Consider the following 57,671-nt stretch of genomic DNA (forward strand, 5'->3'; position numbering starts at 1 on the left):
AAGCCCATAAAGGCTGTACTCAGCTTATACACCTGGGCTTTTAGGGGAACACCTTTACTTTTACAGTTGTTTTTCACCTATTTTGGTCTTCCTGTAATTGGCATAAGATTATCTCCCTTAGCAGCTGCAAGTATTGCTTTTACTATAAATTATGCCGCATACCTGGCAGAAATTTTTAGGTCAGGTATTGAATCAATAGACAAAGGACAATTTGAAGCTTCTAAAGTTCTAGGTATGAATTACTGTCAAACTATGATAAAGATAATAATTCCCCAAGCCATTAGAAATGTAATTCCTCCTGTTTGTAACGAAAGTATCAATTTAATAAAAGATTCTGCTTTAGTTGCAACTATAGGTGTGGGAGATCTTCTAAGGGCAGCAAAAGAAGTAGTTACTCGTGATTTTACAATTACTCCTTTTATAATAGCTGCTATACTATATCTTATTTTAACCTCAGTTTTAGTTATGGCCTTTAGAAAATTAGAAAAAAAATATTCTATTAATTAATATTTAAATCAAGTCCTGCTATTTGGTGCTAACAGGACTTGATTTTTCATTTTCTTTGTTTTCTTTGCTATTTTCCAAACATTCCTGTAAACATTCTTCTATTACTTCCATAGTAATCTCAAACTTATTATTATCCTCCAAATTTGGCCCTCCACATCAATTTAATATCATATTACTATAGTATTAACAATATCAAAAAGTGTTAATACTTATATTTAGATTATAATTATACTCATAAAATTTATCTTTATTTTAAGCTTTATGTTAGAAAATATACTTAAACGAAGCAACTTTTCAAAGGACAATTGACAGATAACAAAGGACAATGAAGGTGAGTTTTCCTCCTTATGTCAGAAAACTAATTTATTTTTAAGCGATGTTTTGCTAAAGCAAAACATCGCTTAAGTGGTATCTAAAATCTATGATTTTCAGATAATTACTTACTAAAAGAGTACCTATGAAAAACAAAAGAACATAAGTTTCTTTTAAATTGAAGATTTTTTGCAGTATAGCGGAGAAAAATCCTCCTTCACTGTCCTCTGTCAATTGTCCTATGTCCTCTCAAAAATATTGTTTCCCAATATTTTTAAACTGCGAAAGTTGAGTATATAATACATAAAGCTAAAACTTTAATTACATTTCAACTAAGCTGTTGTTGAAAAATAAGTAGAGATATTTATTTTTTACTTTCTTACCAGTTAATTTTTCAAGTGCCCTTGCATAATAATAAATTTGGTTTTTGTATTTATCTTTTATATCATCTATATCATCTACATAATCTGTCTTATAGTCTATAAGCACTAATTCTCCATTTTCTTCAAAATAGCAATCTATTATTCCTTGAATAATTATTTTTTCATCTTTATATATTTTATCTGGAAGCTCTTTATATAATTCATTACTTTCTATTTCCATATAAAATGGAGTTTCCCTATAGATATTCTCTGCCTCTTTCATTCTGCTTCCAATTTCAGAATTAAAGAACTTCAATATTTTACCTAGGGGTATTGACTTAACTTCCTCTTCCCTTATAAATTCCCTCTGGACCAGTTTACCTACCTGTTCTTTTATTTCATCGTAAGAATTAACTTTTTTTATATCAATATGCTGCAAGATTAAATGCAAAAGAGTTCCTCTTTCAGCAGCTGTCATACCTTTTTTCTCTCTTAAAAAAAGTGGTTTTTTTAATTGTACCAATTCCACCAAATTCGCACTATCTTCTATATCATTCAAATCAAACCTTCTCTTTAACTCTGATACAGAAAATTTAGCAGGTATCTTACAAGCTTCCTCATATTTATATTTCCAGTTAAGCCTTCTATGCACTTTATCCATATATTGTCCATCATATTCGGTTAAATTAAGTTCTTCAATTTTACCCAGTATATCTACATCTTCCTTTTCTTGAGATACAGTTTTAAAATCATCTTTTTTATAAATATTTATCTTCCATCTAGAACTGTCCCCTATAACTAGATTTAAATTATCTTCAATTTTAGAAATTTCTCTTATAGGCTTTCCACATGGATGCTTAGCCAGTGCAGCCCCTATCCAATCCAAAAAATTTCTAGCACTTATAAGTGAATACTCAGGAAGTTTATTTCCTTTATAAGAAGCACATTCACACCATTTTTGAGTTGTTTTTTCAATATTATTTACCATTCCAGTTATTATAAGTTTTTCTTTTGCTCTGGTAAAGGCAACATATAATATTCTCATTTCCTCTGAAAGAGTTTCTACTTTTAGCTTTTTTCTAAGTACCTGTTTCATAACAGTAGGATAACATATATGCCTTTTTACATTTACATAATCCGGCCCGAGACCTAACTTTTCATGAAAAAGTACTCCTTTACTCATATCCATCAAATTAAACTTTTTTCCTGCACCAGAAAGTATTACTACAGGAAATTCAAGCCCTTTGCTTTTGTGAACACTCATTATCCTGACTACATCTTCATTTTCTCCTAGTATTTTTGCACTTCCTAAATCCCCACTGCTATTTTTAAGTTTGTTCATAAAATTTATAAAATTAAAAAGTCCTTTGTAACTGCTCTTTTCATACTGTTTTGCTCTTTCAAATAACATCCTTAGGTTTGCCTGCCTCTGAATTCCCCCAGGCATAGCACCTATAAAACCGTAATAGCCCGTTTCAGTATAAAGATGCCATATAAATTCATCTATTGGCATATACTTTACTTTTTTTCTCCAGTTGTTAAGTCTTTTCAAGAATTCACTTACTTTATATTTCAAGCCATTTTCCACATACTCTAATGATATATCTGATTCAGGGTCATTTTCCGAAATTATCTTTAATATGTCATAAAAATGCATTTTTCTATCTACCATTCTCAAATCTATAAGTTCCTCTGGAGAGAAGGATTCTATAGGAGACCTAAGCACAGCTACAAGTGGAATATCCTGAAGTGGATTATCTATTATTTCAAGTACTGATATTATTGTCTTTACTTCTATATTCTCAAAATATCCGGCAGATATATCTGCAAATACAGGCACTTCTAAACTATTAAGTTCTTCTACAAAAATAGGAGCCCAATTTTGCGTGGCACGCATTAATATTACTATGTCTTTATACATTACATTCCTATAGGACTTCGTATTTTTGTCATATACTTTTAGTGGCTCTACTTCTTCTTTACCATTTATGAGCTCACTTATTTTCTCTGCTACAAGCCGTGCTTCTACCTGAACATTATCTAAAACTTCTTCATTTTCTTGAATTTCTTCACTTTCTTCTTTTTTATCTATTATATTAACCTCTATATCTCTACTATAGTTTCCAGATGAGTTTTCATAATCTGCTGAACTTTTTAAGCTTTCCTCATCCGTATAATCTAATTCTCCTACTTCTCTACACATTATTTGTTTAAACAAATAATTAGTACCTTCTATTATTTCTTTTCTACTTCTAAAATTTTCAGATAATTTTATTTTTCTGTTTTCAGCCGTCTTTTTTTCAGAATAACTATTATATTTCTGCAAAAAAAGTTCAGGTTTAGATTGCCTAAATCTGTATATACTCTGCTTTACATCTCCTACCATAAACAAATTTGAGTCTTTTGATTTTCTACTTATCATATTCATTATAACTTCTTGAACTTCATTGCTATCCTGATATTCATCTATAAATATCTCCTCAAAATATCTCCTATATTCTAAAGCTGCCTCCGAAGGAACTATATTTCCCTCCTCATCTCTATCTGTTAATATTTCAAGACAAAAGTGCTCTATATCACTAAAATCCAGTATCCCTCTTTCCCTTTTTTTCAAGCTGTAACTTTTATCAAACTCTATTACAAGAGAAGCCAGACACTTCATCATAGGATATACTTCCTGCATATTTTTATACATATTATCAGAACCTAAAAATATATCTTCTTTTATACTATTTAACTTCTTTTTAACTTCATCCCTTACATTCTTAGCCCTTTCCTTCACTTCTTTAACTTCATCTTTTACTCTTTTAGTGGAAAGCTTGTCAAAACTCAATTGTAAAAACTTTTCTTTTAGTTCTTCCCAAGAATTTAAAAGCAATAATTCCTTTATATTTTCATAATCTTTTTTAAAAGTATCTGCATAGTGCTCAAGTCCCTCTATTCTTTGGATTATGGTAAGTTCTCTTTCTATTCTATTCTTGCATTCCTTAACCTCTACCTCTAGGCTGTGCATAATTATTTTTGCCCAGTGGGTATGTCCAAAATCAAAGTTTTCTTTTACATTAAAATTTTCTACTGCTTGTCTTAACCACTTTTCAGGCCAAGGATTACTTTTTGAAAATTCATAGAGAGAAAGTACCATGTCTTTAAGCTTAATATCATTTTTACTTTTAAAACCGTCTACAAGTTTTAAAAATTCTGTATTTTCTATATCATATTTCTCATCGAAAAGTTCCTCAAGTACATCCTGTTTTAAAAGAACTGCTTCTGTACTGTCGCATATTCTAAAATTAGGGTCTAAATCTATTAAATGAAAATTACTTTTTATAACCTTAAGACAAAAAGCATGTATAGTAATTATATTAGCCTGATTTAAAAGTGTCAGTTGTTTTTGAAGATTTTTTGATCCATAATTTGATTCTAACAGTTTAGAAATTGCCTCCGCTATTCTCTCTTTCATTTCAGAAGCTGCCGCATTTGTAAAGGTAACAACTAATAATTTATCTATATCCACATCTTCATCAATGCTTGTTATCTCCTGTATTATTCTCTCCACTAGCACTGCTGTCTTACCAGTTCCCGCACCCGCTGATACTAATAAATTACACTTAGGAGTAAAAATAGCTTCTCTTTGAGATTCTGTCCAATTTGTATCCATATGTACCACCTTACTAAAATTCATTGACGGTTTCCCCCTAAAGGATAGCGCCTTTCTAAGTGCTTAAAGCACTAATCATCTTGTTAATAGGCATCAGGAGGGAGTTAAAACTCCCTCTGATGCCAATAACTATACTTATTTAATAAACCACTTTATTCTTTCCAGAATTTTTTGCTCTGTACAAGTTCATATCAGCCCTTCTTATTGTATCTTCAACATCTTTATTCTTATTTGTGCATACTGCTATACCCATTGAAACCGTTACATAAGACGAGGCTTCATTATACTCTACAGCTTTCTTTTTTATAAGCTCTCCTATATTTATCATTCTCTCATATACAGACATGGAATCTGTAATATTATACATATATATTATAATTTCTTCTCCTCCATATCTAGCTACCATATCCTCGTCTCTTATACTATCTTTTATTATATCACTTACTTTTCTCAGCACCCTATCTCCATATTGATGCCCAAATCTATCATTAAAACTTTTAAAATCATCAATGTCAATCATTACAATAGCAAAACCTTTGCCACAGTCTTTTACCTTTTCTCTTATCACCGAAAAAAAATAATTTCTGTTAAATAGACCTGTTAAAAAATCCTTTTGAGAATTTTGTTTTATCTTGTTATAAAGTTTATTATTTTCTATACATATAGCTATCTGATTGGTAAGTGCAGTCAATAACTTCATATGTTCGTTATTTAGATAGTTATATATATGATGTTCAACCACGATAACACCTAATAGATTATCTTTTAAATATATAGGCATGAGTATGGAAGAGTGAATTTGAATATTATCATATATATATATATTATCAATACAATTTACTATGCTAGCATTTAGATTACTTATATTTCCTTTATTGTAATCGTTAATACTATAGTGATGTTTTGTATTAGGCAAGTTTGTAGATTTTAATTGAAGTTTTCTATTCTCTAAAAGATATACGCTTGAATAAGTTACCCCTAGAATGCCTATCATTATATCATTTATTATAGAAACTATTTCTCCTCTACCTATTCGCTTGTTTATATACTGACTTATCTCAACTATCAAAGATAACATATCTAGTTTTTTATCTAACTCTATAATCTTTATACTTTGTTTTTGTATAATTCCTTCAGCCATCTTTTGATAAGCTTCATACTCATTTTTAAGTTGATTATATTCATCTGATAATGATGTCAACATAAAACTCTCCCCTATTAAAAATACATATCTAAGCCAAAATTTTCTCTATAAAAGTATATATTCACAAGAAAATTTTTCCTCATGAATATATACAACAATTCCTCATACTATATTATTATAAATTAATATAAACTGCTCATGCTATTTTATTAGTTTCTCTACAAAAAATAATTTTACACTAATTTTCAACTACCTTCTAATTTTATATTATACTACTGTTTATAAATACATCCTAGCATTTTCATACATTATATATCGAATATTTATAACTTTAATTTTCAATATTCGACTTACTATTGTACTTATATTGATGTATATTTTATGTTATTATATGTAAATTACTTTTTCGTAAAAAATGGAAAGTTATCTCCAATTATACTAAGAATTTTCTAATCTCATCTTTCATCTGTTGTTTTTCACATACAGTACTGTGAATAACTTCACTTTTCATTAGTTTCTCTATAGGTTTAGGAATTTCGAGAGAAGCAGTTTTGCTCATTACTTCTATAAGGTCAAAATCTTTTTGATTCTTATACTTATCGTCTAAAGCACTCATTACGGATTTTGTAAATTTAAAAGGACTTGCAGTAGAAACAATAATGGTTTTTGTGTCATCTCCTGTATCCTGAAAATACTTTCTATACACGGAATAAGCCACTGAAGTATGTGTGTCCATTAGGTATTTATAATCTTTGAAGACATCACTTATGGAGTGAAGTGTTTCCCCTTCGGTCGCAAATCCACCATAAAATGGTTTTAATTCTTCTTTCATATTTTCACTTACACTATACTTCCTATTTTTATTTAAATCTTTCATTAATCCCTGTACAACTGAAGAATCCTTCCCACTTATATCATATATGAATCTTTCAAGATTACTGGATATGAGTATATCCATAGAAGGAGATATAGTTACTATAAATTCTCTCTCAGCATCATAAATTCCACTTTTTAAAAAGTCATATAATACTTTATTATCATTTGAAGCACATAAAAGCTTATTTATAGGTAGGCCCATTTTTTTTGCATAATAGGCTGCAAGTATATTTCCAAAATTACCTGTAGGAACTACAAAATTTATTTTTTCTCCTAATTTTATTTGCCCCTTCCTTAAAAGTTCCATATATCCATGAAAATAATATACTACTTGAGGTATAAGTCTTCCTATATTTATGGAATTGGCAGAAGAAAACATATAAGACTTTTCATCCAATTCTTTTTTTAATTCTTCATCATTAAAAATTTTCTTAACTTCAGTCTGGGCATCATCAAAATTTCCCTTTATTCCTATAACTTTAGTATTTTTGCCTACCTGGGTAACCATCTGTCTTTTTTGTATATCACTTACCCCTTTTTCAGGGAAAAATACTACTATTCTTGTATCCTCTACATCTGCAAAGCCTTCTAGCGCTGCCTTTCCTGTATCTCCAGAAGTTGCTGTAAGTATAACTATCTTTTTATGTAAATTTTGTTTTTTTGCAGCAGTCTGCATTAGATGTGGTAGAAGACACAATGCCATGTCTTTAAAAGCTAAAGTTGGTCCATGAAACAACTCTAAATAAAACACATCCCCAACTTTCTTTAGTGGCACTATTTCATCTGATTCAAATTTATTGTCATAAGCTAGGTCTATGCACTTCTTCAACTCATCTTCAGTAAAATCGGTGAAAAACTTTCCGATTATGCATAAAGCTAATTCCTTATAAGTCATATTTTTGAATTTTTGTAATTCTTCTTCATTCACAGAAGGTATGCTGTCTGGAACAAACAATCCACCATCTTCTGATATTCCTTTTAGTATAGCTTGAGATGCAGTATAGTTTCCATTTAATCCTCTAGTACTGTTATAATGAATTTCTTTCAAGTGTATCTCTCCCTTTTCTATAATTTTTACTAAAATATTTATACCTATATAATAACATACGAAATATAACTTGAAAATTACAGTTATATTAATTTATAAATTTATAATAATTCTACATATCCTTTACATATCAAATTTCCCCCTTTTAACTCTCTATAATAAAGTTATAATATAATTATAGGAGTTAAAAACAAAGCTTCTTCGCAAGTTAAGAATTAATAATGAAAAATTAATAGTGAAAGACGATTTTTAGCTATCGCAAAAAATCTTTAATTTATATAAATCAGCAATGTTTCGCTTTAGCGAAACAAGTGATGAAAAGCTTAATCAAAGATTTTTTATAGTGTAACGGAAAAAAATCCACATTAACTATTAATTCTTCATTCTTAACTATTAATTCTTCATTCTTAACTATTAATTCTTCATTCTTAACTATTAATTTAAAAAATTACGTCGCAATATTTTTATATTAAGTCAAAATTTCGTATGTACAAAAGTTGACTTAATTATATTTTATAAATCTAGGGAACCTAAAGAAAGGAGATAATCATATTGGGAATTTATTTAGACAATGCTGCTACATCTTACCCAAAACCACCTGCAGTTGTAGATGGAATTTCAAATTTTATGAAGAACATAGGAGCCACTGCAGGAAGAGGGGCTTACAAATCAGCTATTGAAGCTGATAGACTTGTATTTAACTGCAGAGATAATATATGTAAGTTATTTAACGGTAAAGACCCATCTAACATAATCTTTACTTACAACATAACAGATTCACTTAATCTAATAATAAACGGAGTTTTAAATCAAGGAGATCATGTTATCACAAGTAGCTTGGAGCATAATTCTGTATGGAGACCTTTAAAAACTCTTGAACGGGACAGAAGTATAGAAATATCTACTCTTCCCTGCACAAATGAAGGAATATCAAAAGCCTGTGACATAGAAAAATTAATAAAAAAAAACACTAAGCTAATTGTATTCACTCATGCTTCTAACGTGCTCGGAACTATTCAACCTATAAGGGAAATAGGAGCTATAGCCAGGAAACATAAAATTCTATTTTTAGTAGACAGCGCCCAGACAGCCGGAGCTTACCCTATAGATGTACAAAAAGACAACATAGATATTCTTGCCTTCACAGGTCATAAAAGTCTTTTGGGACCTACTGGTACAGGAGGGCTTTTAATAAATTGCGATACTAATTGTATAAGGTCATTAAAATCTGGAGGAACCGGTGAAGATTCGAAAAATCCATACCAACCTGATTATTATCCTAATAAATTAGAAGCAGGAACCTTAAATGTAGCTGGAATAGTTGGTTTAGGAGAAGGAATTAGATACATATATGATCTAGGAGTACAAAAAATAAGAGATAAAGAAAATGAAATAATTGAATATGCCCTTAAGAGATTAGAGGAAGTTCCAGGAATCCATATATATGGTCCAAAAGATGCGAAAAAAATAGTAGGTGTCATTTCGTTTAATATAGAGAATATGTCTGGTGAAGATATTGCTTTTAAGCTGGATAAGGAATATGACATAATGATAAGAGTTGGATTTCATTGTGCTCCAACAGCCCACAGGATAATGGGAACTTATGAAATTGGTGCTATGAGAATAGGTATTGGATATTTTAATGAAAAGCAAGATATAGATGCATTAGTAAATGCTTTAAAAAATATAGTTTCTGAAAAATAAAAAAGCCCCCTTTTTAATTTGTTTATATATGAAAAAGGGGGCTTTCCATTTATTTATTTACTTTAACATTTTTATTATCTATATCCACCGCGTTTTTTCTTAAAGAAGATATTACTTTAAACACAATCATTATAAGTGCAACTCCCGCCACTGCTGAAATAATATAACCTACAACATCATTCATTCCTTTTACAGAATAGTCCGCTGCAATAGCATTAAAGTGTATACCATTTTGAAATCCTTTAGGTATGTACCCTATAAGTGACTTCATACCTTCTGAATCCCATTCACCCCACGCATCTCCAGCAGCTAAAAGTCCTAGAGGACATAAAACTATTAAAATTGCCAAAAGTCCATAAAGTGGTTTTTTATTTCCAATTTTGTCTTCATATACAACATCTGGTGACATTTTCTTCACATAAGCGTATACTGCTGCAGTTATTGCCCCCTCAAGTATACCTACTAAAAGATGAGTTCCTACCATTGCTGGTACAGCCACATTTAAACCATAAGGACAATAAAGTGCCTTTCCAGCTGCATCTGTAAATAATAAAGGCTGTAGGCCAAATTCAATGGATGCCATAAAAGATGCCGCCACAATTCCTACATATCCACCTATAAAAGCTGCAATATATTCTCCTTTAGGGCTCTTTACTCTATTTTTTATAATACTATATATGGTATACCCTACAAAAGGCATTATAAAAGCCATGTTAAAAGTATTAGCTCCAAATGCAAGTATTCCTCCATCTCCGAAGAAAAGTGCCTGTATAAGTAGTGCTATAGTAACTGCAATAGTTGCTGCATAAGGTCCAAGTAAAATTGCTATCAAAGTTGCCCCTACTGCATGAGCTGTTGTTCCTCCTGGTATAGGTACATTAAACATCATTATAAGAAAAGAAAATGCTCCGCAAACACCAAGCATAGGCATTTTCTTGGGACTTATTTCACTTTTTACCTTTTTTACGGCCTTTGCCCAAACTGGCAGCATTACCACTGCCATAACAGCACAGGTTGATGGACTTAAATAATTATCTGGAATATGCATAATAAAGACCTCCTAGAATTTTAAAAAAAATATACGAATTTATCTTTCTCTTATATATCTAGCAATTTATATGCCAATTTTCTATATATTTTTAATAATTTTTCACAACCTTCTCAAATAGATGTTAATAGTGGGATAAGCTTTAATATTTAGTTTTAATATTTTGTGCTAAGAAATTTTTTTAAGTCCATTGGTATCAAAATGATACAAAATTTATATCAAAATGAGATTATGTTTCAATTTTATCTCATTTCGATATAAGTAGAGTTTTTGGCATCAGATTAGTTTTCAATCATTTCTTCTGCATGATAGGAACTTCTTACTAGTGGGGAAGATGATACAAATTTAAAACCCAACTCTAAAGCTATTTCTTTATACTTTTTAAATAGATCAGGATGAACATACTCTACAACAGGATGATGTTTTGAAGAAGGTGGTAAGTACTGACCTATTGTAACAATGTCACAATCCGCCCTTCTTAAATCCTTTAATACTTCTATAATATCTTCTTCTTTTTCTCCAAGCCCCAACATAAATCCTGATTTTGTTAAAATTGAGTTATCCATAATCTTAACTCTTTTTAAAAGTTCCAATGAACGCTTGTAAACTGCCATTGGTCTTACTTCTTTATATAGAGCAGGTGTAGTCTCTACATTGTGATTTATTACATTAGGTTTTGAATCCACTACCTTTTTAAGTGCAGTTTCATTTCCTTTAAAATCCGGTATTAAAACTTCTACTGTTATATTTTTATTAAGCTTTCTTATTTCTTCTACAACATTAGCAAAATGAGAAGCTCCTCCATCTTCTAAATCATCTCTTGTAACAGAAGTTATTACCGCATATTTCAATTCTAGTTTATCCACTGCTTGTGCCACATTAAAAGGTTCTTTTTTATCAACTTTTTCAGGTTTGCCTTTAGTTACATTACAAAAAGTACAATTTCTAGTACAATTTTTCCCAAGTATCATAAAAGTTGCCCTGCTTTTATTAAAACATTCCATTCTATTAGGACAATTTGCCTCACCACATACAGTATTTAAAGAATATTTTTTAAGTATATCCTTTACATCCTGGGAAACTTGTCCGCCTCTTATTTTTATTTTTAACCACTCAGGTTTTCTCTTATACATAAAATACAATCCCCCGCTTCTTCTTTAAAATATGCTAATTTTTTAACACATCTCCACAAAATTAGTATACTACTATTTAAACATAACCTCCATAATATCTTTTTTGTTTATATTATGCATATATCTTTCCATGTCTACGTTTTCAAGTGATTTCAGAATTTCTTCTTTTTCATACTTAATTCCTAGAAACTCATTTTCCAATTCACTAATCTCGCAACTGCTGAAAAAATCTCCAAAAAATTTTATATTGTCTATAATACCTTTTTTTACATATATATTAACCTGTACAATTCCTCCTGGAAATTTTTTCTGGTTGGAATAATTAAACTTTTTAAGATGTCCATAATTCCATTCCCACGTCTTATATTTATGATAACATATTTCTTTTATTTTTTTCCATTCCTCTTTTGAAAATATATATATTTTAGGATTTTCATCTTCACTTATAACTGATTTCATTAAAAATTCTTTGAATTCAATTATAGTCATATCACTTTTAATATAATCATATATATTCGTAACCCTGCTTCTTACAGATTTAACAGCTTTATCTGAAAATTTTATAGGGTTTACGTAAAGAGCATCATTCAAATTTTTCATATTAACAGAAAACAAAATACTTCCATGATGCAAAATTTTATTTCCATGTTTATATTGGGCATTTCCTGAAATTTTTTTACCATCTATAACCAAATCATTTCTACCAGAAAGCTCTGCGTTTATAGATAGCTTTTTCAATGCTCTTATTATAGGATACGTAAACTTACTAAAATCCGCAAAAGCATTGTTTTCGCCTACAGATATAAAGGTAAAATTTAAAGTTCCCAGGTCATTGAATATAGTTCCTCCCCCTGACATTCTTCTTACTACTGATAAATTATGCTTTTTTATATAGTCTATGTTTATTTCTGAAAGGGTATTTTGATTTTTGCCTATTAAAACACAGGGTCTGTTTCTCCAAAGGATAAAACAATCCTCATTGAATGTTTGCATTACATATTCTTCAATTGCATGGTTCATATATGGATTCGTATTTTGGTGCTCAATAAATAACATTTTCATTACTCCTTTTTTAGAATAGACTTTTCACTAGCGTTTATCTACAAAGCTACCTAAAATGAATTATACACAATAAGTTTAATATTTAAAAGTAATTATTCAGTAATTAAATTATATTTCGATACTTGTAATATATACATAAAAAATGTAAGAAGGGGTTATTGTGGATTCAATTACAATTAACAAATCAATTTCCTGTAAAGCCAAGTATAATGTCAGCGAGCATAAAACTTCATCTAGTCACGATAATACTTCAAATTTTAAAGACAAAGATGATTCAAATATATCCAAAGATGGAACTGTAATCTGTAACTTTTTCAACCGCATTGAAAGTTCTAGTGAAGACAATGCTAAGCTTTCTTCTCTATCAAAATATACTTCAGAATATAAAAAGATAAAAAAAGAAATTTTATTTGGTGCTTATGGAAGTGATACTAAAAAGTACATGAGTTTGCTTGACAATGCATTTAAAGACACCTTAGATAATTTTTCAAATTCATTTATCAAATCACTTACTAAAAACACTACGAAAAACACTATGAAAATGTCTTATTCATCACTAATTAAATTTCAAAAACAATACGAAACGGGGACAACCCTAACCTGGATGTTTAGAGAAGAAAATAAAGAGGTACTACGTAAAATAGATTATTATAAGAGAAAAAAAAATAGCCAAATGGTAACTTCTTTGACTCAATTAAGCCATACTTATAACCATATAATAAACAATATCTCAAATACAACAACTATGATAATGGACAATATAAATGACTCTTTTAATTCAAATAAGCTTACATAAGAGATCCCTTTAACGCCTAATGTCTAAAAGGATCAAGTAAAAATATTTTTAATACATTACCGTAAATTAACAATGTATTAAAAAGTATTAAATGTTAAATACTAATACTAATAAAAAAGTTTTTAATTGCAGCAAAATTATTTTAAAAATTACTTTGATTATAGAGTCAAATTAATGTATAATATGTTTATTAGGTAACATCAATATTTAATGTGAAATTTTAAGATTTGTTGTTAATTTTACATTTTTGTGTTATACTAATGTAATAATAAACACCGATATACAAAATCAAGCTATATCAATTATAAGTGTTTTATCTTTAGGAGGATAATAAATGAAAATAGGAACAGTAAAATGGTTTAACTCAGAAAAAGGATTTGGATTTATTGAAGTACCTGGCGAAAATGATGTTTTCGTACACTTCACTGCAATCCAAAGTGATGAACCAAGAAAAAATCTTGAAGAAGGTCAAAAAGTTCAATTTGATGTTGAAGAAGGACCAAAAGGTCTTCAAGCTGCTAACGTTGTAAAACTATAATTTATAGCTTACAATATTAGAATAAAACATCTTAACATAAATGAATAGAATGTTTTACCACCTCTGAATAAAAGGTGGTTTTTTATACCTTTGAAAAAAGGGATATACAACTATTTGTATATCCCTTTTTTAATTTCCAAGTACCTGCTTTTTTAATTTAAGGCCAGTTTCTGTAACTGCAAGTCCTCCAAGTGCTGTCTCCCTAAGTGCACAGGGAAGTTGTTTTCCAACCCTATACATTGCCGAAACAGTATCATCAAAAGGTATTCTACTGTATACACCTGCCATAACCATATCTGCTGTAGTTAGTGCGCTTACAGTTCCTGAAACGTTTCTCTTGGCACAAGGTACTTCTACAAGACCTGCTACAGGATCGCAAACTAATCCTAATACATTTTTTATCACTATAGCACTGGCATTTAAGGCTTGTTCTGGAGTACCGCCCATCATCTCAACTACTCCTCCTGCTGCCATAGCAGCTGCAGAACCACACTCTGCCTGACATCCACCTTCAGCTCCTGACATAGTGGCATTTTTAGCTATTATCATTCCAATTCCAGTTGCTGTGAAGAGCGCTTGAATCAATTCATCCTCACTCTTGTTTAGCTTTTCTCCTGCACTTATTATTGCCGCAGGTATTATTCCACAGGAGCCTGCTGTAGGTGCAGCCACTATCTTTCCCATAGCAGCATTAACTTCCGAACATGAAAGCGCCCTTGCCATTGCTTTTATCATAAAATCTCCAGTTAAACTTTTTCCTTCCCTACAATAATTATTTAATATGTAAGCATCCCCACCTATAAGTCCGCTTATAGATTTTACTTTGTTTTTCATACCATATTCTGCAGCATTTTGCATTACTTTAAGATTTTTTCTCATCTTCCCTAAAATTTCTTCCCTGCTAGAATCTCCCCTTTTAATTTCTTCCTCAACTGTATATTCCCATATTTTCATACTTTTTTCTCTACATATTTTTATAAGTTCATTTCCGGTATTAGCCATCTATTATTCCTCCTCTGTTATAGGATTTATAGCTCTTATCTTTTTTATATTTGAAATTTCATTTATTTCATTTACAACATCCTCAGAAATTAAATCGTCCACTTCAAACACCATAGTTGCTCCAGAACCTCTAGTGCTTTTTCTATACACTCTCATAAAAGCTATGTTTATTTTATGCTTATAAAGTATATCAGATACCTTTGCAACCATACCCGGTACATCCATATGATTTATCAATATAGTAGGGTAACTTCCTGTAAATTCTATTTTGTCTCCATCTACTTCACTTATTACTACATTTCCTCCACCTATAGATGAGCCTACCATTTCACAAGTTTCCCCATTATCCTTTTCTATAATAAATTTGACTGTATTAGGATGAACGTCTCCTAAATCTATTTCTTTAAATTCAATTTTAATTCCCTCTTCCCTTGCCAAAATAATAGATTCTTTTAGATTTTCATCCCAGGGATCCATCCCCAGTATTCCAGCAACTAAAGCCTTGTCTGTACCATGTCCTTTATAAGTTTTAGCAAAAGATCCATGAAGCAGAAATTGTACCTTTAAAATTTTGCCTCCTGCTATAGTCTTTGCAATTTTACCCAGTCTTGCTGCCCCAGCAGTATGAGAGCTAGAGGGTCCTATCATTATGGGTCCTAGAATATCAAAAGCACTATATTCTCGCATATTAAGCACATCCTTTCATTTTAGTCTAAAATATAACAGCTTTTATTATATTATGGTCATTCAAGAACTAGTATATAATTAAACTAAAAAAATTGCACTAGGCTGGTACTTTTTATGTGCATATTTTTGTTTATATTTGCAGAATATAAATTTTATAATATATAAAATTTTTGGAGGAAGCACATAAAATGTATTCAGATAAAAATATTCAACTACTAGAACTAGAGCGCATTTACGGTAAAATAAGTCCTTTTGAATTAAAAAACAAACTAATTAGTCTTGCTAAAGGTCAAAAGGTAAAAAGTGCACATGCTCTTTTAGATGCAGGAAGAGGGAATCCTAACTGGATATCCACTTCTCCCCGAGAGGCCTTTTTTGCTTTTGGGCAATTTGCATTAGAAGAATCACGGCGAATATGGAATGAAAAAAACTTAGGCGGAATGCCTGAAAAGCAAAATATACATATACGTTTTTATGATTATATTGAAAGTCACAAAACCTGTCCAGGCATAGATATGTTAAAAAAATTTATAGATTATGGTATAAATTATCAAGGATTCAATGCTGAAGATTGGATTTATGAACTAACAGATGGAATTATAGGTGATAACTATCCAGACCCAAGCAGAATATTAATCCATGTAGAAAAAATAGTAACTCAGTATTTACTCAAGGAGATATATCACTTACAGGAGTTTGATTCTAAGTTCAAATTATTTGCTGTAGAAGGTGCTACTGCTGCCATATGTTATATATTTGATTCATTAATTGCCAATGAACTTCTAAAAAAAGGTGATAAAGTAGCAATTATGACTCCTATTTTTACTCCCTATTTAGAGATTCCAATTATTCCAAGATATAATTTTAATTTAGTTAAGATAATGGCCTCTGAAGATCCCGAAGAAGGAAGTAGTCCGTGGCAATATCCAAAATCAGAACTAAAAAAACTAGGTGACAAAACTATCAAGGCTTTATTTTTAGTAGACCCAAGCAACCCGCCTTCAGAAGCTATAGAACCTGAATCAATTAAATACCTTATAGAAACTATTAAGGATTCCAATCCAAATTTAATGATTATATCAGATGACGTATATGGTAGTTTTCCAGACAAATTTAATTCTATAGTATCAGCTCTCCCCTACAATTGTATAGGAGTTTATTCATTTTCAAAGTATTTTGGTGTAACAGGCTGGAGACTTGGGACTATAGCTATTCATGAAAACAATGTATTTGATAAGCTTTTAAAAGAGCTGCCAGAAGATAAAAAAAATACTATAAAAAAACGTTATGAATCCATTTCAACCGATCCAACGGAAATTAATTTTATAGATAGGATCGCAGCAGACAGCCGTCAGGTAGCACTTCACCATACTGCAGGTTTGTCAACGCCCCAGCAGGTTCAAATGGCCTTTTTTGCAATATTCTCACTGCTAGATACTAAAAGCGAATACAAAAACCTGATAAAGGGCATATGTAAAAGGCGAAAAAAGTTGCTATTTAAAAGTCTTGACATAAATATACCAGAAGATCCTTATGACGCAAGTTACTATGCAGAATTTGACCTATTAAAATGGGCAAATACTCATTACGGAAAAGCCTTTGGAGATTATTTAGACATGAGCTATAAACCAATAGATATACTCTTTAAATTAGCCGAAAAATCTTCTATTGTATTATTAGGAGGCTCCGGATTCTATGCCTCTAAGTGGTCTGTAAGAATTTCACTTGCAAATTTAAACGACAGTGCCTATTCTAAAATAGGAAATGTGCTCCATAACATTTTACAAGAATATAAAGATACTTGGGAAAACAGCAAATAAGGATAGTGTAAATATAGTCTATGCTTATTCCTATGTTTATTTTATTGATAAACTTTTCACTTATTTGGTACATTTAAAATCATACTACATATTATATATAAGTACCTTATAGGAGTGATTTTAATATGTCCTATGATAAAACAAATCATAATTACAGAGAATTAATAACCGGTGTAGATACAAAAATACCTTTAAAAAATGGAAAGCTGGTAACTGCTATAAACTTTGATAATGCAGCTACTACACCTCCTTTTAATTATGTTATGGAAAAAGTAGTTAGTTTTTCACCCTATTATTCTTCTATTCATCGGGGAACCGGTTTTAAATCTACATTATCCTCTGAAATCTATGAAACATCGCGGCAACTTATATGCAACTTTGTTCACTGTGATTCCGAAAAAAATACAGTAATCTATGTAAAAAACACTACTGAAGCTATCAATAAATTATCTTATATTTTTAATTATCTATATAAGGATGCTGTTATATTAGCGACTAGAATGGAACATCATTCTAATGATTTGCCCTGGAGGAACAAATTTAAAGTAGATTATTTGGAGGTAGATGAAACCGGTAAACTAATTATTTCAGATTTAAGACGTAAATTAGAAAAACATGATGGCAAAGTTAAGTTGGTATGTGTAACTGGTGCTTCTAATGTAACAGGATACAAAAACCCTATATATAAAATTGCAAAAATTGCCCACAATTATGGATCAGAAATTCTAGTAGATGGCGCCCAACTTGTACCTCATTATCCTATATACATGAAGCAACATTATGAAGACGAATCTATTGACTATTTAGCTTTCTCAGCGCACAAAATGTATGCACCCTTTGGTATAGGCGTATTGATAGGTCCCAAGGAGACTTTCTGTAGTGTATCACCTGAATATATCGGAGGAGGTACTATAAAATTAGTTACAGATAACAGTGTAATATGGAATGATCCACCTGAAAAAAATGAAGCTGGTACTCCCAATGTACTTGGAGTAATTGCCTTAACTGCTGCTATTGAGATGTTAAACAAATTGGAAATAAAAAATATAGACAGCAATGAAATGAAAATATACAATTATGCTTTGAATAAAATTACTAGTCTTCCAAACATCACCTTATATTGTGACCCCAATCCAAATTGCGATAAGGTTGCAATACTTCCTTTTAACATAAAAGGACTTTATCATGGTATTACAGCAAAACTTCTTTCAGATTTATCTGGTATTTCAGTCAGAAGTGGCTGCTTTTGTGCTCAACCTTATGTACAAAGACTTCTTAGGCTTTCTCGTAAAGATATAACCTACTTAAAACACAATTACAATGATATCTCCCACCCAGGTCTCGTTCGGTTGAGCTTTGGTTTATACAATACTTATAGCGAAGTAGATATTCTAATTGATACCTTAAAGGAAATAATTAGAAATAAAACTTAAACAAAAATATTACAGAACAAAAACAATTAAGCTTTAGGTGTTCTATCCTAAAGTTTAATTGTTTTATTTACTATTTACTTAAAAGTCCTGCTGACAATACAAATACCATGAGTATAGGAAAACAGTCACATATGATCCAACCTAAAATTATAATTATAAGGCTTAGTAGATTGTATTTAAAATACTTGTAGATAATTAAATTATATATAAAAAACAAATTAGTCACTATAAAAGCAATAATTATAGGAATTGGATTTGATACTCCATATACCACTAAAACATGAAGTACAAATATAAGTGTTAAAACGGTAGCCATAAAAAAAATTATTCTAAGCCCGTCCCTATTTTTAAATTTAAAAAATATACAAAATCCATCGTACACACATAATGCCAAAGGTACGAGTGCAATTATTTGAAATTTATCTATGTAAAAATAAGCAGTGATTAAGACAGCAACAAAAAACAGTACCTTAACATTAAAGTTAAAATTTTTTTCATTCATTAAAATCGTCTCCTAAAATATTCTACTTTTTCATAGAAAAAATGCGTAAAAAATTTCTAGCTACTGATGACATATATCTATTCTTTACACATATAGCAGCTATACTAGTTTCCAAATCAACTTCATCTATCTTTTTTCTTTTCAAATCTACATTTTTAACCACATCAATAGATGTTCTTGGAACAATGGCCATTCCAATACCTGATTCTGCCCATAAAAGTGCTGTTCTTGCATCTTCAGTGTTACAAATTATATTAGGTACAAAACCTTCTTTATTGCAGCACTCAAATATCAACTTTTCAAATCTTCTGTATATAATTAAAGGTCTACCTTTCAAGTCCTTTAATTTCACACTTTCTCTATCTTCAAACAAATCACTCTCCTTGTTAAATACAACAGTCATAGGTTCTTTGGGCAGTGCAGTTATTTCAAGCCCTTCCGTATTAAAAGGGGTTCTTACAATACCAACTTCTATCAATCCACTGTTTAATACTTCTAATATTCTAAAGGTATTTCCTTCCCATACATTAAAATTTACCTCTGGATATTCTTTATGGAAAATCTTTATTCTTTCTGGTAACAATGTAGCACCTGAAGAAGATACCGTTCCAATGGAAAGTGTTCCCTTTGCTCCTTCTTTAAAATCCTTTAGCTCCTTTGCAGTAAAACTTACTAATTTAAGTATTTGTTCAGCTCTATTTGCAAGTATTTCTCCTGCACTTGTTAAATGTATCTTATGACTTCCCCTATCCATAAGTTTAACGCCTAATTCTTCTTCTAAGAGTTTTAAGTGATAACTTAAAGGTGGCTGCGCCATATTTAGTTTTTTAGCTGCACTAGTTATTTTACCTTCTTTAGCAATAGTCAGAAAATACTTCAGCTGCTTAATATCCATAAAAAGATATCACTCCTACTATATAATTTCTATATACTTTGAATACTAATTATGTATTTTAAATATATAAGTTTCCTTGCTATAATAATACTTGAAAACAAAAATTTATTCAACATAGGAGGAATGACATTTTGTCAATATTAACATTAGAAATTCTCAGTGTATCCGTTATTGCAGGCATAGCAGGATCTATACTGGGTCTCGGAGGTGGAACAGTAATTACTCCAGCACTTACTCTTTTATTTGGAATAGATATAAAATACGCTATAGGTGCTAGCTTAATATCTGTTATTGCCACTTCAAGTGGAGCCGCTGCAGCTTATATAAAGGATAAAATAACAAATTTAAGAGTTGGTATGTTTCTTGAAATAGCCACAACTATAGGTGCTGTAACTGGTGCCTTTCTTGGAGGAATTATAAATCCAAAGTATCTTTACTTTTTATTCGGATTGCTGCTCCTATACTCCGCACTAGCTATGGCGAAAAAAGGCAAAAGTGAACTGCCTCAGGGTGTACAAACTCACCCTCTTGCAAAAAAACTTAAACTAAATGGTGAGTACTATGACAAAATTGTAGGCGAAACCGTATGCTACAACGTAGCTAATGTACCCAGCGGATTTGGAGTAATGTATGGTGCCGGTATCATTTCTGGTCTTCTTGGAATTGGAAGTGGTAGTTTTAAGGTCATGGCTATGGATTTATTTATGAAATTGCCTTTAAAAGTATCAAGTGCCACCAGTAATTTTATGATGGGCGTTACAGCTGCTGCCAGTGCAGGTGTTTACCTTTTAAGAGGCAATATAGATCCTAAAATTTCTGCTCCTGTTGCTCTAGGTGTACTAGCAGGAGCAACTATGGGCACTCGAATTATGCAAAATATGAAAAGCAAAACCATAAGAAAGATATTTGTACCTTTTCTTATTTATATATCTGTAGAAATGGTTTTGAAAGGATTTGGGGGTAGGTAACTAATGCCACAGCAAAATAGTACTATTGAAAAGAATGAAAAAAGTGCAGAAGAACTAGAACTTATAATAAGTACGTTTTTAAGGATAGGTGTCATATTAAGTTCAATTGTAATATTAACAGGGCTTTTAATGTTTTTAATATCTGGCCACAGTGGCTATGCTGGAAATTATTATCCAACTAAACCTATTGAAATATTAAAAGGTTGTAAATATTTTAAGCCTTATGCAATCATGCTGTTCGGTCTTTTGATCTTAATGGCAATACCTGTACTAAGAGTAGCGGTATCCATATTAGTATTTTTTAAAGAAGGGGACTACCTATATGTAAAAATTACTTCCTTGGTACTTGTAATACTTTTATGCAGTATTCTCATGGGAAAAGTAGGCTAAATCTTTAAACATCATAGAGTTTCTAAACGAAAAATGAACGTATACTCCAAATATTTTTACAATCTTCAGCTCCTTAAATTTTTTTCTAAGACTTATATGCAAAGTACTAAAAAGAGCTTCATCATTGTAAAAATATTTCTACATATACGTTCATTTTTATGAATGATATTATATGAGATATTCTAATTGAAATTTTACCTTATACATAAAATATATACTATATATTATTTTTCATATCAGCACATAATAATCTTAGTTGAACTCACCATCACGGTTAATACTCATAGATGGAATTTAAACTAGGAGATAAACTTATGAAAAATATAATAAATATATACGTAACAGATATAATAAATATAATTACAAATTGGGTGGCCCTAGTAGTAGTAATAGCACTTATGATACTTCCTGCACTTTACGCCTGGTTTAATATAAAATCATTATGGAATCCTTATGAAAACACCAGTGGAATATCTGTAGCAATAGTAAATAAGGACAAAGGCGTAAAATTTAATGGCAGTAATGTAAATATAGGTAATAGCTTAGTAGAAAATTTAAAGAAAAATAAAAGTATGGGATGGAATTTTACAAATGAAAATGATGCAGCTAGTGGAGTAAAATATGGCAGTTACTACGCTAGTATTACAATACCAGAAGATTTTTCCCTTAAAATAAGTTCTCTTTTAAAATCAAATCCACAAAAAGCAGATTTGATTTATTCAGTTAATGAAAAATTAAACGCAGTGGCTCCAAAAATAACTGAAGCAGGAGTTACAAAAATACAGCAGCAGATAACTACAACCTTTGTACAAACAGTAGATGAATCAATATTTAGCGTATTTAATAGGCTAGGAATAGACCTTACAAACAGTAAACCTATACTACAAGAGTTTATAAATATAATATTTGACATCGATAGTAAAATACCTGAAATAAATCAAAATATAGAAAATGTTTATAACCAGGCTTCTAATTTAAATGATTTTATCAGTAAAATTCAAAATGAACTTCCTCTAATTCAAAATACTATAAATACAGCTTTAAATGTGGTATCAAGTGGAGAAGTTTTTCTTACAAAAGCAAGAGATTCAATGACTAATCTATCTCCTTTTATTAAATCTGAACTTACATCCATAAGGGATCTTAACAAAACTTTAGAAGGGCTTATTGATGAAACCATAACCCTCATAAATACAGATCCTAAGTCAGCTAAAACAATACTAGCAACTGTGCGAGATCATTATACATCAAGCATTTCAAGAATTAACAATATAATAGACATTTTAAATTCTTTAAATAAACAAGATAATACGGTATTATCAAATTTTATATCAACACTAAACAATATAAAAAATATGATGCAAAGTCGTATTGAAAACATAAATTTGCTAATAACTGCTATAGACAACGGAGAACAAATTTCACTAGATGCTCTCGGCAATTTAAAACAAGGTGCTGCTTCCATCACAGTTTTTTTGGATAACATTATAAATAACTACGATACATCTTTAGCTCCTACCATAGACAACATAATGAAATCTTCTATTCAGGTGGCAAATAATACTTTGAAAATACTAAAAGATGCTAAAGGTGACCTTCCAACAGCACAAAACATATTGAAAAATGCATTTAGTGATACAAAAATAGCATTAGAAGATATAGATAAAATAAAAAAAGTACTCCCTGGAGTGGAAAACACAATTCATAACATTGCTTCAAAACTGAGAAGTCTAAATGAGGATGCCAAATTGAATGAACTCATAAAAATACTTGGTCTAAACGCAAAAAAGGAAGGAGATTTCATAGCAAATCCTGTTAATATAAAAATGAATAAAATTTTTTCTATACCTAACTATGGTTCAGCTATGTCACCTTTCTTCACCACTTTATCACTATGGGTAGGAGACCTTATTCTTGTTTCAATGCTTTCTACAGAAGTTAAAAACACAAAAATTAAAAATATAAAACTCAACCAAATCTTTCTTGGAAGATATCTTACTTTTGCAACTATATCAATTTTTCAAGCTTTAATAGTGACTCTAGGAGATTTATTTATATTGAAAACTTACGTAGCAAACAAATGTATGTTTGTACTTTTTGCAATATTTATAAGTATTATATTTACCATGATAATCTATACTCTTGTATCTGTACTTGGAAATGTAGGAAAAGCTCTTGTAATGATACTCCTGGTACTGCAAATTTCAGCATCTGGTGGTACTTTTCCAATACAGGTGACTCCTAAATTTTTTCAAATAATAAATCCTCTTCTACCCTTCACCCATGCTGTAGCAGCCATGAGAGAAACTGTAGGTGGTATTATTTCTAGCTTATTACTAAAAGATGCTTTAACACTAGTTATATATTTCTTTATATTTTTAATTACAGGACTCATATGGAAAAAAGTATTTAAAAATATGGTAGAAAAATTTTTTAAGAAGTTTAGTAAAAGTGGTCTTTCAAATGAATAAATAAAGAAATGTAGATAAAAACTTGATACCTATCTACATTTCTTTATTTTATCTAATGACTAACTACTTTAATACTATCACACTCTATTTAAGCATTTAATATGAATTTTTCTAGAGCATGGGCTGCCCCATCTTTCACATTACTTTTAGTTATATAATCTGCTGCCACTAACTTGTACATGAGTATCTCCTCTTAGGTGTTTTTTATATGTTTTCTTTTTTTTCATTTTTCTTTTTCAACTTGCTAACTATATTGGGTACTAATTCCATAAGTTTGCTAAGGTTATTCTTATCACCTATAGGCAGCATTTGAATTGTATCTTCTTTTATTACAAGTACTGCATTTGGAGTTATTTTAGCTCCTGCACCAATACCTGAGCCTCCACCTTCCTGCTTATTTTTCGGATCTGTTCCCTCTCCACCACCGGTTCCACATCCAAAGGTAACTGTTATAAATGGTACAAGAGTTATATCTCCTACCTGTATTGGTTTACCTACAACAGTCTCTGTTTTAAAAAAGTTTTCCAATTTGGAAAATAAAACTTCTGTATTTTCTTTAATATCCATATAAATACCTCCATTTTTAATAGCTTATTTCTTTTTTTATACATGATATGTGAAATACTTTAAATAGTGTAATTACAATCAATATTATTCTACATTTTCCACTAACTTCTAAATGCAAATTAAAAACTTCATTAAAAAAATCTGGAATTACTCTTATAGAATTTTTAGGTAAAAATGAATAAATTACATTAAAAACTCCACACAACATACCTGTCATACTAGGATCATCAAATCCATAATTACCTTCTATCTTAACATACTTAGGCTTGATTATAGAAATAATCTTTATTATAGAATCTTTATACTCATAAAGTTTTTTAACACCTTGTATGATATGAGAAAATTTATAAGTTGATTCATCCTGTATCTTGTCTTTTTTAGAATTTATATTTGACTTTTTAGTAAAACACAATATTCTTACAGATAAATGGCTATCACTATTACTCCCTTTTAATATTATAGAAATAATATTAAAAAATAAACCAATTTCAAAATTATATATTATATTATTTTCTTCAAAAGTAGACTTTCCCCTATATGTTACATTACTTATCAATAAAAATATTAAAAGAATTATAAGGATTAAAATTATAGATCCCATTACTTTCAAAATAATCAAAATAAGGATTCCCCCAGACTAAACTTAAAATATCCATTATTATCTACTATATATCTATAATACTTAAAAGTTTAACAAATTTATATATATTTTTATTATTTTTTTTGTTAAAATCTATATGTGACTTACGTTAGGAGAAATTAATTATGCTTTTTTTCTTATATTTATCAGGAATTTTAGCCATGTTACTTGGTGTAACCTTATTCCAAAGACAAAGTAAAAAATAAAAAATAAAAATTATAGTGATGAACTTATATTACACTACTTTGCAAAAAAAGCGACTGAAAATATAATGATAATGTGCTTAGTGGTAATAATCGTATCACTTCTACTTCCTCTTTTAATATGGACATTATCACCTAAAGAGGTAGGGGGCGTAGATAAAATTATAGAAACTGACAATTTATCTCCTATTTTTCCTTATAATAAAAATCAATATATAAAAGAAGTAACCGATAAAGATGTTAAATCATATATTGTAAATGTGGGGGAACCATTTAAGTAAGATCTCCAAAGTTTCGACAGCAAATCTACGGAAATAATAACTACTAATAAAGAAAATGCTAAGTGTGAAAAAGTAGCTGAATACACTATAATAAAACTATTTGTATCTGACAAATAGAACTAATTTAGAAACTGTATAAGGGATGGTTTAAATGAGAAATCATTTTTGTATAAAATTAATATCTATATTTATAATAATTGCAGTTAGTTTTTTAGGCTATAAAATTTATACTTTAAATAATAGAACTACAACTATTTATAAATACAGCGAAATTCAAATACCTTTAAAAGATAAAATTATATGGGATGATACTTCTATAAAAAATATTTCTGTAAAAAGTAAAGACAATGAAACTATGGATACCTATGTTTTTCCATCTGTGGATGGCAAAACTCTCTTTATAAATCCACCTATAGATGGTTTTTACGATGATGATAAAATTTGCGTTACCTTATCTCCTAACTTACATTTTAAAAATTATAAAATGACGGAAGAAAAGAAGTTATATTTTCAGGTGAAGAGTGGAAATGATATTACCCTGTCCAAGGTACATAAAGAGCCTCAATATGGAGATATAATAGGCACTGAAGATACCTTTATGGGCTATCAATATACACATTATGGAATATATGTAGGTAATAATAAAGTTATTCATTACTGTAGTACTACGGGTAATTCTAAAGATGCCAAGATAAAGGAAACAGACATGTCCCCTTATTTTAGAAAAGGACATTATTTTATTTTAAACATAAAAGGTGGTTCACAATTTGATTCAAAAGAAACCGTTAAAAGAGCAGATATGCGAGAAGGTGAAAGAAGTTACAATTTATTACAAAATAACTGTGAACATTTTGTAATTTGGGCTAAAACAGGTTATTCAAGATCCTACCAGATAGACAGCCTGTCCCAAGAAAAATTAGCCCAACTAAAAATATTCACAGCCATGGGTATAAACTTACAGTAATCAACCACCTATTTGATACATCATCTTCTCACTTTCACTTTTGTGTTTAGAACTCATATTGTGCTCCTCGGGTTTTCCTAGTATTCCTCGTTTTAATTCTTCTAAAAGGAGTTTTTCGTCATTTAAGCAGTGTTTTAAATTTATAACTTTGTCCGAGTGAAGACATGGTTTTAAATCTCCTATAGACGTAAGTCTTAGTCTATTGCAATCTTTACAAAATTTACAGCTCATTGGACTTATAAAGCCTATGTTTCCCTTATATCCTCTCACCTTATATAGGGAAACAGTACTACTTTTAGAAGTAGGCTGGGAAATTACATCAAAATTATCCTGAATTTCCTTTAAAACAACTTCTGAAGAAAGATTATCATTCTCGTATAATTTTTTTCCTTCTCCTATAGGCATAAGTTCAATAAATCTAATATCTACTGGTAAATTCTTCGTAAACTCTACAAAATCCATAATTTCAGTATCATTAAAACCCTTTAATAAAACTGTATTTATTTTAACAGGAGTCAATCCTATACTTAAACATTTATCAATAGATTTTAATACTGCGTCCAAGTTTCCACACCTGGTTATAAATTTATACTTATCTGCTTTTAGGGTATCTAAACTTATGTTTACCCTTTTTAATCCTGCTTCTTTTAATTTATCTGCCATATCACAGAGCAGTATGCCGTTGGTAGTAATTGCCACATCCGTAATTCCTTTTATGTTAGCAGTTTCCCTTATTAAATACTCTATATCCTTCATTATAAGAGGTTCTCCACCAGTATATCTTATTTTATTTATTCCAAGAGTTGCTGCTGCTTTAATAATTTTTAATATATCTTCAAATCTTAACAGATCACCATAAGGTCTTTTTACTATTCCTTCCTTTGGCATACAATAGATACATCTTAAATTGCACCTATCTGTAAGTGAAATCCTAAGATAGTTTATACTTCTTCCATAGCTATCTTTCATACAATCAATCCCCCTAAGTCACTATAATTAATTTTTATATCTATTACGCTGTACTGCATAACTCAATTATACATGAAATTGTTTACAATTGTTAGTTCTATACTCAATAAAATTTCTCTATACCTTCCTTATAAGCTTTATATAGCCGGAAATTAATGAAAATTTAAACTTTAATTAACTTCCAGCTTTATTTGTATATAAACTAATTAGTGAACAACTTCATTAAAGCCAAGTGAACGTACTCTTACTGAACTTTATACATACCTTTGCTTTCCATATATTTATAAATGGATTCCCCATGCTGCTGTTCTTCTTTTTGTATATGGTTTAATACATTTCGGACATTCGTATCTCTAAATTCAAATATGGCTGCATTATAAACTCCTGAAATATATTTTTCTGCCATAAGCATATCCTTACACATATCCTCGTCACGTACTTCACACATACCTACAGGTGACATAGACGGGCTAGCTATACCTGATGTATTCATTTTGCTTGTACCTTGATTACTGTTTAAATTAGGTACCTCACCGCCCAAAATACAGTTAATAGAATTTAAATGCTCTTGCTCAACTGATGCATTATTTATAAATAGCTGTTTCAACTGTGAATCATTTGTTTGATTAGCATAGTTTGTATATTTTTGTATACACATGGATTCATGACTTTTTTCATCTTCTAAAAGCATTCTTTCTTTATTGCTTAAAGTTATTGCCATAAAAACACCTCCAAAATTATTTTGTATAATTAGAAGTGAATTTATACAAAAATGCTTCAAACAAAAAAATATAATTTCATTTGAAGCAAAAAAAATATTTCAACCGTCTAAATAAATAGGAAGGTTTATGCAAACTCCTATAAAATACAAAAATATATAATTGGAGGGTACACAAATTATATAGTAAAAATACTACAGAAGCTTACACAAACTTGTTTACCAAATATGTGATTATTCAATTCCAGTCACTATATTTTAATACTATTAACAAGATGATTATACCATTAAACATCAGCATTTAAAACCTTTATTATAAATTTTACAAAGCAATTTATATTAACACAATTTATAAGTATTGAATATATTATCATTGTAAAGAGACTTAAGAGGTGAAAATAGTGTATTCAAAATTTGTTCCACATGTGAACTCAAGATCAATGCCATCTGCTGGCTTTCCTCATAATTCAGGTAAAAAATTAGCAAGGGCTTACGTTCCTATGCAGCCTTATATTGGACTGCTTCCTTTAAATATGGCATTAAAAAAAGGTACCATATTTCCAAATTTAGTTATGCCTTTCCCTGAAAACGAAGATTAAATAGTAGTCATTTAACTAGTTGTAAACCTATTATACGAGGAGGTACTAATATGAATGATCGTAAAAAACTACTAGATGAAATTCGCCAGCTTGAATTTGCCACAGTAGATTTAAATTTGTATCTAGATAATTTTCCTGATAACAAGAAAGCTCTGTCTGATTACAATATGTTCACAAATCAACTCATCCGTTTAAAAAGGAACTATGAAGACAGATTTGGTATTTTAACTAACTTTGGATATTCCGAGAGCCAGTTTCCATGGACTTGGATAAACGAACCCTGGCCTTGGGAATGTGGAGAATAGGAGGATTGGCATATGTGGATTTATGAAAAAAAATTAGAGTATCCTGTAAAAATTAAAACAAAGGATATTCAAATGGCTAAATATCTTACTGCTCAATACGGAGGTCCAGATGGAGAATTAAGTGCTGCTATCAGATATTTAAATCAACGTTATACTATGCCCAGCGGTAGAACTAAAGGATTACTTACTGATATAGGAACTGAAGAGTTAGCACATGTTGAAATTATAGCTACCATGATATATCAACTGCTAAAAGATGATACCATAGATGAACTTAAAGAAGCAGGATTAGCCTCCCACTATACCCAACATGGAAGGGCTACTTTTCCTCAAGATGCTAATGGCGTTCCATGGACATCTGCTTACATCCAAGCTACAGCAGATCCTATAACAGATTTACATGAAGATATGGCAGCTGAGCAAAAAGCTAGAACAACTTATGAACATCTTATAACTCTAACAGATGATCCAGATGTAATAGATGTGCTTAAATTTTTATGGGCAAGAGAAATTGTTCACTTTCAACGCTTTGGTGAAGCCCTTGTACATGTACAAGATAATATGAATGCTAAAAAGTGTTTCTAAATTGAAAGTTGGCTTATGCCAAATCATATAATAACAAATTTTAATATCTTAAGCGTAAATTAAGAGTGGATAGTTGAAAGTGGATAGTAAACTTAAAGCCTATTGAAGCTTTGCTTAAATAGCGCTATATTTAAACTTTCCGTAGTATTATCGAAGAAAGTCATCCCTAACTATCAACTTTCCACTCTCAATTTTTAAATGTATTTTATGTACAAATTTAAATTTTAAGCAGAATCACTTCAAAGATCTTCTAATTCAAAAACACATATTACCTACTTACAACATTTACAGGAGATCCTTCCAAAAATCTTTCTAGATTCTCTGCTGCAATTTCCATAAGTCTCTGTCTTGATTCTTTAGGTGCCCAAGAAATATGTGGGGTAATTATACAATTTTTTGCCTTCATCAGGGGATTGCTTTCCTCTATAGGCTCTGTAGATACTACATCTAAAGCGGCTCCAGAAATTTTCCCACTATTTAACGCCTCTGCTAAATCTTTCTCTACAATTAAAGGTCCTCTAGCATTATTTATTATAATTACTCCATCTTTCATTTTACTTATGGAGTCTTTATTAATGATACCTCTATTACTATCAAATAGTGGACAGTGTAAGAAAATAACATCTGATTCTTGAAATAATTCATTTAATTTTACGTATTTCATACTATTACTTTCTAAGTTTTTATTCTCATGTTTATCATAAGCAAGTACTTTCATGCCAAATGCCTGTAGTATTTTTCCTGTTGATTGTCCAATTCTACCATAACCTATAATTCCTGCAGTTTTATTAGCTAACTCAATAAGGGGATATTTCCAAAAACACCAATCTCCATTGCTTGCCCATTCTCCGTTTTTTACTGCCTCACTATGAGCCCATACATGGTGACACAGTTCAAGAAGCAGTGCTACTGCCATTTGGCTTACGGAACTTGTCCCATATGTCGGAATATTTGTTACAGTAATTCCTAATTCCTTAGCTGCATTTACATCCACCATATTGTACCCTGTAGCTAATATTCCAATATATCGTAATTTAGGTGACTTTTCCAATATACCTCTAGATAATGTTATATCATTGGTAAAAACAATTTCTGCATCTTTTATTCTCTCCAATATTAAATCATTATTACCGTTATCATGGGAAGTACGATCATAGACATTCAAATCTCCAAGCTTTTCAAGGGGTTCCCAGCTTATATCTCCGGGATTTAACGTATATCCATCCAATACAACAATTTTCATGCTAACTCTCCTCATAATTATAAATTTTCTAAGTGTAAAATAATTTTATACACATCAATATAGGATTATGTATAAATTAAAATACCTATAAACTCAACTTTCGCACATATAAAATTTTCACTTAATATAAAAAGCTTGCGAAGCAAAGCTTCGCAAGTTAAGAATTAATAATGAAAAATTGCTTCGCAAAGTTTTTAAACTGCAAGAGTTGAATTTTCTAAGTAAAAAGTAACTTTATACACCTTGATATATGGTGTAGATTAAAATACTTATAAAATAATTATAAGTATTTTAACCACAAAAATCTATATCTGGCCTGTAGCTTTTAAAACAATTTGTGCAATCATGGTAGCAAAAACAAAAGTGCCTGTGTAAACAGTTAATGCTACAATAATTATCTTCCAACTTAAGGATTTAAAAAGTTTTAAATCCTTGCCTAATGACAAACCGGCAAAAGCTAAAACTGGAGTAGTAAGAGCAATCATATCTATTTTTTCTAAATACTGTTTGTCCAAAAAAGCACCATAAGGATTAAGAGGGCTTGTAACCAAAACGGCTACTATAGATACCCAAAACACTGTAGGAATATTAGCAGGCACAATTTTTTTAATTATAATACCTAATAAAGTAATAGCTAATAATATAGCCATGCCAATAATTCCTATCTTTAAAGGAACTTTATTTTTTATAGTATTTCCTACTAAAGCAATTATTCCAACCCAAAATAAAATAAATGCCTCCTGAATAAGTCTTTTCATGCTAGATTTCCCCTCTCTTTTTCCTATTTCTTCCGATTTTAGGTTCTAACCAACCATATAATTTATTGGCAACTGGTAAAGAAACAAATAGCGTAAAATATATTCCCACTATGGTTGTTATTAAATTAGATGCTGCTGCAAAACTAGCTATTTCCTTAGCCTTTGCAGGGAAAACAGCAGTAATAGCTCCTGAAGCTGCAGCCATCATACTTCCAGATCCTACTCCTGATCCCATGGCTAGTGCCAATGGATTAAATATTTTTACTGATCCAATATATCCAGCAAGAAGTCCTATATAAATTGCACCAAATAAAGTTCCACAGATATAAATTCCCATTACTCCACGTCCTTCTGGAGAATCCATACCATACTTTTCTGCAATAATTGCAATATTAGGTTCACGATCAATAGAGAAAGTAGCTCCTACTGCTTCACGTTTAAGACCAAGTAAAAGAGCAATTGGAAGTCCTAAAATTACTGTACCTAAAAAGTGACCGAGTTCCTGGAAACAAAGTGCCCATCCTGATTTAACCAACATAACAATAGAAGGTCCCATTGTAGCACCTATTTTAGCGACAAACAATATTACTACAATTCCCATAATATCATTTGACAGCTTCATTTCATCTTCCGACATAATTTTTAACTTAGGTAAACTTATAATTATTCCAATAACTAATGCATAGAGCATTGGTAGAAACACAAGATATCCTGGCCCTAGTTTTATTTTCTTTTGACCTATTAGCTCTGTTACTACAACTAATATAAGAGCTAGGATAAAAATTTTTAAATATTTTTTTAACATTATTTTGCCCCCTAATAATTTTTTAGCTAAAATGAATTTATGTTAATTATTAAACTCATCCATTACCTTTAGATATTCTTCTTTAGAAAACTTAGGCTTGAAATTTTTTACTATATCTTTACCTTTTTCTGCACCATTGACTAAAAGATCTATTACTGTCATTGCAAATAACTTAGCTGGCAGAATACAAGCTGATCTATAATCCTCTACATTAAATTCCTTTGAATGTAAATTTCCACTTACACCGCCTACATAAGGGTGTATGCTTGGTATTAGCTGAGATATATCTCCCATGTCCGTTGAAGCAAAAAAATGTCCTCCATCTAAAATGCTTTCTTCAGGAAGAAATTCCTTACAATTATCTTTATATATATCATTTAATTTAGCACAGCACTCAAGAGGTAGATAACCTGGTATAGTTTTAATAACTGTTTTTGCACCTATTGCATCTCCCCCAGCTTTAAGAGCTCTATCAACTTTTTTGTTGGTTTTTACCATGGCATCTATAGTTCTTGCACGCACATAGCTTTCAATTCTTACATCATCAGGTACGCTGTTTACTACGTCTCCTCCTTTAGTAATAATAGGATGAAATCTTATGTAATCTTCATCTCTAAAAGTTTCCCTAAGAGCATTTACACCCATTAGTCCCAGCATTGCTGCATTTAGCGCATTTACACCTTCATCTGGTGCTTCAGCAGCATGAGCTACTTTTCCTATATATTGTATTGTCTTTGCAACAAATCCATTGCTGGATTTACCTATTGAAACAGTAGGTTTAGGACTATTTTTTAGAGAGTGCATCATCATAGCTATATCTACATCATCAAATTCACCTTCATATATGAGCTGCTGCTTTCCTCCAAAAAAATGAAGTTTGCCTTGCTTTCGAAGTTTTTCTCTATAGTCAAATTCAATGCATTCTTCTGAAGGTACTGCAAAAAAAGTCACATTTCCATCTAATTTGTTTGAAATTCCAGAAAGCTTTAATCCTACAGCAGCACCAATTAAAGCTCCTAGTTGAAGATGATGACCACAAGTATGAGCTGCTCCAGTTTCTGGATTTGAATTTTTATTTTCCCTACATATAACGGCATCTAACTCTCCAAGTACAGCTATATTTACACCTTCACACTGATCTTTTAATTTTGCCTTTACTCCAGTTAAAGCAAGACCATCTCGATATTTTAAACCTATTTCGTCAAAAATGCCTTTTACCTTCTTTGACGTTTTCTGTTCCTTGAATCCTAATTCTGGTTCCTTTTCTACAGATTTTGAAAAGTTTATTATTTTTTCTGCATTTTTTTCAATTGTACTACATACCAACTCCTTTAATTTTTTAATCTCTTCTTCTTCCATTATGTAATGCCCCCTAAATTTGATTTATAAATACAATTATAACACATTTTATGACAAATTCATTTTTAGCGAAAAACAACATGGATTATGTCGAATAATTTAGGGAAAATAAATATATGGAGGTAAGTTATTATGAAAAATAAATCTTTGTTTCAACCTATTAAAATAGGAAAGATGGAAGTAAAAAACAAAATATCAATGGCACCTATGGGGGCTTTTGGACTTGTGGATAATGAAGGTTGCTATAATCAAAGAGCTATTGACTATTATGTAGAAAGAGCCAAAGGCGGTACTGGCCTTATTATAACAAGTATCACTAAAGTTGAAAATGAATTAGATAAGGTTGTACCAGGTATTATTCCTGTTATTTCAACAAACCCAGGAAGATTTCTAATGACATCTTCAGAGATGACAGAAAGAGTTCATGCTTATGGTGCAAAAATATTTTTACAACTAACAATGGGCTTCGGAAGAAGCGGGGCTCCAGGGACACTTTTAACATCCCAACCTGTCTCCGCTTCAGATATTCCAAATTATTGGGACCCAACTGTTACCTGTCGAGCACTTACTACTTCAGAAGTAGAATGGATAGTTTCAAAGTTCATTGAAGGTGCCGATATTGCTCAAAAAGCAGGTTTTGATGGTGTTGAAATACATGCTGTACATGAAGGCTACTTGCTTGACCAGTTTACACTTTCCATATTCAATAGAAGAACAGATAAATACGGCGGAGATCTAAGAGGACGACTTCAGCTTCCTATAGAAATAGTTCAGGGCATAAAAGCAAGATTAGGAGATGACTTCCCAGTAGGCTTAAGATATAGTGTAAAAAGCTGCATAAAAGATTGGAGGCAGGGAGGACTCCCAGATGAAGACTACCTTGAAAAAGGTCGTGACTTAAAAGAAGGCCTTGATGCAGCAAAAATTCTAGAAGCAGCAGGATATGATGAACTCAATACAGATTTAGGAACTTATGATGCATGGTACTGGTCACATCCCCCTATTTACCAAAAGAACGGATTATATTTACCTTATACCAAAGAACTAAAAAAAGTTGTAAAAATTCCAGTTATAGTTGCAGGAAAATTAGGTATACCAGAAGATGCAGAAAAAGCTCTTGATGATAAAGCAGCAGATATGATTGGACTTGGAAGGCCACTTCTAGCAGATCCATACTGGCCAAAAAAAGTTCTCTCAGATAATTCTGAAAGAATTCGTCCTTGTATTGGATGCCATACTGGATGTCTTGGAAGAGGATTTGAAGGAAAACCTTTGAGCTGTACAGTAAATCCAGCTGTAGGTAGAGAAAGGTATTATGAAATAAAACCTACGCTTACACCAAAGAAAGTTATGGTTGTAGGAGGCGGAGTTGCTGGAATGGAAGCAGCTAGAATTATAAAAATGAGAGGGCATGATGTTACAATTTATGAAGGTACAGATAAACTCGGCGGAGTAATTATTCCAGGTTCCGTACCTGATTTCAAAGTAGATGACAGAAGGCTAATTGATTGGTATAAAAGTGAAATAAAGGAGCTTGAAGTTAAAGTTAATTTCAATACAAAAGTAACAGAAGAACTTGTAGAAGAAGAAAAACCAGATGTAGTTATAATTGCAACTGGTGCAAAAGAAATTAAAATAAATGTTCCTGGTATAGAAAAAGATAAAGTTATAACAGCTTTGGAACTTTTAAATGGCAATAAAAAAGTTGGCAATGACGTACTTATGGTAGGTGGCGGACTTGTAGGCTGTGAAGCTGCACTTTATCTTGCAAAACAAGGTAAAAATGTCACCATTGTTGAAGCAAAAGATACATTATTAAATTCAGGTAAACCAATTCCACATATGAACAAAATCATGCTCATAGATCTTTTAAATATGTATAATGTGAAAGCCATTACAAATAATTCCCTCTTGGAAGTAACCGATAAAGGTGCAGTACTTATTAATAATAAATTTAAAAAACAAGAAGTATCTGCAGATACCGTTACAATTGCCGTCGGGTTTAAATCAGATAGAGAATTATACAACAAGCTAAATGGAAATATAGCTGACTTATACTTAATCGGAGATGCATACCAATCTGCTAATATAATGAATGCAATTTGGAGTGCCAACGAAATTGGGCTCAACTGCTAAAATATAAAAAACTTATAGAGTTTCTAGATTGAAAGTTAATTTCAATTGAGAAACTCTATAAGTTTTATTCTTCTGTTTTGAACTTATTTACATTTTCCATTACATTATTGACAATATGCAATAGCTTTTCAGCTGAATTAGTAACCTCTTCTGCAGAACTACTTAATTCCTCAGCTATGGCAGCTATATCTTTAGAAGATGTAGAAATTTCTTTTGCTGAAGAAGATGACGTCTCTAAATTATTTATTATAATAGATTTGTTATTGTCAGCCTCAATCATAGATTTATTAACTAGATTTATTCCTGGCAGCAATTTTTCTATATCATCAATTATTACCCTAAAAGAACTTGCAATGTTGTTTACAATACCAATTTGATTTGAAAATTGACAATCTACATTTTTAGTATCAGCAACAACAGCATTACTTTGATTAGAAACATTTTTTAAAAGTTCATTAATACTTTCAGATGAAGTTTTTGACTGTTCTGCAAGAATTCTAATTTCATCTGCCACTACACTAAATCCCTTTCCAGCTTCCCCAGCTCTAGATGCTTCTATAGATGCGTTTAATGCAAGTAAATTAGTCTGATCTGATATATCATTTATTAAATTTGTGATGTCACTTATTTTATCAATATTAGCGCCTAATCCTTGAATCTTTTCTGCAACAGATTTGAATTGAACATTTAAATCATTTATTGATTTTATTAGTAAATTCACATCAGTACTGCTTTTCTTGGACTTTTCGCTAATATTATTTCCCATAACGCTAAATTCATTTATCATCTTAGTAGCATTTTCTATTCTTTTTCCAAATTCATCAAACACCTCTTCCATGCTTACAATATGGTAGGCTTGTTTTTCGGAATTTTCCGACACTTTATGGATGATTAAAGAAACATTTTCTGCAGACAGCGACATTTCTTTACATATACTATATAAATCATCAGAACTTCCATGGGCGTTACTCACATGTTCTTTTATATTTATTAAAATATTTCTAACTTTTAATCTAAAATCATTTAAAGAATGCATTATTTGTTCGATTTCATCCTTTGTTTTCAATTCCACATTTCCCTGCAGATTACCCTCACTCATATCTACTAATTTACTTTCAATTATGCCAATGTTATACTTTAATTTTTTTGAAAATAACCATACCGAAACTAAAGATATAATGACAGCAATTATAACTTGTAAGATGGAGAGATAAAAGAACAATTTTTTAATATTTTCAAATGTGGACACATCTTCATCCACTCCAATAGCAGCTATAACTTGTCCAGATGAATTTTTTATTGGAGCATAAGCTGACATATAAGTTCCCCATTTATCTGATGACGGTTCACTATCAACAGCAATACTACCATCAAAAGCACTGATCATTCCACCCTGCATTTCGTAGCTTTCCAAATAATCTGCTGGATCAGGTGAAGCATCTATCAAAAATTGTGCAGCTTTATTATCTTTTTTTATGTAAACATAAAAATTTTTGATATCTTTTTTTGCCTTGAATACTATCATAGAATTTAATACTTCACCATATTCTTTAGAATTGTTAGATTTATCCTTTATTATCTTTTCTATCTTATTCTTATCAATAATCCTAATTGATTCTGTGACAGACTGTTTTGCTTTATCCCTCAGTTGTGATTCCGTCCTCTTAAGTATAACAGTACAACTTATCAAAGATATTGCTACAATAGCACCAACAACTACACATACTAACCTGAGAATTTTGGTCCCAAGTTTGCTCATAATTTTAAAATCCCCCCTCTAGCTTAAATGAAATCTATTAATGCTTTTACTATTAAATTACAAACATATACTTATAAGTATTATAACTTGTTATAATATTTAAGTCATCAATAAAAATTTGTAAAAAACACCTCTAACTTCAATCGCACTGCATTTTAAATTTTTTGTTTAGCCTTATCAAAATATTTAATGAGCTGAAGGTTGTAAAAAGTATCAGAGTATAAGTTGATTTTTCGCTTAGAAACTCTATAGAACTCCTAATTTGGGAGTCTATATTTATCAGTATTTATTTCTTGCTTAGAAATTTGTTTTCCATCCTTATAAGTAACTTTGTAAGCTTTTACAGTTAATACTGTTTTATTATCTTCCTTTGTTGTTTTAACGCTATTTACAAGGTTATAGGTTTTTTCAGTTAATTTGGAATTAGAATAGATATTAAATGTTAAATTTCCATCCTCTACTAAGCATTCTATATATATTGGATAATTCAATGTATTTTTAAATTTATAATCTATATTTCCATAGTCTACTGTCGCATCCATTCCAAGTTCAACATAGCTAACAGGTAAATTATGATGATCCCTCTCTATAGGTACTATACCTGCTCTTACTACAGCATTATGAAGAGTACTTGACACCTGACATACTCCTCCTCCGAAGCCAGATTCTAACTTATCACCTACAATAACTCCAGCAGCTTGATATCCTCTCTTTTCTGTTCTTTCTCCTACTATATTATTAAAACTAAAGATTTGATTAGGCATTATTGTAATTCCATCTAAACTCTTTGCTGCCACATTAATATTATTAGCTCTACTATCTGTGGATGATGAAAAATCAGTTGTAAAACTAGATATTTTCGTATCTATCTTTTTTAAATCTGATTTTTTCATTACAGGCTGAATTTCTTTCATTTTAACATTAACCATTACATCTTTAGTATCTTTGCTATTAATTTCAGCTTCCATATCTTCAATAAGCTTGTCCTTATCAATCTCTTGACCCTGCTTTTCCGAAGTAACTTGAAATTTATCATTTTTATCTCTAGTTATTTTGGCATCTATTGGTTTTTTATCAAAATCATTCTCTATTTTTGATATAATTTCTTCAGCCTCACTTTTATTATAACTGTACTTTAAACTAAACTGTTTTTCTTTTGCACTTCTTATAATTTTATATTTATCATAAATACTACCTTTTTTACCATATTTAAAAGCATCTTTTACAGTATCCTCTATGTTATAATTCATATTCAGCTTCGAATAGTTTATTTTATATACTTTATTTCCAGCTTTAATCAATATATTTTTTTTCAATGCTTCATTTACATATTTGTGCTTTAAAGTATCTACAGCCTCTTTTTCAGTTTTTCCACTTAAATTTATGCCCTCTACTTTAACTCCTGGATATATACGCTCATTATATCTATTAACTACAAAATGTACTAAGAATACATGTAAAACATAAATTGATAAGATCAATATGCATAGTGACCTTATCATTTTCTTTTTATTAATTCTAAATTTTATTGTCTTTTTCTCATTTTCTTTTTCTGTAATTTTTACCATTTACTATTGCAAATCCTCCTATAAACTAAAACTCTATTAAAATGGATTAATTTTATAAATAAATACACGAAACTTCACCTAAATTATATAATTATGTTATTTTATACTATATATAATACACCTATTTTGAAACCTTTACTATGGATTTTATCATATATTCATGCTTTTCCAATACTTTGAACTTTTATTGGATTTTAAATGACAAAAATGCAAATTCTAATATATAATTAATATAACAACATTTGTTGATTTTGAAAGGAGTTAATATAAATGAAATACGTTCTTGACGTACATACCCACACTATAGTTAGTGGCCATGCTTACTCTACTTTATTAGAAAATGCCAAATATGCTAGCGAAATAGGGCTAGAGCTTTTAGGGTCAACAGAACATGGACCTTCTATGCCTGGTGCCCCTCATAAATGGTATTTTGAAAATCTTAAGGTACTTCCAAGAAAACTTTTTGGTGTAACTATGCTTTATGGATGTGAAGCAAATATTATAGATTATGAAGGAAATCTCGACTTATCAACAGATCTGCAGGAAAAATTGGATATAATCATAGCAAGTATCCACGAACCTATAATGGAGGCAAATAAAAATCCAGACCTAAATACCTCCGCTCTATTAAAAGTTATGGATAACCCTAATGTACATATTTTAGGCCATACTGGTAATCCAAAGTTTCCAATTCATGCAGAAGAAGTAGTTAAAAAGGCCAAAGAAAAAAGTATACTTATTGAAATAAACAATAGTTCCTTCGTAAGTTCACGAAAAGGCAGCGAAAAGAATTGTACGAAAATAGCAAGTTTATGTAAGGAATACGGAGTAAAAATAATATTAAATAGTGATTCCCATTTTGCTTACCGCATCGGCGGCTTCGAAAGTGCAATAGAAATGTTAAAACAAATAGATATGCCAGAGGAACTAATCATAAACAGAAGTAAAAAGGATTTTCTCAGTTTCTTAAAAAGTAAAGGAAAAAACATTCAATAAACAGAGTTCTTGACATCAGATGGAGTTTTAACTCCACCTGATGCCAAGAACTCTGTTTATCTAATTAAATTTATATTTTTTATTGGTTAAACGATAGCCATATTCAACTACTTTTTTTCCAAAACTGCCATGAGCATTAGATATTATACCAAATAAACAGTATCTCATATCTGAATAGAGATTTTTATTTACACTCTTTAAATAGGACCACAAATCAGTTTTCTTTTTAAAGTTTTCCTCACTTCCCGAAACTATAAGGAGCACTGAAGAAATTGTCATCATCATAGAAAGATAGTTTCTCATGTACTTGTCCAAACGTTTATTAGGTATCTTATCAAATTTACAGTAAAAGTCTATCATACGTTTATTCACATAAAGCTGTTGATCTATCCTTTTTATCATGATTTTTTCATTTACAGATTGATCTTCCCTGCCAATAAAATATCTATATAAGTTGATATCCATGTAGTAAATTGTCTTCACATATGGAAGAGGTTCATAAACAAACAAGTTATCTACATAAAAAGTATGCTTTGGAAGCTCAAGTCCACATTCACACAAAAGAGATTTTCGATATATAACAGAATGCATGAGAATGTACTGAGATATCTTAAATTTACCTACATCATCCCATCCAAATATATGATTCTCGGGTAACACATTTTTATAGTTAACTACATGACTGGTATTATCTTTAGAATGCTCATAGACATAATTACATATCATCATATCTAGTATTTTTCCCTCTTTATAAAGTCTTTTCAGCACATCTATAACTTTCAACATTCCGGGTACATCAAGCCAATCATCAGAATCTACAACTTTAAAGTATATACCCGAGGCATTCTTAATACCCGTATTTACAGCCTGACCATGACCTCCATTCTCTTGATGTACTGCCTTTATAATATTAGGATATCTTGCTGCGTAATCATCTGCAATTTCTGCAGTATTATCAGAAGAACCATCATCAACAATTATTATCTCTACATCTTCTCCACCTGGAAGGAGAGTTTCTATACAATGTCCCATATAATCTGCTGAATTATAGCACGGAACTGTAAATGTTATTATCTTCATCAATATTATTTCCTTTCCTGCTACAAATAATTTCATCTGCCAAAATTAGTGCCCTCTCAATTATTGCATCCATGTTATAGTATTTATATTCTGCAAGTCTACCCAACAAATAAAAATCACGTAAACTATTAGTGAGTTGTTTATATTTTTCGTAAAGCTTAAAATTATCTGAACTAATTATAGGATAGTAAGGTGTCTCACCTTCAGAACCTGTATATGACTTTGGATATTCCTTCATTATAGTCGTCTTATTATAAACACTCTGACCTGTTAAATGTTTGAATTCCGTAATTCGTGTAAAAGGCTGGTCTACTGTATAATTTATAGTTCCCTTTGACTGATACCATGTTACATCATGTGTTTCAAATAAAAAATCTACAGTTCTATAGGGAAGACGTCCAAACTGGCAGTCAAAAAATTGATCTAAAGCACCAGTATATATTACTGTACCTTTAAACGGTCTATCCTCAAAAAATATATCATCTTCTATAATTTTCAAGAGTTCATTTGCATCAGTGTCAAGACGCAAACTTATATTAGGATGGTCTAATAACTTATCAAAAAGGGAAGTATATCCATTAGCTGGTATTCCCTGATATGTATCTTGAAAATAACGATTATCACGTGAAATTAGTATTGGGACCCTAGCTATAACAGACGAATCTATTTCTTCTGGAGTAACCCCCCACTGTTTTTGAGTATAATTGAGGAACACATTATTATAAATAAAATCAGCAAGTTCCTGAAATTCACTATCCTTATTATTTCCCAGTTCTGCAATGGTTAATCGCTGACCCATACCATAAGCAGAAACAAGCTTTTGTTCTAACCTATCTGCTTTTTTCAAATCGAAGGCCATATAAAGAGAATTTAAATTAAATGGGACAGGCATCAATTTTCCATATACATTTGCCAAAACTTCATGAGAATAATCCCTCCACTTTGTAAATCGAGAGACATAGTCAAATACACGCTTGTTATAAGTGTGAAATATATGGGGTCCATATTTATGTACTAGTATACCATCCTCATTTAAAAAATCATAAGTAGTACCTGCAATATGGCTGCGTTTTTCCATAATCAATACCTTTTTACCTGCCCGCTCTGCTAGTTCCCTAGATATCACCGCCCCTGCAAGCCCACAGCCTATTACTAGGCAATCATATGTTTTATTCATTTGTTCATATTTCCTCCATTCATTATGTATTGTGTCTTATGCAAAAAAATTATATACTTCATCTTAAAATAATCATTATTATATAAAATTAACCTCACTTATTTTTCATTTTTATAAGTACCCTTATAATTTAATAGTACACATACCTCTTGTTCATAGCAAGACTCTAGTACAATATTTATTTGTTTTTAAAAAAATGTTTACTTTTAATTGTAACAAAAAGAGAGATATAAATACCTCTCTTCACTTATCTAATGTTTATCCGAAATACCGCCGCTTTTTTCTTGAAACCTATCACACTGATAGGTGGGTGCCCTCACAGATGTTTCTATCTCTTAAATGCCTTAAAGGTCTCACAGAAGGTACATATACACATCAAAATATTGAACTCCCTTATAAATACTGTAGGATCAAGATAAGAAGCTAATCGAATATTTCAGAAATTATTTTCTTTTAATGTGACGAACGGAAGTTAAATCTCTAGTAATTACTCACACGTTCTTCAAACTTCACTTATTAGAAACTACCCTAAACTACTGTAAATCAATACCTTTAGTAAACTTAAAACAAGTTTGCTATCATTCTATATATGTATATTATCACATTAAATTAAACATTTCAATTTAATTTTAACACTACTTTAGATTCATTAAAATATACCTTCTGGAAAACACTTAGCAAATAAAAAACAATCTCAATTTTCAAATTGAGATTGTTTTTTATCTTACTATCTTAATGAGCTCATCATTTGATTAGATTCATTTTTTAATTGTTGTACATCCGATTCTGGGGCATCTTTTGTAGGATACCATCCCTTTTGTCTCATAGTATCAAAAATTTTGTATTGAATATCCTGGGCATTTTTAAAATTGTTTACTAAAGTGTTTCTCAAATTAGTACAAGAAGTTTCTGTTATTCCTGTACTATATGCTGAAATAACCTGTTTTTCACTAGCTAAAAGGTCGTGCATAAGTTCTTGTTCATTCATAATCTAATTCCCCTTTCTTTTTATTGATGTGAATCTAAATAGGATTTTAAAGATGTAAAATTTTGTTTGTGGACTTGAGCAGCTTCATTACACAAATTTTTTATTTGCGTATCACTGCATCTTCCTGAACAATCATTAAATTTCTTGTTCATCAGTGCTTCGTATTCAATTTGATCCTTCAATACCTTTAAATTTCCAGTATCCAATTGTTTGTTGCCAGTTGTCATAATTTCTACCTCCCTAATTTTTTTTACAAGTATATTATTACCTTATAAATCAAATTTATGTATATAACATTCAAGATCATTGAACATAAGCTCTTAGGCATTTTCAAAGAAATAACCAATCATCATGCTAGTCTATTTTTTCAAATACCTTATTGAATATTTTTTTATTAAAAGGAAAAATTAATCTTATCTGAATATATAAAGGAGCGTAGGTTTATGAATAAATGCTGTACTAATCCTAATGCTATAGAAGGAATTTTAGAGTCTTACTGGATAGACTCCACATCCAAAACAAATTACCCTTCTTTAAAAGAAGACATACAAGTTGATATTGCAATCATAGGAGGCGGCATAGCTGGAATTACCTGTGCCTTTCTACTAAAAAAAGAAGGTTTTAAAGTTGCTGTATTAGAAGCAGACAACATAGCAAACGGTACCTCCGGTCATACAACTGCTAAAATAACTTCCCAACATCATTTAATATATGATAAATTAATAAATGAATTTGGAATGGAAAAGGCAAGACAATATGCAGAAGCAAATGAAAATTCCATTAGATTTATAGAAAATTTAGTAAAAGAATACAACATAGATTGTGACTATAAACATGTACCTGCTTATATGTATACCCAGGAAAAAAATTATGTAAAAAGTCTAGAAAAGGAAGTAAAAGCTGCCCAAAGTCTTGGATTAAAAGCAGAATACTTGGATAATATACCTCTTTCATTACCCATAGAAGGCGCTGTCTGTTTTAAAGATCAGGCCGAATTTCATCCTAAAAAGTATCTTTTATCCCTTGCTGATAAAATACCTGGAGATGGCAGCTATATATTCGAAAAGACTACTATAATAGATGTAGAAAGCGAAGCTCCCTGTATACTTTTATCCCGTAATGGAAAAAAAGTAACCTCATCAAAACTCATTATAGCTTCACATTTTCCGTGTTATGATAACTTAGGTTTATATTTTACTAGACTTAAACCAGATAGGTCTTATGTATTAGCATTAAAAATTAAAGAAAAATTTCCAGAAGGTACATTTATAAATGCAGAAAGTCCCGGCCGCTCCCTTCGTTCTCAGACTGATAATGGAAAAGAAATTGTGCTTATTGGAGGAGAAGGTCATAAAACAGCTCATGGTGAAAACACTATAAATCATTATAATAATTTGAAATGCTTTTCTGAAAATATATTTAGTGTTGAAAAGATTTTGTATCAATGGTCTACACAGGATTACATAACCTTAGATGGGGTACCTTATATAGGCAAATTGACTTCATCATCAAAAAATATCTATGTAGCCACAGGTTTTGGAAAATGGGGAATGACGAACAGCACCGCTGCCGCTGTCCTATTAAAGGATTTAATTATGAATCATGACAATCCTTGGGAGCAAATTTATAACCCTTCTCGTTCTATAACACTTAATTCTACTAAAAACTTTTTTGTAGAAAACTTTGATGTAGCCAAACAACTACTGGAGGGAAAACTTAGTTATGCCTCCAGTGAACTCAAAATTAAAAAAGGGGAAGGAAAAGTTTTTACTTTTAATGGGAATAAGTATGGAGCTTATAAAGATGAAGATGGCATTACCCACATAGTAGATATCACCTGCACCCATATAGGATGTGAATTAGTGTGGAACGATGCTGAGAAAACCTGGGATTGTCCTTGTCATGGTTCTAGATTCAGCTACGAAGGTGATGTAGTAGAAGGTCCTGCACACCGCAGGTTAAATCATTTTAGGGAGAAACCAAATAAACCTGACCCAAACATTGTTTGATATATAATGTTCCAGCAGAAATACGCGTTACTGAATTCCACAATAGGCGGAGGATGTAAATAGAATGAAAAAATTTATTAAAATAACATCAGTTATCCTATTTATAATTATAGCAGCGGGTTTTTTCATTATTGAAAATTTAACTAAAACAAATAGTGGTAAACTTGATACTTATGTCGCAATAAAATTACACCTAAACAAAATTTTAAGCCCTAATTCAATAGATGCTAAATCAATAAAAGAAATCAGAGAATACTTAAATACCCAATCAACTAAATGGTCTAACAATCCCATACCATTTTCTAATATAAAAAACACTACTATAAAGGTAAACTCTGAAAAAATACCAGTACGTATATATACTCCTAAAGATAGCAGCAAACTTCCTATTATTATTTACTCTCATGGTGGTTTCTGGATTGCAGGAAGTATTGATAATTACGATAGTATTTGTAGAAAACTTTCGCAGAATACGAATGCAATAGTAATATCTGTAGGCTACCGCCTTGCTCCAGAAAATCCTTTTCCTGCTGCAGTTAATGATATGTATAATGTACTCCAATGGACTCATAAAAATGCATCAAGTATAAATGGAGATGGAAGATATATAGCACTTACAGGGGACAGTGCAGGCGGAAATCTTTCTGCTGCAGTTTCTCTCATGTCAAGAGATAAAAATGGTCCTCCTGTAACTTGTGAAGTGCTAATATATCCATCCACAAATATATTTCAATTAAATAGTAATTCCTGGTCTTATTTTGCCAATAATCTTAACATCTCAAAAACAGACATGGAAAAATATATCTCACTATATGTTCCCAAAAAAGAGGATAGAAAAAATCCTTATGCATCTCCTCTTTTAGCTAGAGACTTTAAAAAGTTACCTGATACACTTATAATAACAGCAGAAATTGATCCCCTCCGGGATGAAGGTGAAGCTTATGGTAAAAAGTTAAAGGAGGCAGGAATAAATACACAAGTTACCCGGTACAATGGTGTACCCCATGGATTTATTTCAATGAGTAAAATAACAAATAAATCAGAGAAAGCCTTAAATGAGATTTCTCTCTACCTTCAAAAAGAGTTTCACAAACATAAATAATATAAACAGATTTCTAAGCATCAGATGGAGTTTTGACTCCACCTGATGCTTAGAAATCGTTATCCAGGGACGTAGCTGCTCTTTACTCCAACTTGAAGAAGTGGGAGTATTAGAGCAGGTAGTCATCGGACAAATAAAAAAAGGCAAGTTTTAAACTTGCCTAACATTTCTTAAATGGTGCGAAGGATGAGATTTGAACTCACACAAGATTTCTCTTACTACCCCCTCAAAGTAGCGCGTCTGCCTGTTCCGCCACCCTCGCATTACAATAGTTATTATAATGACTTTTTATTAAACTGTCAACTAAATTTTAAAATTACAAAAAATTTACAATAATTATAGAAGTATTCATCTGCAAATTCTTGTATAAGTACTTATATACCCTGTAATTTACTTTTACACGTTTAATATATTTATCCGTTTCTTTAAAAGGTATGTATTGTATATTCTTTCCATCTTTAGAATGATCGGAATCCTTCAACCACTTTTTTACATTTCCCCTACCTCCATTGTAAGCTGCCAAAATTAAATCCATATTGTTATCAAACTCTGATTTTAAATTGTTCAAATACCAGCATCCCATTCTTATATTAAACTCAGGATCATTTAGCATGTTATCTTGGAAATTTGATACTCCCATCTTATCTGCCGCCCATTCTGCAGTATCTGGAGTTATCTGCATAAGTCCTATAGCATTTTTGTTGGACCTTACATTTTCTTTAAAGTTACTTTCTGTCTTAATTACAGCCATTACAAAGTAGGGATCTAAATCATATTGTTTTGCATATTTTGCTATATAAGTTGAATACTTTAATGGATAACAATATCTTGCAATACTTTTTACACATAATACAGCTACCATTATTAGTATTATAACTATTGCTACTTTTTTTAGAAACCTCAATTTTTTTGTGTCTTAAAAATTATATTTTAGGACACTTCACCCCCCCATATTTTCTGCTTATTCTTATAAATATCTCCTTTAATTGTGTTTTAGTTTCATCTAAAGTATTAGAATTATCTAGTACAAAGTCCGCATACTTTTTCTTTTCTTCCAAAGGCATCTGAGAGTTTATTCTGCTAAGCACTTGACCTTCCGCTAATTTATCTCTACTTTTTACCCTGCTTATCTGTACCTCTTTATTTACCCAAACTAATAGCATTTCATCCAAATAACTACAAAATCCATTTTCTATGAGGGTAGCTCCATCTATAACACAAATTTTTTCACATTTTTGTTCTAATTCTTCTACTTTTTTTAATATTTCCTTTTTAATGAAAGGCATTATAATACTTTCATATTTAGTTCTTTCTCCTTCATTAGAAAATATATAATTTCCAAATTCTTTTCTTTTAAGTTTACCTGAAAGATCAATAAATCTTTCTCCAAAAATACATTTAATTTTTTCAATTATTACAGGATATTTTTCAATTACTTCCCTAGCTATAATATCTGCATCCACTATACTTATACCGTGCTCTCTCAGTATATCAGAAACAGTGCTTTTTCCGCTTCCTATACCTCCAGTAAGCCCTATTTTAATCACAGTTTTCTTCCCCTTTATACTAATTTACTTAGCCTCATACCAATTACTTCCTACACTTATATCTACTTCAAGAGGGACTTTCAGTTGTAAAACTTTTTCCATTTCTTCTTTTACTACAGATTTTACATTATCAATTTCCTCTTTATACACATTTAGAATTAGTTCATCATGTACCTGAAGTATTAGTTTGCTTTTTAATTTATTTTCCTCTAATCTTCTATACACATTTACCATAGCTATTTTTATTATGTCCGCTGCACTGCCTTGAATAGGTGTGTTCATTGCAAGTCTTTCTCCAAATGACCTCACTATCTTATTTGAAGATTTTATCTCAGGTATAAACCTCCTTCTATTCATAAGTGTAGTAACATAAGAATTTACTTTAGCCTCTTTTACTATATCGTCCATATATAACTTTACCTTCGGATATCTTTCAAAATAAGTGTCTATATAAAGCTTTGCTTCTTTTCTAGATATTTTTAAATTTTTAGCCAAACTAAAGTCACCTATTCCATAGACTATACCAAAGTTTACTGCTTTAGCATTACTTCTCTGAGCAGATGTAACTTCATCTATAGGTACCTTAAACACTTCTGAAGCAGTTTTTGTATGAATATCACTATGATTTATAAACGCACTTATCAAATTTTCATCATCAGCAATATGAGCAAGTACTCTCAATTCTATCTGTGAATAGTCTGCTGAAAGTATAACACAGTCTTCATTTTCTGGAACAAATATTTTTCTTATCTCTTTACCCATCTCATATTTTATAGGTATATTTTGAAGATTAGGTTCTGTACTTGAAAGTCTTCCCGTAGTTGTTACCGTTTGATTAAAACTGGAATGAATTTTGTCATCTTCCTGTATTACTGCTTTAAGTCCTTCAATATATGTTGAATACAATTTAGTAAGCTGTCTATAGTAAATTATCTTTTCAACTATAGGATGTTTATCTTTTAATTTTTCAAGTACTTCTGCATTAGTGGAATATCCCGTCTTAGTCTTTTTTATTACAGGTAGATCCAACTTTTCAAATAAAATTTTTCCAAGCTGTTTTGGAGAATTTATATTGAATTCTTCTTCAGAAAGAGAATATATTTCTTTCTGTACTTTATCTATTTCAATTTTAAATTTACCTTCTTGTTCCACAAGCTTATCTTTATCAACCTTAAAGCCTTCACATTCCATAGATGCAAGCACGTATATAAGAGGCTGTTCTACTTTATACAAAAGCTCTTCCATATGAGCTTCTTCTATTTTCTTTGTAAGCTCGGAATAAACCTTACTAAAAAGCACAGTTTCCTTAGAAAAAAATTTTTCGTCATCTTCTGAAATTTCAACTCCCGTATACTGTCTTATAATATCCTTAAGCTCATAGTCAGATCTCGATGAATCTATAAGATAAGCTGCTATTTTTATATCAAATTCTAATTTTAAAAATCTTATACCCATTTTATATAATATGCTGCAAGGAACTTTTACATCATACCCTACCTTGGATATACCTTCATTTTCAAATAAAAGTTTAAAAAGTTCTACTGCTTTATTTTTATCTTCATTATATATTTCATTTATATGTATCTGAAAGTTTTTTTCATTTAAACTTATAAATACCTTATCTATATAATTTCTAGAATAACTTTCCTCGTCTTCTACTTTAAAGTTTATATATACTAAATCATTATTTTTTAAAGAATTTACAAAATCACTAAACTTGTGTAAAGTATCTATTTCCGTAAATTCAACATCAAATTCCTGTGCTTTATCCTCCTGGATTTCGTTAAGCCCATGAATTTTGCTTATCAAAGATTTAAATTCAAGTTTTTCAAACACCTTCTTTAATCCCTGTGCATCATACTCTTCCTTTGACTCAATGGACTCAAGATCCATTTCCACAGGTACATTAGTCATAATAGTTGCAAGTTTTTTACTAAAAATAGCCTGCTCCATATTATCTTTTAAGTTTTCCTTTAGCTTTTTTCCACTTATATCCTCTACATTTTCATATACATTTTCTATACTCTTATATTGTTTTATTAATTTAAAAGCAGTTTTTTCACCTACACCAGGAACCCCAGGTATATTGTCTGAAGTATCACCCATAAGTCCTTTAACATCTATAAACTGTGTAGGAGTTACCCCATACTCTTCTATCATCCTATTTCTATCATATATCTCTTTTTGAGTTATACCTTTTTTAGTTATAACTATCTTTACTTTATCTGTAGCAAGCTGAAGGGCATCCCTATCTCCTGTAACTATATAGACCTGTATACCATTTTTTTCAGCAAAGACAGATAGTGTTCCCATAAGATCATCTGCTTCAAATCCATCTATTTCAAAAATACTTACGGACATCATTTTTAATATTTCCTTGATTACTGGAAATTGCTCTGACAATTCAGGAGGCATCTTTTTTCTTCCAGCTTTATATTCACTGTATTTATTATGTCTAAAAGTAGGTGCACTTCTATCAAAAGTACATACCACATAATCTGGTTTAATTTCCTCCTTCATTTTAAGAAGCATATTTAAAAAACCATAAACTGCATTTGTATGGACTCCTTCTAGATTAGTTAGATCTGGGAGTGCGTAAAATGCCCGATGCATCAAACTATGTCCATCTAATATCAGCAACTTTTCATCATTCATTGAATTACCTCCAAAATTTCATTTATGAAGAAACTGTACACTCTATATATAGTATCATTTTTATTGTAAATTAGAAATAAAGTATTGTAAAAATTTTTATCTTATTCTAAAATTAATATAAACACATTAAAACTATAATTATATCATGTACAAGTTAATAATTCTATAATTAATTTTTACTTTCACTGCAATTAATAATTTCAACTAATTAAAAATCTTTAATATAGCAATTCAGATTCAAAATATTTTCTATTTAATTTCTATACTAAATATATAAATATCCTATGTATTACTAATTGCAGTCTATTTTCAAGGAGGCTTTTATATGTTACTAAGCTATAAATTTTCGAACAACATTCCTCTATTTAAATGTGATATTTGCGGGAACTGCAGTAATTTTGTAGAATCCACATCCTACACAAATATAAAGAACAGAGGTTGCTGCTGGTATTTTCCAAAATACAATCTAGTAGATATTAAAAATATAATAAACAATGGGAACATAGATTTTATATACTATTTATCTTCTATTCCAAATTGTGTAGAAAGTTATAATATCAGGGTAAAAGGAATCTTTTTTAAAAATCAATATGACAATTACACTGAAAACAATATAAAATACAGTGATTTTGACAGTAGTCTCTTTTTTAGATTATGTCCTTTTTTAAAAAAAGATGGGTGCAAATTAAGTTTTTCTTTACGACCACATCCCTGTAATTTATATTTATGTAGAGAGGTCCTTCAATTGGCAGGTAAAGTATACACCATGTATTCTCGAGAACGAAAGGATTATTATGCTTATTGTAACTATTTTAATGAGTGCTTAAAAGAAGACTTAGAATCTAATAATGCAACCTTATCAGATAATTTAGAGGAATCTTTAGATATATTAAATTCTTCCATATTACCTCCTTTTCAACCTAGAAAATTACAAAATATTTACATAGATTATTCTATATGTCACCATAGTGCCTAAACTTTAAATTTTTAAGAATACTTTTTGTTAATTTAGGTTAAACTTATACTGCCTTGATGATATGATAACTCCCATTAATTCTATGTAAAATGATCCTAGTTTAAAACTAGGATTATTTTACACTCACTAATTTTCTATTATATAGTCTATAATTATGAATTTTATAGGATTCTTTGATAACCTTTTCATTTATAAACCTTTTATTATTTAAGTAATCTTCAAAATTATAAATACACATACAAGAAGCACTCATTTCTAAAATTATATTTAATATATTTCTATTAAAATTCAGAAAATTATTCTGGGAAGTATTATAGATGGCATAATCAACCTGTATAATAAATCTTACGCCTACATATCCCTCTTTATTAATTTTATCTATATACTTTAAAACTTCTCTTCTTATATTATTTACTTTCAACCTTGGATACTCATTAATCACTTGTGTCATATCAACGTATTCCACACAATTATTTTTTGTGTCAACATACTTTAATAATTTTTTATACAGTTTTAAATCCGTGTATACACAGATTTTCTCTTTTCTTTCAATACCTTCTTTTATATATTGACACATATTTATAATTAAATGTTCTAATCCAAAGTAATAAAATGAAGAATTAAGTCCAAAAATACTATGATTAATCATATCTTTTTATCCTTTACAAAATAAGTTTATTGTTTATGTATTCTACATAATATATACATACTCCTCTTAATATTCATAAGTATATTACAAAATATTTCGTCACATATTTGTATTTTTATACTTTAATTTTTATAAAGTATTTCATTTTTTACATCGTTCCACTCTATTCTACTTATTATATCAGAAAATTTTCCTGTCATTTATAGATATAAAAGCACACAGAAGAAGTGACAGGCACTTCCACCTATAACAAAAAGGTGCCATATGGCATGATTATAAGGTATTTTATCTAACATGTATAAAAAAGCTCCCACTGTATATATGATTCCACCTGCCACCAAAAGAGCTATTCCAGCTGGAGGAAGAAGTAATAAAAGTCTTTTCATAGCAAAAATTATTATCCATCCCATGGCAATATATATTAGTGTAGACACAACCTCATGTTTGCCTATCCAAAATATTTTCATTACTATCCCACAAATAGCCATAATCCATACTATTCCAAATATCATCCAACCTATAGAATTTCTTAAAATAGTAAGTGTAAAAGGAGTATAAGTTCCAGCTATTAATAGATAAATAGATGCATGGTCAAATATTCTAAAAACCTTTTTTACCTTTAAATTAGTTATACTGTGGTATAAAGTGGATTCTAGGTATAGAATAAGCATAGAAACTCCATAGATAGTATAGCTTACTATATACCACTTATCTCCCATCCTAGCAGAAAATACAATCAATAATACAAGAGCTGCAATTGACAGAAGCGTACCTATTCCATGTGTTACAGCATTAGCTATTTCCTCTCCTCTTGTATAAAACTTAAGTTGATTATCCATATTAAACCACTCCTTAATAAATTTTGCATGTCTCATACGTAGTTATTAAAACTACTTTGTGATATGTATATATGATAACATGGTATATATATAAGTTCAATATCTATTTCTATTTTTATAGTAAATAGATTGATTTTTTAGTATAATAAGTATTGTTATATTATTATTTGCAAAATTTATGGAGGCATACAAAATGTTAAAAAGAACTATTACTGCTGAATTAATTAAAAAATTTAATGAAATGCTATATAAAATACTAGATGATATGGATAATGAAAATTATGAAGGAGCCTTAGATTTAATAGATAACGCTTTCAAAGACATTTTTAGATTGAGCATAAAATTTTTCAATTCCCTATCTCTAGAAAATATAATGGAAATGGTAAAAATTAATGGGAGCATAGTTACAGACAAGTGCATAATCATGGCTAAATTGTTGGAAGAAGAAGGAAACGCCTTAGAATTTCAGCACAAACTGGATGATGCCTTTTATATACATCAGAAATCATTAAATTTGTTTTTGGAAGCTTATTTAAATGAAAGCACCAATTGTGATTTAAAAAATTATTTTTCAGATATAGATCCTTTAATAAATAAACTTTGTGAATATAAGCTTTCTTTTACTCTTTTAAGTAAAATAGCAGATTACTATGCAGAGACTAAAAGATATGATAAAGCAGATGATATAATCTATGAAATACTTGAAGAAAATAATCATGATGCAAAACATATAAAATTCGCAATAAAATTTTACGAAAATTTACTTTTAAAAAATGATAATGATTTAAACTCTGGAAACTTACCAAGAGAAGAAATAGAAGAGTCTTTGTCTTCTTTAAGAAACATATTACAAAACAAATAAAATCCCACCATGCCGTATTATGAGTTATTTTGAACCCGCCCCAAAGCAGGTGGGAATCTCCTTCTTACTTCCTGTCTCCATTATAAATGGATATCATTCCACAAGAAGAGTCCGATTCCCGTTTATAAAATGTTCGGTCAAGACTAACTCATTCCACGCACACAGCAGGAATATTAATAATTTTATTATACTACATTTTTTAATATTTATGTTTACCCTTTGAATAATTCATATTATTTTATAGATATACCCAATTCTTTTAACTGAGATTCATCTACTACATTAGGAGCTTCCGTAAGTGGACAAAATGCATTCTGATTTTTAGGGAAAGCTATTACATCTTTTATATTATCGGTTTTTGCTAAAAACATTACCATCCTGTCAAATCCATAAGCAAGTCCGCCGTGTGGTGGTGGTCCAAACTTAAATGCTTCAAGCAAATATCCAAACTTCTCCCAGGCATTTTCCTGTGAAATACCAATTACTTTAAACATTCTTTCTTGAAGTTTAGTATCATGTATTCTTATGCTTCCTCCGCCTAATTCTTCTCCATTTAGAACTATATCATAAGCTTTTGCTCTTACTCTTCCAGGATCACTCTCTAAATACTGTATATCTTCGTCCATAGGTGCTGTAAATGGATGATGCTCTGCCTGATATCTTTGTTCGTCCTCATTATAGGATAGAAGAGGGAACTCAGTTACCCATACAAATCTAAACTCATCATTTCCATCCAATATGCCTGTTTCTTTTGCCATATGAACTCTGAGTGCACCAAGGCTTTCAAATACCACTTTATTTTTATCTGCCACAACAAGAATAAGATCTCCTGGTACTGCTTCCAATTTATTTAATATATTTTTAGTATCTTCCTCAGTTAAGAATTTTGATATAGAAGATTTAATTCCATCTTCCTTATATGCTATCCATACAAGTCCTTTGGCACCATAGTCTTTTACAAATTCAACTAGCTTATCAATCTGTTTTCTTCCCATTTTAGCTGAATTTGGCACCTTTATGGCTCTTACAGAACCACCAGCTTCAATTGCACTTTGGAAAACCTTGAAATCTATATTCTTTACAACTTCACTTATATCATTTATTTCCATGCCAAATCTTAAATCAGGTTTATCTGATCCATATTTCTCCATGGCAATTTTATAAGGCATTCTCTCTATAGGTAGTTTTACATCTACATTTAGGATTTTCTTAAATACCCTTTGAATAAACCTTTCATTCAAGTTTATTACATCATCTTGCTCTACAAAAGAAAGTTCCATATCTATCTGGGTAAATTCAGGCTGTCTATTCGCCCTCAAATCTTCATCTCTAAAGCATTTAACTATCTGAAAGTATCTGTCATATCCTGAAACCATCAAAAGCTGTTTAAAAAGCTGTGGTGATTGAGGAAGGGCATAAAACTTTCCATTGTAATTTCTGCTTGGTACGAGATAATCCCTAGCACCTTCTGGTGTACTTTTGCCAAGCATTGGAGTTTCTATTTCTAAAAATCCTTCTTCATCTAAAAAGTCTCTTACTACCTTTGCTGTTTTATGTCTTGTCATAAGTATTCTCTGCATATCTGGTCTTCTTAAATCTAAATATCTGTATTTGAGTCTTATGTTTTCAGCTGCATCTAAGTTTTCCTTTATGTATATAGGAGGTGTTTGAGACTCTGAAAATATCTTTATATACTCTCCTTTTACTTCTACCATACCTGTTGGAATTTCCGTATTTGGGGATTCTCTTTTTACAATAGTTCCTGTAGCTGCTATGCAGTATTCAGATTTTACATTATCTGATTTTTCAAAAGCTTCTTTATTTATCTTCTCTCCAAATACAATTTGAAGTATTCCTGTTCTATCTCTTAAATCTACAAATATGAGTCCACCTAAATTTCTTTTTCTCTGAACCCATCCCATTACTGTAATTTTTTCACCTATGTTACTTTCTCTCAGTTCACCACACATGTTGGTTCTCTTTAGTCCATTTAATGATTCTCCCATGTTAACACACTCCGTTTATAATCTAATTAAATCTGAAATTTTGTCTAGTTCTTCTAATTTAATTTCAAATTGATTGCCATCTTCCATTCTCTTAAATTTAGCAATTCCACATTCTAGCTCGTTGTCTCCAAGTATTACTGTAAACCTAGCTCCAATTTTATTTGCATACTTCATTTCAGCTTTTACGCTTCTATTTGTATGGTCGCATTCACATCTTACATTTTTTTCTCTCAATTGATTTACTAAATTAAGAGCCTTTAACTTAGCGTCATCTCCCATAGCTCCTACATATAAGTCTATGTATGGCCTATTAGGTATCTCTATTTTATTTTCTTCCAGAGTAAGAAGTGTCCTCTCTATTCCCATTCCAAAACCTACAGCAGGCATTTTAGGTCCTCCAACTTCCTCTATTAGATAATCATACCTTCCACCACCGCATATTGTTATATCATTGTTTATTATTTCAAATACGGTTTTAGTATAATAATCAAGTCCTCTTACTATTAAAGGATTTATCTTAAACTCTATATTTACAGCAGACAAATACTTTTGTAAACTTTCAAAGTGCTCCTTACAGTCATCACATAAGTAATCAATCATCAAAGGTGCATCTTTTACTATTTCTTTACAGCTTTCCACTTTACAATCCAATATCCTCATAGGATTTTTACTGAATCTGCTTTTACAGGTGTCACATAATGCATCATAATTTTCCTTCAAGAATTTTTTTAATGCTTCATTGTACTTTTTTCTGCAAGTAGCACATCCTATACTATTTATATTTAATTCAATTCCCTTTACTCCCAGTTCCTTATATACTCGCATAGCCAAACTTATAACCTCAGCATCCAGTGAAGCATTTTCTGCACCAAATGCCTCTATACCAAATTGGTGATGTTCTCTAAGTCTTCCTTTTTGTACATTTTCATATCTTAAAACCGGGGTAAAATAAAATAACTTAGTTGGTTGA

52 protein-coding genes, 1 tRNA gene and 2 other RNA genes (2 of these 55 cut by a window edge) are annotated in these 57,671 nt (G+C 30.5%); 20 read left to right on the forward strand and 35 right to left on the reverse strand.

Going from position 1 to position 57,671, the window contains the following annotated elements; genetic code table 11:
- Nucleotides 1-507, forward strand: partial view of an amino acid ABC transporter permease gene (locus CLCOS_RS12225; protein ID WP_013239943.1) — the 3' portion only. The gene continues 132 nt to the left of window position 1, outside the view; only the last 507 of its 639 coding nucleotides appear in the window; the start codon falls outside the window, past its left edge; the stop codon is at nt 505-507.
- An 18-nt stretch (nt 508-525) separates the two neighbouring features.
- Here CLCOS_RS12225 and CLCOS_RS23000 read toward each other — a convergent pair whose 3' ends face one another.
- The 4 genes from CLCOS_RS23000 to thrC form a co-directional block, all read right to left on the reverse strand.
- Nucleotides 526-648, reverse strand: a complete 123-nt coding sequence (locus tag CLCOS_RS23000; RefSeq protein WP_023162169.1) for a hypothetical protein — start codon at nt 646-648, stop codon at nt 526-528.
- Nucleotides 649-1,140: 492 nt separating this feature from the next.
- Nucleotides 1,141-4,863 (reverse strand): helicase-exonuclease AddAB subunit AddA, encoded by a 3,723-nt coding sequence (gene addA, locus CLCOS_RS12230; protein ID WP_242866874.1) that lies wholly within the window; start codon nt 4,861-4,863, stop codon nt 1,141-1,143.
- A gap of 115 nt (nt 4,864-4,978) precedes the next feature.
- Nucleotides 4,979-6,043: a sensor domain-containing diguanylate cyclase gene (locus CLCOS_RS12235; RefSeq protein WP_063600089.1), complete on the reverse strand. Its 1,065-nt coding sequence runs from the start codon at nt 6,041-6,043 to the stop codon at nt 4,979-4,981.
- A 373-nt stretch (nt 6,044-6,416) separates the two neighbouring features.
- Nucleotides 6,417-7,907 carry a threonine synthase gene (gene thrC, locus CLCOS_RS12240; RefSeq protein WP_013239947.1) on the reverse strand — a complete coding sequence of 497 codons (1,491 nt, stop codon included), beginning with the start codon at nt 7,905-7,907 and terminating at the stop codon, nt 6,417-6,419.
- 552 nt (nt 7,908-8,459) lie between these two features.
- Here thrC and CLCOS_RS12245 point away from each other — a divergent pair.
- Nucleotides 8,460-9,611, forward strand: coding sequence for an aminotransferase class V-fold PLP-dependent enzyme (locus CLCOS_RS12245; RefSeq protein WP_063600088.1), 1,152 nt, complete (start codon nt 8,460-8,462; stop codon nt 9,609-9,611).
- 49 nt (nt 9,612-9,660) lie between these two features.
- Here CLCOS_RS12245 and cbiM read toward each other — a convergent pair whose 3' ends face one another.
- The 3 genes from cbiM to CLCOS_RS12260 all read right to left on the reverse strand — a co-directional run bounded on the left by cbiM (nt 9,661) and on the right by CLCOS_RS12260 (nt 12,848).
- Nucleotides 9,661-10,659 (reverse strand): cobalt transporter CbiM, encoded by a 999-nt coding sequence (gene cbiM, locus CLCOS_RS12250; protein WP_063600087.1) that lies wholly within the window; start codon nt 10,657-10,659, stop codon nt 9,661-9,663.
- 281 nt (nt 10,660-10,940) lie between these two features.
- On the reverse strand, nt 10,941-11,792 hold the full coding sequence (lipA, locus tag CLCOS_RS12255) for a lipoyl synthase (protein WP_063600086.1): 852 nt from the start codon (nt 11,790-11,792) through the stop codon (nt 10,941-10,943).
- A 72-nt stretch (nt 11,793-11,864) separates the two neighbouring features.
- Nucleotides 11,865-12,848, reverse strand: coding sequence for a lipoate--protein ligase (locus tag CLCOS_RS12260; protein ID WP_013239951.1), 984 nt, complete (start codon nt 12,846-12,848; stop codon nt 11,865-11,867).
- A gap of 166 nt (nt 12,849-13,014) precedes the next feature.
- On the opposite strand from CLCOS_RS12260, the gene CLCOS_RS12265 reads away from it, so the two are divergent.
- Together CLCOS_RS12265 and CLCOS_RS12270 are read left to right on the forward strand one after the other, a co-directional pair.
- Complete coding sequence (locus CLCOS_RS12265; RefSeq protein WP_063600085.1) at nt 13,015-13,650, forward strand: hypothetical protein; 636 nt, start codon at nt 13,015-13,017, stop codon at nt 13,648-13,650.
- 334 nt (nt 13,651-13,984) lie between these two features.
- Entirely contained in the window at nt 13,985-14,188 is a 204-nt protein-coding gene (locus CLCOS_RS12270) for a cold-shock protein (RefSeq protein WP_013239953.1), read from the forward strand.
- A 129-nt stretch (nt 14,189-14,317) separates the two neighbouring features.
- On the opposite strand, the gene sdaAA is transcribed toward CLCOS_RS12270, so the two are convergent.
- Nucleotides 14,318-15,190: an L-serine ammonia-lyase, iron-sulfur-dependent, subunit alpha gene (gene sdaAA, locus CLCOS_RS12275; RefSeq protein WP_063600084.1), complete on the reverse strand. Its 873-nt coding sequence runs from the start codon at nt 15,188-15,190 to the stop codon at nt 14,318-14,320.
- A 3-nt stretch (nt 15,191-15,193) separates the two neighbouring features.
- Complete coding sequence (sdaAB, locus tag CLCOS_RS12280; RefSeq protein WP_013239955.1) at nt 15,194-15,877, reverse strand: L-serine ammonia-lyase, iron-sulfur-dependent subunit beta; 684 nt, start codon at nt 15,875-15,877, stop codon at nt 15,194-15,196.
- Between the two features lie 188 nt (nt 15,878-16,065).
- On the opposite strand from sdaAB, the gene aspD reads away from it, so the two are divergent.
- A complete protein-coding gene (gene aspD, locus CLCOS_RS12285) occupies nt 16,066-17,697 on the forward strand; it encodes an aspartate 4-decarboxylase (protein WP_063600083.1) in 1,632 nt (543 codons plus the stop codon).
- Between the two features lie 125 nt (nt 17,698-17,822).
- The gene (locus tag CLCOS_RS12290; protein WP_063600082.1) at nt 17,823-19,130 is read left to right on the forward strand and encodes an aminotransferase class V-fold PLP-dependent enzyme; all 1,308 of its coding nucleotides are present in this window, start codon (nt 17,823-17,825) and stop codon (nt 19,128-19,130) included.
- Between the two features lie 70 nt (nt 19,131-19,200).
- On the opposite strand, the gene CLCOS_RS12295 is transcribed toward CLCOS_RS12290, so the two are convergent.
- Nucleotides 19,201-19,632, reverse strand: a complete 432-nt coding sequence (locus CLCOS_RS12295; protein ID WP_063600081.1) for a hypothetical protein — start codon at nt 19,630-19,632, stop codon at nt 19,201-19,203.
- Between the two features lie 22 nt (nt 19,633-19,654).
- Entirely contained in the window at nt 19,655-20,527 is an 873-nt protein-coding gene (locus CLCOS_RS12300; RefSeq protein WP_063600080.1) for a LysR family transcriptional regulator, read from the reverse strand.
- Between the two features lie 131 nt (nt 20,528-20,658).
- Between CLCOS_RS12300 and CLCOS_RS12305 the strand changes: the two genes are divergently transcribed.
- The 3 genes from CLCOS_RS12305 to CLCOS_RS12315 all read left to right on the forward strand — a co-directional run bounded on the left by CLCOS_RS12305 (nt 20,659) and on the right by CLCOS_RS12315 (nt 24,356).
- Entirely contained in the window at nt 20,659-21,495 is an 837-nt protein-coding gene (locus CLCOS_RS12305; protein WP_013239960.1) for a sulfite exporter TauE/SafE family protein, read from the forward strand.
- A gap of 3 nt (nt 21,496-21,498) precedes the next feature.
- The gene (locus CLCOS_RS12310) at nt 21,499-21,885 is read left to right on the forward strand and encodes a DUF1634 domain-containing protein (protein WP_013239961.1); all 387 of its coding nucleotides are present in this window, start codon (nt 21,499-21,501) and stop codon (nt 21,883-21,885) included.
- Between the two features lie 314 nt (nt 21,886-22,199).
- Nucleotides 22,200-24,356, forward strand: a complete 2,157-nt coding sequence (locus tag CLCOS_RS12315) for a YhgE/Pip domain-containing protein (RefSeq protein ID WP_063600079.1) — start codon at nt 22,200-22,202, stop codon at nt 24,354-24,356.
- A 204-nt stretch (nt 24,357-24,560) separates the two neighbouring features.
- Here CLCOS_RS12315 and CLCOS_RS12320 read toward each other — a convergent pair whose 3' ends face one another.
- Together CLCOS_RS12320 and CLCOS_RS12325 are read right to left on the reverse strand one after the other, a co-directional pair.
- A complete protein-coding gene (locus CLCOS_RS12320; protein WP_013239963.1) occupies nt 24,561-24,923 on the reverse strand; it encodes a GerW family sporulation protein in 363 nt (120 codons plus the stop codon).
- Nucleotides 24,924-24,939: 16 nt separating this feature from the next.
- Nucleotides 24,940-25,542: a DUF2953 domain-containing protein gene (locus CLCOS_RS12325; protein ID WP_013239964.1), complete on the reverse strand. Its 603-nt coding sequence runs from the start codon at nt 25,540-25,542 to the stop codon at nt 24,940-24,942.
- A gap of 307 nt (nt 25,543-25,849) precedes the next feature.
- Between CLCOS_RS12325 and CLCOS_RS22485 the strand changes: the two genes are divergently transcribed.
- A complete protein-coding gene (locus CLCOS_RS22485) occupies nt 25,850-26,047 on the forward strand; it encodes a hypothetical protein (RefSeq protein WP_206599424.1) in 198 nt (65 codons plus the stop codon).
- A gap of 151 nt (nt 26,048-26,198) precedes the next feature.
- Nucleotides 26,199-27,011: a lecithin retinol acyltransferase family protein gene (locus CLCOS_RS12335; protein ID WP_063600077.1), complete on the forward strand. Its 813-nt coding sequence runs from the start codon at nt 26,199-26,201 to the stop codon at nt 27,009-27,011.
- Here CLCOS_RS12335 and moaA read toward each other — a convergent pair whose 3' ends face one another.
- Both moaA and CLCOS_RS12345 read right to left on the reverse strand, forming a co-directional pair.
- Nucleotides 27,012-27,980 (reverse strand): GTP 3',8-cyclase MoaA, encoded by a 969-nt coding sequence (moaA, locus tag CLCOS_RS12340; protein WP_013239967.1) that lies wholly within the window; start codon nt 27,978-27,980, stop codon nt 27,012-27,014.
- 244 nt (nt 27,981-28,224) lie between these two features.
- Entirely contained in the window at nt 28,225-28,701 is a 477-nt protein-coding gene (locus tag CLCOS_RS12345) for a spore coat protein (protein WP_063600076.1), read from the reverse strand.
- Nucleotides 28,702-29,099: 398 nt separating this feature from the next.
- Between CLCOS_RS12345 and CLCOS_RS12350 the strand changes: the two genes are divergently transcribed.
- The 3 genes from CLCOS_RS12350 to CLCOS_RS12360 are packed head-to-tail and all read left to right on the forward strand — an operon-like array spanning nt 29,100 to nt 30,187.
- On the forward strand, nt 29,100-29,297 hold the full coding sequence (locus tag CLCOS_RS12350) for a spore coat associated protein CotJA (RefSeq protein ID WP_013239969.1): 198 nt from the start codon (nt 29,100-29,102) through the stop codon (nt 29,295-29,297).
- Between the two features lie 50 nt (nt 29,298-29,347).
- Complete coding sequence (locus CLCOS_RS12355; protein WP_013239970.1) at nt 29,348-29,602, forward strand: spore coat protein CotJB; 255 nt, start codon at nt 29,348-29,350, stop codon at nt 29,600-29,602.
- Between the two features lie 12 nt (nt 29,603-29,614).
- On the forward strand, nt 29,615-30,187 hold the full coding sequence (locus CLCOS_RS12360; protein ID WP_063600075.1) for a manganese catalase family protein: 573 nt from the start codon (nt 29,615-29,617) through the stop codon (nt 30,185-30,187).
- 268 nt (nt 30,188-30,455) lie between these two features.
- Here the strand turns inward: CLCOS_RS12360 and CLCOS_RS12365 are convergent, their stop codons facing one another.
- From CLCOS_RS12365 to CLCOS_RS12380, 4 genes are all read right to left on the reverse strand, one after another.
- Complete coding sequence (locus CLCOS_RS12365; protein WP_013239972.1) at nt 30,456-31,430, reverse strand: D-2-hydroxyacid dehydrogenase; 975 nt, start codon at nt 31,428-31,430, stop codon at nt 30,456-30,458.
- Nucleotides 31,431-31,735: 305 nt separating this feature from the next.
- Nucleotides 31,736-32,188: a hypothetical protein gene (locus CLCOS_RS12370; protein WP_013239973.1), complete on the reverse strand. Its 453-nt coding sequence runs from the start codon at nt 32,186-32,188 to the stop codon at nt 31,736-31,738.
- 1 nt (nt 32,189) lies between these two features.
- Nucleotides 32,190-32,993 carry a DUF3100 domain-containing protein gene (locus tag CLCOS_RS12375; protein ID WP_063600074.1) on the reverse strand — a complete coding sequence of 268 codons (804 nt, stop codon included), beginning with the start codon at nt 32,991-32,993 and terminating at the stop codon, nt 32,190-32,192.
- Nucleotides 32,994-33,035: 42 nt separating this feature from the next.
- Nucleotides 33,036-34,352 carry a M20/M25/M40 family metallo-hydrolase gene (locus CLCOS_RS12380; protein ID WP_063600073.1) on the reverse strand — a complete coding sequence of 439 codons (1,317 nt, stop codon included), beginning with the start codon at nt 34,350-34,352 and terminating at the stop codon, nt 33,036-33,038.
- A gap of 132 nt (nt 34,353-34,484) precedes the next feature.
- On the opposite strand from CLCOS_RS12380, the gene CLCOS_RS12385 reads away from it, so the two are divergent.
- On the forward strand, nt 34,485-36,488 hold the full coding sequence (locus CLCOS_RS12385; protein ID WP_063600072.1) for an FAD-dependent oxidoreductase: 2,004 nt from the start codon (nt 34,485-34,487) through the stop codon (nt 36,486-36,488).
- 64 nt (nt 36,489-36,552) lie between these two features.
- Here the strand turns inward: CLCOS_RS12385 and CLCOS_RS12390 are convergent, their stop codons facing one another.
- Nucleotides 36,553-38,247: a methyl-accepting chemotaxis protein gene (locus CLCOS_RS12390; RefSeq protein ID WP_063600071.1), complete on the reverse strand. Its 1,695-nt coding sequence runs from the start codon at nt 38,245-38,247 to the stop codon at nt 36,553-36,555.
- A 257-nt stretch (nt 38,248-38,504) separates the two neighbouring features.
- Nucleotides 38,505-39,815, reverse strand: a complete 1,311-nt coding sequence (locus tag CLCOS_RS12395; RefSeq protein WP_063600070.1) for a VanW family protein — start codon at nt 39,813-39,815, stop codon at nt 38,505-38,507.
- A 270-nt stretch (nt 39,816-40,085) separates the two neighbouring features.
- Here CLCOS_RS12395 and CLCOS_RS12400 point away from each other — a divergent pair, with 270 nt between their 5' ends.
- Nucleotides 40,086-40,811, forward strand: coding sequence for a phosphatase (locus tag CLCOS_RS12400; protein WP_063600069.1), 726 nt, complete (start codon nt 40,086-40,088; stop codon nt 40,809-40,811).
- 60 nt (nt 40,812-40,871) lie between these two features.
- On the opposite strand, the gene CLCOS_RS12405 is transcribed toward CLCOS_RS12400, so the two are convergent.
- The 5 genes from CLCOS_RS12405 to CLCOS_RS12425 form a co-directional block, all read right to left on the reverse strand.
- Nucleotides 40,872-41,891: a glycosyltransferase family 2 protein gene (locus CLCOS_RS12405; protein ID WP_013239981.1), complete on the reverse strand. Its 1,020-nt coding sequence runs from the start codon at nt 41,889-41,891 to the stop codon at nt 40,872-40,874.
- The gene (gene glf, locus CLCOS_RS12410; RefSeq protein WP_013239982.1) at nt 41,857-43,068 is read right to left on the reverse strand and encodes a UDP-galactopyranose mutase; all 1,212 of its coding nucleotides are present in this window, start codon (nt 43,066-43,068) and stop codon (nt 41,857-41,859) included. Before glf ends, CLCOS_RS12405 begins: the two co-directional genes overlap by 35 nt.
- Before the next feature lie 255 nt (nt 43,069-43,323).
- A non-coding RNA gene (gene ssrS / locus CLCOS_RS12415) (6S RNA) lies at nt 43,324-43,514 on the reverse strand.
- 281 nt (nt 43,515-43,795) lie between these two features.
- A complete protein-coding gene (locus CLCOS_RS12420) occupies nt 43,796-44,056 on the reverse strand; it encodes a spore coat protein (RefSeq protein ID WP_013239983.1) in 261 nt (86 codons plus the stop codon).
- Nucleotides 44,057-44,076: 20 nt separating this feature from the next.
- On the reverse strand, nt 44,077-44,283 hold the full coding sequence (locus CLCOS_RS12425; RefSeq protein WP_013239984.1) for a hypothetical protein: 207 nt from the start codon (nt 44,281-44,283) through the stop codon (nt 44,077-44,079).
- A gap of 216 nt (nt 44,284-44,499) precedes the next feature.
- Here CLCOS_RS12425 and CLCOS_RS12430 point away from each other — a divergent pair, with 216 nt between their 5' ends.
- Both CLCOS_RS12430 and CLCOS_RS12435 read left to right on the forward strand, forming a co-directional pair.
- A complete protein-coding gene (locus tag CLCOS_RS12430) occupies nt 44,500-46,065 on the forward strand; it encodes an FAD-dependent oxidoreductase (protein WP_063600068.1) in 1,566 nt (521 codons plus the stop codon).
- 64 nt (nt 46,066-46,129) lie between these two features.
- Complete coding sequence (locus CLCOS_RS12435; protein ID WP_063600067.1) at nt 46,130-47,167, forward strand: alpha/beta hydrolase; 1,038 nt, start codon at nt 46,130-46,132, stop codon at nt 47,165-47,167.
- Nucleotides 47,168-47,342: 175 nt separating this feature from the next.
- Here the strand turns inward: CLCOS_RS12435 and CLCOS_RS12440 are convergent.
- The 4 genes from CLCOS_RS12440 to polA form a co-directional block, all read right to left on the reverse strand.
- Nucleotides 47,343-47,429: transfer RNA gene (locus CLCOS_RS12440), tRNA-Leu, on the reverse strand.
- 54 nt (nt 47,430-47,483) lie between these two features.
- Entirely contained in the window at nt 47,484-48,071 is a 588-nt protein-coding gene (locus CLCOS_RS12445; protein WP_063600066.1) for a lytic transglycosylase domain-containing protein, read from the reverse strand.
- Between the two features lie 19 nt (nt 48,072-48,090).
- Nucleotides 48,091-48,714 carry a dephospho-CoA kinase gene (gene coaE / locus CLCOS_RS12450; protein WP_063600065.1) on the reverse strand — a complete coding sequence of 208 codons (624 nt, stop codon included), beginning with the start codon at nt 48,712-48,714 and terminating at the stop codon, nt 48,091-48,093.
- 24 nt (nt 48,715-48,738) lie between these two features.
- Nucleotides 48,739-51,369: a DNA polymerase I gene (polA, locus tag CLCOS_RS12455; RefSeq protein WP_063600064.1), complete on the reverse strand. Its 2,631-nt coding sequence runs from the start codon at nt 51,367-51,369 to the stop codon at nt 48,739-48,741.
- Between the two features lie 325 nt (nt 51,370-51,694).
- On the opposite strand from polA, the gene CLCOS_RS12460 reads away from it, so the two are divergent.
- Nucleotides 51,695-52,345: a hypothetical protein gene (locus CLCOS_RS12460; RefSeq protein WP_063600063.1), complete on the forward strand. Its 651-nt coding sequence runs from the start codon at nt 51,695-51,697 to the stop codon at nt 52,343-52,345.
- A 112-nt stretch (nt 52,346-52,457) separates the two neighbouring features.
- Here the strand turns inward: CLCOS_RS12460 and CLCOS_RS12465 are convergent, their stop codons facing one another.
- Together CLCOS_RS12465 and trhA are read right to left on the reverse strand one after the other, a co-directional pair.
- Entirely contained in the window at nt 52,458-52,994 is a 537-nt protein-coding gene (locus CLCOS_RS12465) for an MEDS domain-containing protein (RefSeq protein WP_063600062.1), read from the reverse strand.
- A 200-nt stretch (nt 52,995-53,194) separates the two neighbouring features.
- Nucleotides 53,195-53,833, reverse strand: coding sequence for a PAQR family membrane homeostasis protein TrhA (gene trhA, locus CLCOS_RS12470; protein WP_063600061.1), 639 nt, complete (start codon nt 53,831-53,833; stop codon nt 53,195-53,197).
- Between the two features lie 193 nt (nt 53,834-54,026).
- On the opposite strand from trhA, the gene CLCOS_RS12475 reads away from it, so the two are divergent.
- Nucleotides 54,027-54,695 (forward strand): DUF6483 family protein, encoded by a 669-nt coding sequence (locus tag CLCOS_RS12475; protein WP_063600060.1) that lies wholly within the window; start codon nt 54,027-54,029, stop codon nt 54,693-54,695.
- Here CLCOS_RS12475 and ssrS (CLCOS_RS12480) read toward each other — a convergent pair.
- From ssrS (CLCOS_RS12480) to hisS, 3 genes are all read right to left on the reverse strand, one after another.
- Nucleotides 54,693-54,869, reverse strand: a non-coding RNA gene (ssrS, locus tag CLCOS_RS12480) — 6S RNA. The two genes, CLCOS_RS12475 and ssrS (CLCOS_RS12480), sit on opposite strands and share 3 nt — an antisense overlap.
- Nucleotides 54,870-54,928: 59 nt before the next feature.
- Entirely contained in the window at nt 54,929-56,701 is a 1,773-nt protein-coding gene (gene aspS / locus CLCOS_RS12485) for an aspartate--tRNA ligase (protein ID WP_013239994.1), read from the reverse strand.
- Nucleotides 56,702-56,716: 15 nt separating this feature from the next.
- Nucleotides 56,717-57,671, reverse strand: the 3' portion of a protein-coding gene (hisS, locus tag CLCOS_RS12490; protein ID WP_013239995.1) for a histidine--tRNA ligase. The gene runs 296 nt beyond the window's last position; 955 of the gene's 1,251 nt are visible here — the last part of the coding sequence; its start codon lies off the right edge, out of view; its stop codon occupies nt 56,717-56,719.

It is taken from the genome of Clostridium coskatii (assembly GCF_001675205.1).
Classification (GTDB): Bacteria; Bacillota; Clostridia; order Clostridiales; family Clostridiaceae; genus Clostridium_B; species Clostridium_B ljungdahlii.

What these genes read in the sequence shown, in the direction of transcription:
- CLCOS_RS12235 (WP_063600089.1), bottom strand. Translation starts at nt 6,043, where the DNA reads ATGTTGACATCATTATCAGATGAATATAATCAACTTAAAAATGAGTAT.
- aspD (WP_063600083.1), top strand. Translation starts at nt 16,066, where the DNA reads ATGTATTCAGATAAAAATATTCAACTACTAGAACTAGAGCGCATTTAC.
- CLCOS_RS12375 (WP_063600074.1), bottom strand. Translation starts at nt 32,993, where the DNA reads ATGTTAAAAAAATATTTAAAAATTTTTATCCTAGCTCTTATATTAGTT.
- CLCOS_RS12315 (WP_063600079.1), top strand. Translation starts at nt 22,200, where the DNA reads ATGAAAAATATAATAAATATATACGTAACAGATATAATAAATATAATT.
- CLCOS_RS12310 (WP_013239961.1), top strand. Translation starts at nt 21,499, where the DNA reads ATGCCACAGCAAAATAGTACTATTGAAAAGAATGAAAAAAGTGCAGAA.
- CLCOS_RS12370 (WP_013239973.1), bottom strand. Translation starts at nt 32,188, where the DNA reads ATGAAAAGACTTATTCAGGAGGCATTTATTTTATTTTGGGTTGGAATA.
- lipA (WP_063600086.1), bottom strand. Translation starts at nt 11,792, where the DNA reads ATGTATAAGAGAAAACCTGAGTGGTTAAAAATAAAAATAAGAGGCGGA.
- cbiM (WP_063600087.1), bottom strand. Translation starts at nt 10,659, where the DNA reads ATGCATATTCCAGATAATTATTTAAGTCCATCAACCTGTGCTGTTATG.
- CLCOS_RS12360 (WP_063600075.1), top strand. Translation starts at nt 29,615, where the DNA reads ATGTGGATTTATGAAAAAAAATTAGAGTATCCTGTAAAAATTAAAACA.
- CLCOS_RS12430 (WP_063600068.1), top strand. Translation starts at nt 44,500, where the DNA reads ATGAATAAATGCTGTACTAATCCTAATGCTATAGAAGGAATTTTAGAG.
- CLCOS_RS12420 (WP_013239983.1), bottom strand. Translation starts at nt 44,056, where the DNA reads ATGAATGAACAAGAACTTATGCACGACCTTTTAGCTAGTGAAAAACAG.
- glf (WP_013239982.1), bottom strand. Translation starts at nt 43,068, where the DNA reads ATGAATAAAACATATGATTGCCTAGTAATAGGCTGTGGGCTTGCAGGG.
- CLCOS_RS12260 (WP_013239951.1), bottom strand. Translation starts at nt 12,848, where the DNA reads ATGTTATTTATTGAGCACCAAAATACGAATCCATATATGAACCATGCA.
- CLCOS_RS12295 (WP_063600081.1), bottom strand. Translation starts at nt 19,632, where the DNA reads ATGAATGAAAAAAATTTTAACTTTAATGTTAAGGTACTGTTTTTTGTT.
- sdaAB (WP_013239955.1), bottom strand. Translation starts at nt 15,877, where the DNA reads ATGCGAGAATATAGTGCTTTTGATATTCTAGGACCCATAATGATAGGA.
- trhA (WP_063600061.1), bottom strand. Translation starts at nt 53,833, where the DNA reads ATGGATAATCAACTTAAGTTTTATACAAGAGGAGAGGAAATAGCTAAT.
- CLCOS_RS12395 (WP_063600070.1), bottom strand. Translation starts at nt 39,815, where the DNA reads ATGGTAAAAATTACAGAAAAAGAAAATGAGAAAAAGACAATAAAATTT.
- CLCOS_RS12365 (WP_013239972.1), bottom strand. Translation starts at nt 31,430, where the DNA reads ATGAAAATTGTTGTATTGGATGGATATACGTTAAATCCCGGAGATATA.
- CLCOS_RS12380 (WP_063600073.1), bottom strand. Translation starts at nt 34,352, where the DNA reads ATGGAAGAAGAAGAGATTAAAAAATTAAAGGAGTTGGTATGTAGTACA.
- CLCOS_RS12400 (WP_063600069.1), top strand. Translation starts at nt 40,086, where the DNA reads ATGAAATACGTTCTTGACGTACATACCCACACTATAGTTAGTGGCCAT.
- sdaAA (WP_063600084.1), bottom strand. Translation starts at nt 15,190, where the DNA reads ATGGCTAATACCGGAAATGAACTTATAAAAATATGTAGAGAAAAAAGT.
- polA (WP_063600064.1), bottom strand. Translation starts at nt 51,369, where the DNA reads ATGAATGATGAAAAGTTGCTGATATTAGATGGACATAGTTTGATGCAT.
- CLCOS_RS12335 (WP_063600077.1), top strand. Translation starts at nt 26,199, where the DNA reads ATGAGAAATCATTTTTGTATAAAATTAATATCTATATTTATAATAATT.
- aspS (WP_013239994.1), bottom strand. Translation starts at nt 56,701, where the DNA reads ATGGGAGAATCATTAAATGGACTAAAGAGAACCAACATGTGTGGTGAA.
- moaA (WP_013239967.1), bottom strand. Translation starts at nt 27,980, where the DNA reads ATGAAAGATAGCTATGGAAGAAGTATAAACTATCTTAGGATTTCACTT.
- CLCOS_RS12300 (WP_063600080.1), bottom strand. Translation starts at nt 20,527, where the DNA reads ATGGATATTAAGCAGCTGAAGTATTTTCTGACTATTGCTAAAGAAGGT.
- CLCOS_RS12355 (WP_013239970.1), top strand. Translation starts at nt 29,348, where the DNA reads ATGAATGATCGTAAAAAACTACTAGATGAAATTCGCCAGCTTGAATTT.
- CLCOS_RS12290 (WP_063600082.1), top strand. Translation starts at nt 17,823, where the DNA reads ATGTCCTATGATAAAACAAATCATAATTACAGAGAATTAATAACCGGT.
- CLCOS_RS12405 (WP_013239981.1), bottom strand. Translation starts at nt 41,891, where the DNA reads ATGAAGATAATAACATTTACAGTTCCGTGCTATAATTCAGCAGATTAT.
- CLCOS_RS12475 (WP_063600060.1), top strand. Translation starts at nt 54,027, where the DNA reads ATGTTAAAAAGAACTATTACTGCTGAATTAATTAAAAAATTTAATGAA.
- CLCOS_RS12460 (WP_063600063.1), top strand. Translation starts at nt 51,695, where the DNA reads ATGTTACTAAGCTATAAATTTTCGAACAACATTCCTCTATTTAAATGT.
- addA (WP_242866874.1), bottom strand. Translation starts at nt 4,863, where the DNA reads ATGAATTTTAGTAAGGTGGTACATATGGATACAAATTGGACAGAATCT.
- CLCOS_RS12465 (WP_063600062.1), bottom strand. Translation starts at nt 52,994, where the DNA reads ATGATTAATCATAGTATTTTTGGACTTAATTCTTCATTTTATTACTTT.
- CLCOS_RS12270 (WP_013239953.1), top strand. Translation starts at nt 13,985, where the DNA reads ATGAAAATAGGAACAGTAAAATGGTTTAACTCAGAAAAAGGATTTGGA.
- CLCOS_RS12320 (WP_013239963.1), bottom strand. Translation starts at nt 24,923, where the DNA reads ATGGATATTAAAGAAAATACAGAAGTTTTATTTTCCAAATTGGAAAAC.
- CLCOS_RS12390 (WP_063600071.1), bottom strand. Translation starts at nt 38,247, where the DNA reads ATGAGCAAACTTGGGACCAAAATTCTCAGGTTAGTATGTGTAGTTGTT.
- CLCOS_RS12425 (WP_013239984.1), bottom strand. Translation starts at nt 44,283, where the DNA reads ATGACAACTGGCAACAAACAATTGGATACTGGAAATTTAAAGGTATTG.
- CLCOS_RS12435 (WP_063600067.1), top strand. Translation starts at nt 46,130, where the DNA reads ATGAAAAAATTTATTAAAATAACATCAGTTATCCTATTTATAATTATA.
- CLCOS_RS12385 (WP_063600072.1), top strand. Translation starts at nt 34,485, where the DNA reads ATGAAAAATAAATCTTTGTTTCAACCTATTAAAATAGGAAAGATGGAA.
- CLCOS_RS12345 (WP_063600076.1), bottom strand. Translation starts at nt 28,701, where the DNA reads ATGGCAATAACTTTAAGCAATAAAGAAAGAATGCTTTTAGAAGATGAA.